This window comes from Alicyclobacillus fructus (genome assembly GCF_017329605.1).
GTDB lineage: Bacteria > Bacillota > Bacilli > Alicyclobacillales > Alicyclobacillaceae > Alicyclobacillus > Alicyclobacillus fructus.
The window spans coordinates 112,593-167,166 of sequence record NZ_JAFMTY010000003.1 but is presented as its reverse complement, the minus strand read 5'-3'; the positions used below and the strand labels follow the sequence as shown (position 1 = coordinate 167,166).

Below are 54,574 nucleotides of genomic sequence, written 5' to 3'. Positions count from 1 at the left end.
GTACCGCGAAGCGACGACGCACCACCACAAACGTGGATTAGTTCTTACGGCCCGGAAATTCGTGCGACTGGTCTATGCGCTGCTGAGCAAAGGCCAAATTTACGATGAAAGGCGGGCGACAGGCTAAGCGCTGACTCCTTAACCGACATCCTGGAACATTCGCTACCAAGAGGATGAAACTTCCAATCACCCTCCTTAGGGGGGGCTTGCTTTGTCTCAAGTTGAACTTACACGAATTTCATTCGTCACCCCCTTGACATTTCACCGCAGGTCTTTTCGCATCTTAATTTGTTCATCAAACAAATACACTATGCATTATAGACCTCCAAAATCGATTTTGCAATCGCTTTCTCTACGGTAGTCCCCTTCACGCAAAAACCGCATCTCCAAGCGAGACGTTGTCTGTAAAAAAGTCGTATTGTTGTACCCGGTAAGTTTAGCCTCCTCGCGTAGTTCTCTCACTTTCGTTGGTCTCTCTAGCAATTTGCTTGCAATTTGGTTGCCGCAATAGGATTTTTCGGTCGATCTCGCCCGCCCGTGAACTCTTTTCGACTCGCGCCAGTCCATGCCGACGGTGATGGAAAGGAGTGATCGCGTGATTCACGCGGCGCTGTTGAATCCGTTCGAAGTACACGTATACCACCTCATCAACGGCCTTGCCGGCAAGAGCAAGCTCCTCGACGACGTCATGATCTTTTTCGCGAAGGACGCGCTTGAGCTCTACGCGGCGCTGTTCATCGCCTACTGGTTCGCGCTCCCGAAGGAGGATCTGCGAAGCCGCAATCAACTGGCCGTGGCCGGTTTCTCGGGCATTCTCGCCCTGGTTCTGAACGTCGTCATCTCACACGTTCTCTGGTTCCGCCCGCGCCCGTTTGTCGTCCTCCCCAAGGGCACCTACACGCAGTTGATTCCACATCCGGCGGACGCCTCGTTTCCGAGCGATCACAGCGCGGGATCGTGGGGATTCGCAGGCGGATCGTGGGGGCGCACGCCGAAGTGGATCTCGGTACCCTTCACGGTCATTGCAGTGCTCGTGATGATCGCGCGGGTGTTCGTCGGCGTGCACTACCCGACGGACGTGATCGGCGGAATGGCCGTAGGCCTCTTGGCGAGCGCGGCGGTGCGGCCGCTCGCCTCGCGCATGATGCCGCTCACGCGGATGGTGGCGAAGCCGTTCGGATATGGAAAATCCCCCGAACCGGCTCGGCGCGCCGAGCGCACTTCGCGCGGCTGAGCAGCTTGCACAACGTCTTCGTCCGTTGAAAGAGCCCTTCCGCACACGCGGCGGAAGGGCTCTTTCAGTTCGTTTCAACTCAGGTCGGGGCGCGATCAGCTTTGCGGCGGTGACGCCAGCGCCACAGCCATTCGGCGGTCACGCCGACGCCGGCCAGCCAAAGCACCAGAAACAGAATCTGACCAATGATGGGGATGCTCGAGAACGCGACCATGAAGCTGACGCCGGCCAGTGCCGCCTTCCAGACCTCCTGCGCGCGATCTCGCCCGACGATCATCCTGCCGAGCCACACCGACACGACCGACAGGCCCACCGTCGCGCCAATCGCGTACAGCGCGAGGCAGGCCACCGCGACCGGGATGCCGACGAGGGTCGCGGCGAGAAGCCCCGAGAGCGCGAGGACGGCGAGCGTCACAAACACGCCGCTCAGCCCCGCCCGGCGCGCGGATTTTTCGAGCTCGGCGAGGGGCACCGCGATGCTTTCGCGCAGGGCCGCCGCGATGACCGTAAGAAGCGCGGTGAGGATGACGCCCGCGACGAGCAGGCCCATCCAGGCGACGAGCGCACCGAGGCTCGCCACAATGGCGCCACTCCAGAACGGGTTGCCGAGCGTGGCGTGAAGCAATTTGTGCACCGTCGCGCCGGGCAAGGTGCGCACCTCGCCGCCGAGATCGATCACGGTGTCGACGTGGGCGGTGGGCAGAAGGTCGACGTTGCCATTGACCACGAGGACGTGATCGGCCGCCCCCGCGATGGTGAGGTCGTGTCCGACGACGATGATGTCCCCCACGGACTGGCCGGGCAACACGTCGGTCGCGCTCGTGCGGATGAGTCCCTGATTGGCCACGACGGACGCCTGGGCGACGACGGGCGCCGCGGTCAAGAGCGAAAGGCCGCAGAGTGCCGCGGCCAAAAGCCAACGCTTCGCCCGCTTCATCGCCAAACGACCCCTCTTCGCGTCCAACGCAAGGCTCGCCGCAGGCCGGTGAGCGAGAGCACGAGCATCACCAGACTGAACCCGCCGAGGACGACCAGCCACTCGGCGTGCACGGCCCAGGGCAGCGCAAACAGCGCGCGGACCACGGCCAAAGCGAAGTGGAGCAGGATGGTGGCCGCAGAGGCGACCGGCAGGCTCACCGCGGCGAGGACGAGCGCCACACCCAGCGCCAGGCTCGCGAAGTACACGTACGCGAGCCGCCGCGACTGCACCTCTTGGCGCGACAGGCCCAGCGCTTTCAGCACGCGCAGCGGCATGTCGGCCGGAGCCGTGAGGGTTCGCGCCCACGAAACCAGGGCGCGCTCGTCGCTCCTCAGGGCGTCGGCAAGATTTCGGCAGCGCGCGCAGACCGCCAGGTGCGCTTCCACGCGAGCCTCGTCGTCCGTCCCGAGCTGGCCGTCCAGATAGTCCGACAGCATGGGCTCCACGAACTCGCACGATTGCATCAGCTATCACCCCTCTCGCCGCTCAGGTACATGCGCAACTGCATGCGCGCGTGGTGCAGTCGGGATCGCACCGTGCCGATGGGAATCTCGAGCACTTCGGCGATCTCGTCGTACTCCAGGCCGTGAAACGCCCTGAGCACGATGACGGTCCGATGCTCGGGACTGAGCTTGGCCAGCGCGCGCTCCAGATCGATCCGGAGAGAGGCGGCGTCTTCTCCTCCGGCAACGGACCCGTGGATTTCCTCGGTGGGATCCTGCGCGCGGCGCGCCTTCGCCTGGACCATGTCGAGCGAGATGCGAACCGCGATGCGCGCGAGCCACGTCGGAAACGTGCGGTCCTCGCGAAGCCGCCCGAGCGAGCGAAAGGCGCGAATGAACGCCTCCTGCGTCGCGTCCTCGGCGTCCGCGGCGTTCTGCAGAATGCCGTAGGCGGTTCGATATACAAAGGACTGATAATTGCGCACGATGGTTTCGATCGCCTGCGGATCGCCCTGCCGCGCTCGGCGTATCAGTTCGAGGTCCGCTTGTTCCAAACGGGCATCACCTCCGTCGGCGAGCGTCGGTCCGCCCTCTTCCAGGCGCGCCGTGGACTCGGCCGCAGCGATCCGCCCCATAGACGCTCCGCGCCGCGCGCCAGTTCATCGCAGGAAGGCGGATTCCTCGGAGGCGCGTCCCTCTCCCCATTGTAACCGGGACCGCAGCGTACAAGAAGTTGGAAAGCAAAAATCGGCCGCTCCGCTTGTGGCGGAACAGCCGATTCACTGAGCTTGCGCAAGGGCGTCGGCGTCACGAGTCGTCAGCAATTGCCCCCGGGGCAGCCGGGATCGACCGTCACGTTCTTCGTCTCGGGCTGCACGACGTAGCGCGGGACGTTCACGATGAACTGGCGATTCACCCGCACCACGGGCTGAATGACCGGCACCTCCCGGCAGATGTAGCAGTCGTGGTATTCGTAGATGGGCGGGCAAACAATCGGCGGGCATGGCTTCATCATGACCAACATCCTCCCTTTCGACCCAGAGTATTGGCGGGATACTACAGGATACTGGGCCGCCGACCTTCCCGGCGCGGCGCGTGTCCCGGATGGGGCCGCCGCGCGCGAAGTTTCGCATGGCGGGCGCCTAGGACACGCCCGGGACGTCGATGGCGTGATCGGCCGTGTCGCGCGGGTACCATCGGATGCCGATGGAAGGGTGCAGCCCGTCGGAAGGATTGTGCACCACGAGCGCGGGATCGACGGGGCGATCGCCAAGTTCCAGCACGGTTCGGCGCGGATTCTGGGTGTAGAAGGTGATTCCCCTCACCTCGTCGAGCGTGGGGACGTGAGGGCCGAAGACGGGATCGTCAATGGCGCGGATGTGGATGTACGTGCGGCCGAAGGCGTGCGTCACGTCGTAGCGCAGGTGATCCCGGGCGATGTTGTAATGGAGCAGGCGGCTGGTGCGCGCCACAAGCAGCCTGCCGCTTTGCGCATGGCGCGCGAGCCGCTGGAGCGCGGCCACCGCCTCCTTCGGCAGGACGCCTGGGTAAGGCGTGCCACACAGATGCTGCGCCACGACCGCAAATCCGCCGTCTGCCTCGAGCCGCGCGAGATGGGCCTCGGACAGTTGCTCGTTCAGCCCATACGGCGTCCAGTTCCAGACGACGGCGCCGTGGGGCGTGTAGCGCTCGTTCGTGTAGCGCCAAAAGCCCCACACCCTCCGCCCGTCCGCGAGGCGCAGCGGAAACACGACCGACGGCCGCGAGAACACATTGCTCGAGATGTCCGGCCACACGAAGCGGATGCCGTATGGGATGGTCAGATCCGTGTGGTAATAGGGCGATCCCGGCAGATCCCCTTGCTGGTACGCGTAGAGCCTCCTGCGTCCGCGTGCGCCGAAGTTGTCGACATTCGACCGATTGCCGTGATCCGTCCACACGTCGACCGAGTCGCCGTTCGCTTTGAGCGCTGCGACGGCCTGTGCGGCGAGCTGGCGGCGAAAACGCGTCTTCCGCTGATCCACTTGGCTGAAGTCGCCATACGTGTGGAGGGTATCGATCCACCCGACGCGTACGTAGACGTGGATGGCCTTGGCGCCATAGGGGGCTTGGCTCGTGCCCTCGAAGTACGAGAGCTCGCGCTGAAGAGGGACGCGCCCGATCTCGTCCACGACATGGCGCTCATCGTTCGCCGTGTACACAAAAAAGGAATCCGCGTAGTCGAGCCCGAGCCCCTGGCCGAGCGGTGTGCGTTCAGTGGTATTGATGAACCGGTGCACGAGGTTGAATTTGCGGAGCGTCTGGCTGTCCGCATCCGACGAAAGGGCCAGCATGGCCCGATAGGGGTACGGAAAGCGTCGCAACCCGTACACCGTCGGAGCGCGAGACGCGGCTTGCCATTCCAGAGCGGCCGGCTGCAGAACGGAGGGTTGATGGGCGCGCGCGGGCTGTGCGCCGTCCCCTGCGCGAACTGCCGTGGGCCCCGTCGTCGCGGCCGCACCAATGCCGATGGCGATTCCTGCGTACATCAGCAGGCGAGCCAACCTGGTGGACATGCGACCACCTCCTCCCCTCGTGTTCCCGGAGGAAGAGGCGGTTATGTGGAAAGCCACCCGAAGACTTCAGGAGGAAATGTAAGTTATATCCACACGACATCTTCTCATTCGCATCAGGTCATCTCCGCATCTTCCGTTTCGCCGTAGGCGCGATCCGCCTCGTCCACCTCCACCGCAAACAGCCCCATACCGAAGTGGCAATTGGCGCCAAGCGCGATCGGTCCGTACACCGGCTCGGCAAATTCGAGCCGCCAAAATGAGCCCCACCGTCCGGGGATATTCTGGCGCTTGCCGTATCGCAGCCTGCGGAATTTGTGCGCGGGCACCAACTGACCCGCGACGTGGGCCGCCGCGAGCGGCGTGATGGACACGGGTTCCGGCAATCCGCGCAGCCTCAATTCCTTTCGAATCTGCTCGATGGGCCCGAACTTGGCGCCGCCGTGCTTGGCGTGCCACGGATGAAGATAGGGCGTGATGGAAAGGAAGATGCGCCCGGGGCCAATGAGGAGGTCTTCCGGCATCGGCGCCGAGCCGTCCGCCGCCTCCGGCACGCGCCACAGATCCTCCAGCGAGACGCGCCACCGGCGCTTGGGGCCCGGCCACCAATCGGGCGTCACCAGCGTGCGGATGCGTTCCAGCGCAGCGATGACGCCTTCCGGAAACGGATCCTGAGCGTAGATGAGCACGTGATCCAGCAGGCCGTCGAGATCCAAATCCTCGGGCAGAACGAACACGTGCTGATGCCCTCGCCGGCTGACGGCGCCCGGCTCGTTCGGCTCATGTCCCGTGATGATGAGCGGAGCGGGTTGGGCGCGATCGTCATACCGGCTGAGAATGGACTGGTGGAAGACCTCCGCGATGTCGAGGGCCTCGGTCACGCGCGGGCGGCACGAGGCCGCGATGGCATACCGGGCGGCATTCACCTGTTCGCGGGCCGCCAGCTGCCGATAGGTGCGCTTCGACCGGCGAGGCTTGCGCAGCGCGGGATCTGCAAAGACGTAGCGCACGCGGCGGGCGGCAGCAGGCGCACCCCCGCTCACGGGCCGAACGTCGGCGGCCAGAGCCTCGAGGAGCCCCGCGCCTGCCCCCGCCGTGGGCGAGTGGACCTGCGATTCAGGCCACACGTGGGGAGGCAAAGGGCAGAGCCACATCACGACTTGCCCGCGGCCCTCCGCGCCCTCCGCGCCCTCCGCCGGGCGCAACGGGCGCGCGTCGACGCGCGCAGGCGGCTCGTGGGATACGTCGCACGTGAGCCATTCCTCCGCGGAGCACGCGGCCGGCACTTGGGCGAGGATCTGTTCCAAGAGTTCCAATTCGTCCGGACGAAGGGAGAGATGAGGCCAGTGAATGTGCAGGACCGACGGGCGAGATACCCGCAGGACAGCGCTCTCGGCGCCTAGGCCCGAGCCTCTCCGGCCGATCTCGGCGCACGAAGGCAGCGTGTAGCGCGGCGGTTCGAGCGACAGCGCTTCCACAAGCGATTCAAGTGTGCGCTCCGCCTCCGCGGAATGGATATGAACGCGCGCGGCTGCTGCCGCGATGACGCACATCAGCCGCCACGGCGAAGGGGGCCATTCGATCTCCGTCGCGAGCGAATCCTGAAAAGGCACAGGATGCTCGCCTGCGGCAAAACGGAAAGCGATGCCGATCACGGTGCCACTTCCCTCTCTGGATGAATTCGCGCACGAAGGCGCGACGACGCAGTCCAACGGGCAGGACTTTCATCCCTATCCCAATTCTCAGAAACCTCAAGAGACGCCGCAAATGGGGCACCATCCACGCGGTGCAAAACGGAAGCCTTGGTTCCATGCAGCCATGAGGACAGTCTGACGCACCCATCGTAATCTTCCTAGGATTGGTCGTCAAGGTCCTCAGCGGATCTTGATGGTCCAATTCGGTTTCCCGCTCTCCGATCGCACCACGGCTGCGCTTTCCCGCTCGTTTTTCATTTGATATTCTATTTCACATACGAACCAAAGATGATGGACGTCAATTGGTTTTCGAGGAGGACCCCATGGCTCAATCCGCGACGCACCCATTCGATCAAGCGACGGCGCTCTTCTTCGACGGCGAACGGTTTCACGGAGAGACGAGGCCCGAATACTACAACATGGTGGGGCCGTTTGGCGGGATCACCGCCGCGACGATGCTCAACGCGGCCATGTTGCACCCGGCACGCCTCGGCCAGCCGCTGGCCCTCACGGTGAACTTCGCGGCTCCCGCCAAAGTGGGGCCGTTTGTGGTGGACGTGATCGTCGCGCGCACCAATCGCTCGACGCAGCACTTCTCCATGTCCATGATCCAAGACGCGGAGGTGGTCACCACCGCCACCGCCGTCTTCGGCCTCAGGCGCGACTCCTGGTCGCATGTGGAAGCTGTGATGCCTGACGTGCCCACGCCAGGCGACGTGCCCCGCTTCGAAGCTCCCGCGCCGCTGCCGTGGATGCAGTGGTATCACGTCCGCCTCATCCGCGGCTCGGCGCTGGACGACGTCGAGGATGCCGTGACGTACCAGTGGATGCGGGACGATCCGCCTCGGCCGCTCGATCACGCCGCGCTGGCGGCGCTCTGCGACACGTTCGTCCCGCGCGTGTACGTGAAGTTGAAGCGACCCGTGCCGATTGGCACCGTGACGTTCACCGTCTACTTCCTGGCCGATCCGGACACCATCTTCCGCCAAGGCACAAACGAGCTGCTGGGCGTCGCGCGCGCCACCCGCTTTCACCAGGGCTACTTCGACCAAATCGGCGAAGTGTGGTCGCAGGACGGCGAGCTGTTGGCGACGACCACGCAGCTCGTCTACATGAAAACGTGACCGGGGCCATGTCCGCACCGGTCAGCGGCTCTTCATGAGCAGTTCGATGGCCTCCTGGATGACGTGCTCCGCGGAGCCCTTGCCCGCCAGCTCCTCGCGGATGCACTGCTCCATGTTTTCGCCGACGACGTACATGATGACGCGATCGACCGCAGTGCGAATGGCGGTGAGCTGGTTGACGACCTCCTTACAGCTCTTGCCCTGTTCCATCATGCCGATCACGCCGCGCACCTGCCCCTCGATGCGCTTCAGGCGGTTCTTCATTTGATCGTTGTATTGCATAGGAATCCCACCCTATCGCCGCAGTATGGGAGGGGCGGCTTCTCCAAGCCGCCCTCAGTGAATCAAGATACTGATGTTATCGTACAACATGTAGAGTGCAACAAGCACGAGGATCGAGCCGAAGATGGTCTGCAGAAGCGATTTCCGGTTGCCCAGTTTCGTCGAAACCCACGTGCCCACGACGCCGCCGGCAATGCCGCCGAGCACGTACAGCAGGAACACGTTCCACGCAACAAGCCCCGATGCCGCGTAGGACACCGCCGTCGTCACGCCGAACAGGCCCACCGACACGAGCGAGCTCCCGATGGCGTCGATCATCTCCATTCCGGTCGCGAACATGAGCCCAGGCACAATCAAAAATCCGCCGCCAATGCCAAAGAATCCGGACAAGAGTCCCGTGCCGCCGCCCGTGGCCAGCACGCGCCCCCAGCGGAACGATGCCGTCGATCCCGCCACGGTCGCGCTTTCGCCCCCGCGCCTCGCCTGAATCAGCGTGCGGACGGCAATGACGAGGATCAACAGGGCGAACAGGAACAAGAGCGCCTTGCCGTCGAGCATCTTGCCGAAGATCGAACCGACGACCGCCCCGATGGCGCCTGGGATGGCGAAGAGGATGGCGGGCTTCCATCGCACGTGGCCGTGCCGCCAATGCGGGATCAAGTTGATCCACGCATTCACTGCCACCGCGAGTGCGGTCGTTCCGATGACGATGTGGGCGTTGTGGATCCCCACGACGTACAGGAGCAGCGGCACGGCCAGGATGGATCCGCCGCCGCCGATGAGCCCCAGCGTGAACCCGACGACCCCGCCACATGCGATGGCAAGCGCGATTTGTAAGCCACTCAGCGCGACCATCGAGCTTCCCCCTCAAAACCGAGTTTGCCGCCCGGATCCATACCTATACCTGCACGGGTATGGATCCGGGCAAAAAAAGTTCCCGACAAGCCCGCTCCACTCAACCGTGCACGGCGCAGCGGTTCGGGCCGATCTCCATCTCGCTGGCCTCGTCCGGATTGGGCGCCAGCTTGCCCATGTTCGTCATTCGGATCTGCTGATACGCGTTTGGCTGCGGCGGCAAATTCTCGGTCACCGTCTTGAAGAACTCGCCCTCGTCCTGAATTTGAAGGCCCGGGTTCTTGTCGTAGAGCTCCGACAAGCGGGCGCACACCAAACCTTGCTCGTTCACTTCGGACGCCCACGCGTAGTGTGCGGGGAGCACAAGCAAATCGCCAGGCAGCTTGCGGTACGTCTCATACAGCGTCCTGCGAAGATCCGGCGCGAATTCCTTCGCACGCCCCGCCAAATCCGGCCGCCCAATGGAACCCACGAACAGGATGTCCCCGCTCAACAGGTAGCGTCCGTCGACCACGAGCGACGTGCTGCCCGGCGTGTGCCCCGGCGAGTGTACGGCGCGAATGGCGATGCGACTGTCGCCAATGCGGATCTCCTCGCCTTCGTTCAGCGGCTGATACGAGTACGTCACGTCCGAAGCGTCGGCCGGCGGCAGATAATACGCGGCCCCGGACGCCTCGGCCAACGCGCGCCCGCCCGAGATGTGATCCGCGTGCAGATGCGTGTCGATGACCGCGCGCAACTTCGCCCCTTGTTCCTTCGCGAATTGCAGATACACGTCCACGAAGCGCGCCGGATCGATCACGGCCATCTCGCCATTCGAGACGACGGCGTACGAAAGACACCCCTTGCCGACGCGCAAGAACTGGTACAACGCGCCGCCTTCGACGTCCCCGGCCTTGACGGGATGCAGGTATTCGCTCCAGGCGCGCATGCCGCCCTGCAGATACGCGACGCGATGGAGTCCCGCTTTCACGAGCTCTTCCGCCACGAACTTGGAGGAACCCTCCTTCGCGCACACGACGAGGATGTCCTTATCCTTGGGCAACTTCGGAACGAGCGCGTCGACGCCATCCAGCAGGTCGAAGTACGGCACGTTCAAAGCCTCGATGGCGTCCCCCTCGATGCGCCAATCCGCGTAGGCGTCCTCGTTGCGCACGTCGAGCAGGAAGAACGGCTCGCGCCGAAGAATGCGTTGATACACCTCCGCGGGCGTCCAAGCCGTCAGTGTCAGTTCCATCATTCCCCCACCTCCGACTGTTCCACAGGTCCTTGCCACTCCGACATGCCAGGCACGACGTTTTTCACGCGCGTGAAGCCGTGATCGGCGAGAATCTGGCAGGCCATGTCGCTCCGATTGCCCGTGCGGCACACGACGTAGATGTCCTTGTCCGCGTAGGCCTTCAGCTCTTCCACGCGGGATTCCAACGATCCGAGCGGAACCAGTACGGCCCCCGGAATGTGGCCGAACGCGTATTCCATCGGCTCTCGCACGTCGATCACGACCGCATCGCCCTTCGACACCCGTTCCGCCAGCTCGTCATTCGACGCCACATGCGGATACTTTTTCTCCGGCTTCGCCTCATCCGGCGCGGCCTTGCGGATGTAATGGCGGAACACCCCGTCCTTCTCGACCGTGCCGAGGTACTGATGGCCCGTTCGCGTCGCCCAACTGCGAATATCGGCCACCGATCCCGGATCGGTCGCGATCACTTCGAGCACCTGGCCGGCCTCCATCTCGTCGATGGCCTTCTTCGTGCGCACCATCGGCATGGGGCACGAGAGCCCTTTGCAGTCGATCAGCTTGTCGACGGTGAACGTCGGCGTTTGTCCTGTCGCGCTCATCAGCGGATCAGCCTCCTAGCAGGGTGATGTAGATTCTCTATGCCATCGCCGCCCACAAAGGCCACGGCGTAGTGTTCGAACCTTGATTCAATGGCTTCGAATTGGACCGCGCGATCCGCCCGCGCATTCGGCGCGGGCAGCGGCGGTGCACACGGGACAACACCTCAGAAGGTCACGGTGACGTCAGCGTCGTACGCGAAGTCGAGGAAGTTCACGGCTCCCGCAAACTCGACGCCGTCGATGAAATCCTCAGGTTTGAGCTCCATGACATCGACGGTCATTTGGCAAGCGATGAGGCGGACGCCGCTCTCCTTGGCCATTTGCAGCATTTCCTGAATGGAAGGCACGTTGTGCTTCTTGAAGTTCTCCGCAAACGGCTCGTTCTCAGGCTTGAACTTGAGCAGTTGCGCCGAGTTCTTGTGGATGATGTTCAGACCTTCGAAGGTGAAGAAGATGGAGACCTCGGCGTCGGTGGCGACACCCGCCATGGCGATGTTGAGCACCTTGTAGGCGGTCTCGAGCCCGCCGTTCGAAGCAATGATCGCGACTTTCTTCGCCATGATGTTCCTCCCCGTTTGAACTGCGATCCTCTCGATAGCTGGACGGGTTCATTGCACCGGCCCGCGCCAGCCGAGCATGCCGCCCATCAGATTCCACACATTGGAGTATCCCTGAGAGAGCAGGAACTGGCACGCGCGCTCACTGCGGTTTCCGCTGCGGCAGACCATGACGGTCTCCTGATGCGGATCAATCTCCCGAAACCGCTCCGGCAACTGGCCGAGCGGAATGTTTTTCGCGCCCGGAATCATGCCGGAAGCGACTTCCTCGGGTTCGCGCACGTCGATAATCTGCAGCTTCTCGCCTCGCTTCAGTCGTTCCTCCAGATCCTGCGCAAGCATTCCTCGAACTTGACTCATGCTCGTCACCTCCTCGTCCTATCGTACGCCTCCCTTGTCGTCACATCCAGCGGCGCCCTCATTTGTACGGTACGGGGTATAGTATATACGCGCCTCCAGAGCGTTGTCAATATACCCCCTAAGGTATAATTCCGCGATCGCGCGCATAGCTTGTATCATCCACAGGACAAGAGGGTGACGCGCGTGAGCTGGGAGATGTTCGCTGCACTGCTTGCCATCGGCTTTGCGGGGTCGGTGTTGGCCGGTATGGTCGGCGTGGGCGGTGCCATTGTCAAGTATCCGTTGCTCTTGTATCTGCCGCCTCTGCTTGGCATCGGGGCATTCACGGCGCATCAGGTGGCCGGCATCAGTTCGGTGCAGGTGCTCTGCGCTTCGTTCGCGGCCGTGTGGGCGTATCGCAAATCGGGGTACCTTCATCCGCGCCTCATCGCCGACATGGGACTCGCCATGCTCGCAGGCAGCTTCGTGGGGGCCTACGCGGCTCATTTTTTCGCGGAAAACGTCGTGAACCTCGTGTATGCCCTGCTGGCCACGGCCGCGACCCTGCTCATGTTGCGCCCGGCTGGAACGGACGAGCTGCGCGGCGAGGTGGACGAGATCGCCTACGCGCGCCCGCTCGCCGCGGGCCTCGGAGCACTCGTCGGCTTGTTCTCAGGCGTTGTGGGCTCCGCGGGCGCGTTTCTGCTGATGCCCATTCTGCTTGGCATCCTGCGGATCCCGACGCGCGTGGCCATCGCGTCGTCCATCGCCATCACGTTCGTGGCCTCGCTGGGCGGTTTTGTGGGGAAATGGGCGGCCCACGAAGTGATGTGGGGCCCCGCGTTGGTGCTGGCATGGGCCAGCGCCGTCGGCGCACCGCTCGGTGCCCGGCTGGGGCGGCGAATGGACGCGAAATGGCTGCGATTCATCTTGGCGGGACTTATCGCAGCGACCTGCGTGCGGATCTGGTGGACGGTGCTGGGGCGGTGAAAGGGCCGGCATCGCGGGGCCAGAGAGGCGAAGGGCGCCGCCTCCGCAGGAGAGCGACCCCGCGGCCGCGCGTTCGAGTCCTGTGTAGCGAGCGTCGTTGATCTTTGTTGTGACAAAGCCTTCCCGACGTTGGTAAGGTTCACTTTTCCAAATGATCGGCCATCACCTTCTACAAACCGATGTAAGGATCAACCGGACACGCCCGTTGTGTCGCCTCCCCATCCCTCGTTGCGCTCCCTATACCGTCCAGGGCTCGTCGAACTGCAGCCCAAGGTTTCGTCCCAACACGACCAAGTGGTTCTTGCTGAAGTCGTGCGTTCGATAAATGCGAACGCTGTCCTCATCGCGGCGAATCACATCCCCCAACCGGTGCACGAGCTCCACGTATCTCACCTCGTCCAACATGCATTCGAACACGGATTTTTGGACGCGCTGCCCATACCCCTCACATGCCTGTGCCACGCGGCGCAGCCGCTTTTGCCCTTCGCGGGTGTCGGTCGCGATATCGTAGGTGACCACGTAGTACATCCTCCAACCTCCTATCCCCGGTAGAGAAACGGCGTGTAGCCAGGCCCCTGCGAGCGGATGGCGCGAGCCAACAGCCTCGCTTGCACGTCCAGCAACCGACCGTACTGCACAGGCTGCTTCAAAAATGGGTGCTCGATTTCGACCTGTTTTCGCCTGTCCCATTCCGAAAACAGGACCTTGCGGCCCGTCTCCCCAAGCTCAATGCCGCCGCCCGGCAACCGTTCAAAGTCGTCGGGTTGGAGCTGCCGGCGATTCAGCAGAGACAACATCACGCGATCCGCCAAGATCGGCCGCATTTCTTCCACGAGGTCAAGGGCGAGCGACGGGCGGCCCGGGCGCAAAGTGTGCAGAAATCCAATCTGCGGATCCAGCCCGACGCCCAGCAGCGAGCTTTCCGCGTCTCGCGTGAGCAAAGCGTAGAGAAACGACAGGACAGCGTTCACCGGATCGCGCGGCGGACGGCGAGATCGCCCGTCAAACGTGAAGTTCTCCCGCACGCTTGGGGAGAGCAGATGGCGTAGAGCCGCAAAGTAGCCGCGCGCACACACGCCTTCGATCCCGCGCACCTCATCAGGGTGCGAAGCATTTGGAAGTTTACGGAGTTGAACGGCGAGATCGTCAGCGACATCGCGGCAGAGGGCGCGATCGGCGGGATCTGCGACGTCGCGAGAAGCCTTGAGGATCAGCTGTCGCTGATTGTGGATCTTCCCAGCGACGATCGCGCGCATGATGGCAAGCGATTTTTCCGGCGATCGGCTCGCCTCGTGCTGGGAGGCGCGCAGGAGGACGTTGCCAGACATGCGGCCTTCAATTCGATACAGGAATCGCCCGCCGCGCGTCATGCGCACGACGGCCCGGCCATCAGCGGCGCACCGCTCCAACAGCGGCCCGGTGAAGGATACCCGGCCGATCCCGACGATGGACTCGATCATGTGCACAGGTACGCGCGCGAGCGTCTCACCTTCCAGCGTGACCAGGACGGTGTCCTGATGAATGCGCACCACGGCGCCATCGCGCTGCACGAAGAGCGTCTTCAGCATCACGGGCGGCATGGAACTTCACCTCCGAGGTCTTGCTCGATGATTTTCCACACAATGGCATCCGAACGCAACTTGCTCCATTTCGGCAAGCATGCAGGCTGCAGTGAGCAGTGCACGCAACGCCGATCCGCCACCGGCGGTGGCACCTCATTCTGTTGGAGCATCTCCCGAACCCTCGCGATGACCTCGAGCGTCTCCGCACGGAGTGCATCGTCGATGAGAAGACGCGATCGGCGATGGCTATGAATGTGAAAGATGGCTCCTTCACGCACGGGTATGTTGAACATTTCCTCAAGGCAAAGAGCCTGGGCACAGAGCTGAATCTGCTGGGCACGACTCCGTCGCGCTTTGCCGCGCTTGAATTCGATGGGATAGGGGACGTCGCCATGCCATTCCACTGCATCGCAGCGGCCGATGAGCCCGAGTTTCTCTGACCAAACGCGCAACCCAGTGACGACCTTGTGTCCCCTGGAGGAGAAGACGTGATCCTCATCGACGCGCCGGTGCAAGAGATGTCCGTTTGTGGTAAGTTCGTTTGTCAGAAACGTTTGTTCGACATGAATCAGCGCGCATTGTCGCGGACAGTAGGCGTAGTGCTCCAGTGCAGAAATGGGAATGAGCCAATCGTCCTCCACGCCCGATTCCTCCCTTTGGCATTCCATTCCTTCTGCGTCGAGGTGCGCGGGCGACCCGCGCAGGACGCCGTAATTTTAGAGCGGAAGCGAGCCCGCTCAACCCTCGCGACGCTTGCAAGAATGGTGATAGAATCAGCATGGCCCATCGCGCAGGGCTCTATACGGCTTTCTGAGAAGCTTCGTGAGCGACGGAGAATGGGGCAAGACATCGAGCAGAAGCTAATGGTTGCTCGGCGATGAAGCGCCGAATTGACGTGCCTGCGACTTTCATGCCGAGATGGGTATGCGTTGCGCGAACCTCAATCGATGGCGAAAGTGCGGGGGGTTCGCGAAAACCGAAAATTGCGCGCCAGGACTGGATTTTTGCGCTCGCGGAGGTTATGATGAGAGCAGTTGCGAGGGGTTCAGAGCGCGGGTCAGGGATAGGTTCGCGTTTTTCGCCCGGAAAGCCGCGTCTGGCGCGGCCTCAGGAAAGAAGCCTTGTTCCGCCGAGATCGTCGGCGGCCCCATTGAAGCATCGCGTCACTGCCCCGTCCGCTGGTCGTCTTTACCTTGTTCCGCCGAGATCGTCGGCGGCCCCATTGAAGCTTCGACAGAGGTTTCCCTCTGAAGGACCAGTGTTTCTTGTTCCGCCGAGATCGTCGGCGGCCCCATTGAAGCCGGGTGACGTAGCCACCCATAGATCGTAGTTCGGCTGGAGGGCTTGTTCCGCCGAGATCGTCGGCGGCCCCATTGAAGCCGGTCCCGAACGTTGATGAGCCATTGGAGTGCGACACCTTGTTCCGCCGAGATCGTCGGCGGCCCCATTGAAGCTACGTTGACCACATGCCAATGTATTCCTATCTAAACTTGTTCCGCCGAGATCGTCGGCGGCCCCATTGAAGCCGGCGGCGGTAGTTCTTCCACGATTTGGACGCGTGGACTTGTTCCGCCGAGATCGTCGGCGGCCCCATTGAAGCGCTGAACGGGATGTGATGCAAAGTCGGCGCGATAGCCTTGTTCCGCCGAGATCGTCGGCGGCCCCATTGAAGCTGGCTATCGCTCAACGCCATCCGTCGTTCAAAGGCCCTTGTTCCGCCGAGATCGTCGGCGGCCCCATTGAAGCACGAGACGCGGGAGAAAGCGCTGAACATCGCGCTGAACTTGTTCCGCCGAGATCGTCGGCGGCCCCATTGAAGCAGGAATTTCTTCGACGTCATAAACAAGCAGCCATCACCTTGTTCCGCCGAGATCGTCGGCGGCCCCATTGAAGCCCCAGAGTTCGATATACAGTCGCTCAATGTACCGACTTGTTCCGCCGAGATCGTCGGCGGCCCCATTGAAGCTGCCCATAATATCGAGCATTTTCAACGTCATCCGGATCTTGTTCCGCCGAGATCGTCGGCGGCCCCATTGAAGCGTCCGAGAGTCGAGGGCCTGCAGTGGACGCGCGCTGATGCTTGTTCCGCCGAGATCGTCGGCGGCCCCATTGAAGCCGTTCGCATTTTTCCGACAAAGGGCGACAAATATGACAAACTTGTTCCGCCGAGATCGTCGGCGGCCCCATTGAAGCCACCCGCTTCAGAAATCTGGTGTAAGTCCGAGGAAAACTTGTTCCGCCGAGATCGTCGGCGGCCCCATTGAAGCTAGTAGCCTTGGTAGAAATAGGATTGTCCATTCACGGCTTGTTCCGCCGAGATCGTCGGCGGCCCCATTGAAGCCGCTGCCCCTGCTTGAGCAACAAGGGTGGAAACGACTTGTTCCGCCGAGATCGTCGGCGGCCCCATTGAAGCCTCGCCTTCGAGGTAGGCCCGGAGCACGTTCAGCTTGTTCCGCCGAGATCGTCGGCGGCCCCATTGAAGCTCGCACGAGAGACTCCGGCAGGCTGGCATACCTGGGGAAACTTGTTCCGCCGAGATCGTCGGCGGCCCCATTGAAGCTCAACCGCCTCGCGGATGTCGACTATCCGACCTCCCTTGTTCCGCCGAGATCGTCGGCGGCCCCATTGAAGCTTGATCGCTTCGTGCAGGTCCCCGCCGTGCGCCACGTCTTGTTCCGCCGAGATCGTCGGCGGCCCCATTGAAGCAATGGAATATACATGGAAAAGGCCGCCCGAGGGCGCTTGTTCCGCCGAGATCGTCGGCGGCCCCATTGAAGCTGTTTCTCAGCAGGGCAAGGCTGTTGCCTTCGTCCGCTTGTTCCGCCGAGATCGTCGGCGGCCCCATTGAAGCCGCGACGGCCATGGGTTATTTGACGCCCATCCTACCTTGTTCCGCCGAGATCGTCGGCGGCCCCATTGAAGCTCAACCGCCTCGCGGATGTCGACTATCCGACCTCCCTTGTTCCGCCGAGATCGTCGGCGGCCCCATTGAAGCTAGAGGCCGGGGAGTTGCAAGTTGGTAGCAATCCTGCCTTGTTCCGCCGAGATCGTCGGCGGCCCCATTGAAGCCCAAGGCCGCAATGGACGCCCGCAATCCATGCACCCTTGTTCCGCCGAGATCGTCGGCGGCCCCATTGAAGCTACCAACATACTATCATCCTCCCATTGAATTGAACTTGTTCCGCCGAGATCGTCGGCGGCCCCATTGAAGCATGTAAAGCTCCAATTGTGCGATTGTCCACGTTGCACGCCTTGTTCCGCCGAGATCGTCGGCGGCCCCATTGAAGCAAGCGGTGGGTCACGCATGAGGTTTTGCCCTCCATTCGCTTGTTCCGCCGAGACCGTCGGCGGCCCCACTGAAGCGATGGCCAACAATACCATCCGTACCCCATAGGACGGGAGTTGATCCACCGAGACGTTGGCGCATTGAAGTGTCCGCTGGCATCCTTGGCAATCTCACGAAGTCCACCGCCCGGCGCCCCAGCCCCATCTAAAAAGGCCGCTCCGCATCGGAACGGCCTTTCTATGCAAACCCATCTCACCGATAGACGTCTCCCCCGCCGGCCCGAAACGCCTCCGCCTTCTCGCGCATGCCTTCGGCAATCACCTCCTCAAGCGCCAGCCCGTGCTCTTGTGCGTACGCGCGTATGTCCTGCGTGATCCGCATGCTGCAGAACTTCGGCCCGCACATGGAGCAGAAGTGCGCGGTCTTCGCAGGCTCCGCCGGCAGCGTTTCGTCGTGAAAGCTTTCGGCCCTGACGGGATCGAGCGCCAGGTGGAATTGGTCGCGCCAGCGGAATTCAAAGCGCGCCTTCGACAGCGCATCGTCCCACTGCTGCGCTCGCGGGTGGCCCTTGGCCACATCGGCGGCGTGCGCGGCGATTTTATACGCGATCACGCCCTCCTTCACATCGTCCCGGTTTGGCAGCCCAAGGTGTTCCTTGGGTGTGACATAGCACAGCATCGCCGTGCCGTGCCACGCGATCATCGCCGCACCGATGGCCGATGTGATGTGATCGTAGCCCGGCGCGATGTCTGTCACGATGGGCCCGAGGGTGTAAAACGGTGCGTCGTGACAGAGTTCACGCTCGCGCACGACGTTCTCCTCAATCAAATGCATCGGAATGTGCCCGGGGCCCTCAATCATCACCTGAACGTCGTGCGCCCACGCGCGCTTCGTCAACTCCCCGAGCGTCTCGAGCTCCGCGAACTGGGCTTCGTCGTTCGCATCGGCAATCGATCCCGGCCTCAGGCCATCGCCTAGCGAAATGGAAACGTCGTACGCGGCCAGAATCTCGCAGATCTCGTCGAAGTGCGTGTAGAGAAAGTTTTCTTCGTGGTGAGCCAGACACCATGCGGCCATGATCGATCCGCCGCGCGACACGATGCCTGTGACGCGATTGACCGTGAGCGGGATGTACCGCAGCAATACGCCCGCATGGATGGTAAAATAATCGACGCCTTGCTCCGCCTGCTCGATGAGCGTGTCTCGATACACTTCCCACGACAGATCCGGAATGCTCCCGCCCACCTTCTCCAGCGCCTGATAGATGGGCACCGTTCCGATGGGCACGGGTGAGTTGCGCAGGACCCACTCGCGCGTCTCGTGGATGTGCCTGCCCGTCGACAGGTCCATCACCGTGTCGGCGCCCCACAGGATGGCCCAGCGCATCTTCTCAACTTCTTCCTCAAGCGAGGACGACACAATGGAGTTCCCGATATTGGCATTCACCTTCACGTGAAACTTTCGCCCGATGATCATGGGCTCCAATTCCGGGTGGTTGATGTTGGCCGGAATGATGGCCCGTCCGCTCGCCACCTCCTGGCGAACAAACTCTGGGTCCATCCCTTCGCGTATGGCCACGAACTCCATTTCGGGCGTGACAATACCTCGCTTCGCGTAGTGCATCTGCGTGACGATCCGGCCGGGTTTCGCGCGCCGGGCTTTACGGCGGAAAGGGAGGAGCGTCGGATCCACGTCGGCCGGCCGAGTCGGTTCTTTCCACTCGGTGTCTCCGCGCTCGTCGATCCACGTCGCGCGAAGTGCCGGAAGTCCTCTGCGCGGATCCACTTCGACATCCGGATCCGTATACGGACCGCTGGTGTCATACACGCGAAGTGGAGCGTTTTCTCGAAACCCGGAAGACGTGCGCGTGGGCTCCAATTCGACTTCTCGCATGGGGACGCGTAAATCCGGCCGCGAACCGAAGACGTACACCTTTCGGCTCGAGGGAAAATACGGGGCATAACCTGTGCTCATCACGATTTACCCTCCTCGTACGGGAGGGGCGGATGGGGCGCCCAATTGCCCTGACCTTTGGGGATGATTCGCAGGGGGTTCCCGGCCTTCGCACGACAGGACAAGCGTCGGCGCGACGCTGAACGCCCGCATACTGGACCTGTCGCACAAGCATCCTGTTGTCGGCGTCTGCACGGAATAAGGGTCCCTACGCTGGCATTACCCAGATCAGGTTCAACGGTCGGCAGCTCCATAGCCGCCCTCTCAGCCCGGTGACACCGAGCTCCCGTGTGTGCAGATTTCATGTTCATCATAGGACTTGTATGCAGCAGGAGCAAGTCACATTCTGAAAGCTTGGAGAATACAAAAAGGCCGCGCACGGAACTCGCGCGCGACCCAAGTGGATGCTACGCTTACGAAGCCTTGGCCTCTACCTTGCGCGCATTCGCGCGTTCACCTCGAGGAGAGATGAGGAGATAGACAATGCCCGTCACAATGGGCGCGGCATATGCAGAGACATCCGCACCGCCGAACCAAGCGTTGGTCAAAGGGCTCTGCCAAAGGGCGCTGTTGACCGAGAGGAAGGTAGCCGCTGCGCCGATGACAAACGCCACGAGCGCGCGCCAGTTGAATCCGCCCTGATACCAGTACACGGACGTCGGAGAGGTATCGACGAGATCGTCCGCCGCGTAACGACCGCGCACGACAAAGTGATGCACGATATAAATGGCCGCCCAAGGACCCATCACCGTGATCATGAGGTCCAAAAAGTTCTCAAAGAAGTCCACGAAGTTATTGGAGAAGAACAACGCGTAGATGCCGATGGCCGTGCAGATGGCGCCGTCCAGCGCGACGGCGAAGTGGCGCTTGAGCCGGATGCCCATCGACAAGAAGCTCATGCCAGAGCTGTAGGCATTCAGATAGTTGGCGCAGACGTCGCCGAGCACCACCACGATGAGAAACGGAATGGCCGCCCACTCGGGGATGGCCTTCGCGATGGCCATGACGGGGTTTTCCGAGAAGGCCTTGGCGTTGATCATGGTCCCGAGCACGACGCCGAGACCCATCATGATGAAGTTGGCAAGGCCACCTCCCAGGAAAGTTGCCCAAACCATGCGGCTCGTCTTCGTGTCCTTCGGCAAATAGCGAGAATAATCGGCTGCGAAGTTGGCCCAACCGTAGAACGTGCTGGCGAGTCCCACGGAGAGCGCGAGCAGGAAGGTCGGAAACACCCCGTGCGCGGCCAGCGCGCTCGCGGGCGGATTGAAGTTCCACTTCACGTCGGGCAGGACCGCAAAGAGCACGAGGACCGTGCAGGCGGCCAGCACGATGGCCAACACCCTCTGCATCACGACCAGGGTCGCGTGGCCGAGGATGGGCACCAAATAGGTCAGGAACAAGGTGAGGACGAGCGCCACGAGCGTGGGACCGACACCTGTCGACGGCAAACCGATGTACTGGGCCAGGCTCAGCATCGCCCAAACGGTGAGGACCATCGTGACGCTCTCCCACCCGACGGCTGTGAACCAGCTGAAGAAGGCCGGAATCTTGCCGCCGTGCACGCCGAACGCTGCGCGAGAGATGGTAAGCGTCACCGTGCCGGCGCGCGGGCCGGTGGCGACGTAGAGCCCCAGCGCGGCGAAGGAGATGGAGCACAGGAGAACGACGATGAGGCTCTCCCACACGTTCAGGCCAAACACGCCCGTGAACAGCTGTCCCGTCACGACGCCGGTAAACGTGAGCACCGCCGCAAACCACACGTAGAACAATTCGCGCGGCATACCGTGCCGATGATGTTCCGCAATGATGCCGTTTCCCTCGGTTTCGAGCCGAAACGCCTCGTCGACCTGCGCCGTTTGACGAAGCTCGTTTGCGGTGGCCATGAGCCGAACTCCCCCTTTTTGGTGATGAAAAACAGAAAAGACCTCGGGCGACCGAACCGACCGGTTCGTTTCGCCATGAGGCCGTTGGCGGAGAGATCGGGCACGCGCCGCCCGCGGACGAGCCCTGCTCGACGGCTCACCCTGGGACAGCTGGTGGCTCCGCTCTATCACAACGGCCTCGTAGCGCAAGCGATTCTCGGTCGCTTGGTAGAGACTGCCGAGCCATATTCCCGGCATTATACGAGGCCTTTTAGATTCCATGCCTAGTGTATCGAGCGATGAGGCGCGAATCAATGGAAGTTATCTTACGCAAGCGGTCAAACGGACACGTTTGTGCAATTGTTACAAATTCGACACGAGCGGTTGGTTGGGCTGATCTTTGGACGTGATCGTCAAATAGGCCACAAGCGCGACGATGCATGCGGTGGTGGCAAGCGCCACAAGGCCGCGCCCGAGGCCGAGTCCGCCATACGCCTTCTCGACGCCAAGCCAATCCGCGAACGATGCGCCAAGCGGCCTCGTCATGACATAGGAGAACCAAAAGGCGAAGATTTCATTCATCCCGCCCCAACGCTTGAGGAGAAAGGGCGCGCCGAACAGCGCGATGAAGAGAATCCCGGACGCCAAATAGCCGAGGTGGAGCGTGGTGGCGGTCATGTCGCCGCAGGCCGTGCCCATGGCGAACGTGGCGAGAACCGCCGCCCAGTAAAACAGCTCGCGCCGCCTGGTCACGATGCTGTGGATGTCGAGTGTGCGCTCTGTGCGGTACCAGGTGATGAACACGGCCGCGAGAAGGAGAGCGAACGCCGTGGTCGAAGCCCAGTACGGAACGCCGAGCACGATGTGAATGGCATCCGCGACCATGGTGCCAAACACGGCTACCATGGTGACGAACGTCCAATAAATGTACGGAACATACCGCTTGGCCCGGAATTGAAGCCAAAACGAAACGGCGAACGCGGCCGCGCCGAGGAAGACCGCCGCAAACTTGTTCATGTGAAGGACCAGGAAATCCGACGTCGCCTCGCCCATCGCGGTCGTGAACAGCTTCACGACCCAAAACCACACGGTGATCTCCGGCACCTTGCTGACCAAAGGCCGGACGCGCCGCGTACTTACGCGCGCAGTGGACATGCCCATCCCTCCTGAGTGCGCACCGAAATGGGGCCACTTCGACGCCCAAGCAGATGGACGTCGCCACGGCGAAACAGGTTCAACGCGCTCGCGGCGCAAACAGCGCGAGGACCTCGGGCGCATATCCGCGCCGGGCGCCTTGGCAGCTGATGGCTCGCCGGACCTGAAGCTGTCGACATTCGGCGCGGCGGTACGCCCGCTCCGTAAACGGCGTCAGGTGGTTGGAGACGAGCACGGGGATCCCTCGCTCCGCGAGTTCTTCCGCGATTCGGGCGAGATCGCGCTGTTCCGCTTCTCCGAACCCCTGGGCCGCGTACTGGCGAAAGTTGGCCGTCTTCGACAGCGGCACATAGGGCGGATCGCAGTACACCACGTCGCCCGGCTCGGCCATGCGCATCACTTCACGAAAATCGACGCACAGGAACTGGGCGCGCTTGGCCTTCTCGCAAAAATGTCGCATCTCGCGCTCGGGAAAGTAGGGCCGCTTGTACCGGCCAAAGGGCACGTTGAAGCGGCCTTCCGCGTTGTACCGGCAGAGCCCGTTGTATCCATGGCGGTTCAGATAGACGAAGAGGGCGGCGCGCCGCACCGGATCGCGCGAAGCGTTGAACTCGTCCCGCAGGGCATAGTATGCCTCCGGGCTGTTGTTTTCGGGCACGAAGAGCGTTCGGCACGCCTCGATAAACGCCTCTCCAAGCTGACTCAGCACGCGATACAGGGCGATCACGTCCGCATTGATGTCCGACAGCACGTACGCGTCGTAGGACGTGTTCAGAAACACCGCCCCCGAGCCCACGAACGGCTCGATGAGCCGTCTGCCGGGCGGCAGCGCGCGTTGAATGTGGGGAAGGAGGCGATACTTGCCCCCCGCCCACTTCAAAAAGGGCTTCATGCACGCCGCCTCCCCTCACGGCCGCGCGCGGCGGCTCGTCTTCACTGCTATTCTAAACGGAGCCGGATCCGCCGTCTACCGCAAGAGGAAATGGAGATCGATCTCGGCCAAGGAGTGGATCGCAGCCGGTCGAGCGGCTCATTCCACGTCGTACCCCGCCTCTTCGACAGCCTCGCGAAGGGCGGATGCCGGCGTGGCATCGGCGTGCGTGACGACAGCCTCCCCCTTCTCGAGGCTCACGTCCACCTGGGACACGCCTTCCACCGCACTCAAGGCGCGCGTCACCGAGCGAACACAGCCCTCGCAGGTCATGCGTTTGACGCGCAAGGTCGTGATGGCCATTCAGGTCACCTCCTCTCGATCGCGCCCTTTGGAATTTCCGCTCATAGCTTGGTGAACTGGCGCAAGACCTGAATGAGTTCGTCCACCTTTTCTTCCTCGCGATCTCGCTCGCGCAGCGCGTCCGCCACGCAACCCCGCGTGTGCGATTCGAGGATGGACAAACCCACCTGATGCAGCGCGCTCTTGACGGCCGCAATCTGCACCAGGATGTCGACGCAGTAGCGCCCGTCCTCCACCATCTTCTGCAGTCCCCGCACCTGACCCTCAATCCGGCGCAGGCGGCGGAGCAGGTCAGCCTTCATGGGTTCGTAACTGTGCGCGTGTGTGCGTGACTCCTCCACGTCTCACCCTCCGTCAACCACAGGCTCTTTTCCACCCGCACGGCTTTCAGGTGGCGACTCCCCTGTGTATTTTACCAAACCCCTGTATGGTATACCCGCCGCTTCGGGCGTCACCCGCCGTCATCCATCACCCGCCGTCATCCATCACCCGCCGTCATCCATCATCCGCCGTCATCCATCATCCGCCGTCATCCATCATCCGCCGTCATCCATCATCCGCCGTCATCCATCATCCGCCGTCATCCATCATCCGCTTTCATTGGCCGCTTCGCGACGCCCGTCGCTTTCGCCGCCCTCTGCGACTTTGCCGCCCTCTGCGACGTCGCGGCGCCCTCCGATTTCGCTACCCTCATCGACCGCATTCGCGAGATGTCGACAGCCACGGCTTGTCCTTGCCCGCGGGATGGGTTATGCTGGTGTCAGAATTCCACCATCGTTAAGTCATCCGCACAAACCGTGAGACGGTCCTCGCCGTCGGCGTCTCAGCGCACCTATCGAATCGAATCCCCTCCATCACGCGACATCCAGAACCATCCCAGGAACCTTGTCAGCGCGATCAGCCGCTCGGCCCTTGCCTAAGCGCGGAAGCGCCAAAAGCGAAGCCAGAAAAGATGCATTTACACAACATGTATATCTATACAAATTGAATAGATTTGATTCGATTATTTCCTTTTTATCAATCATTTGATACAATCGCACACAAACGAAATTCCTCCGAAAGGGCGGTGGATGACTTTCCCCGGTCAACGGTCGCAGATCGAATCTTCTGCATCGAGCGACGGACGAGATCGACCCGTATGAAGGAGGATGAGGCGAATGGCGAACTTGGAGTACACGCTCGCCGAAAGCGGCACGATTCACATCGCGGAGGAGGTCATCCAGACCATTGCAGGCGTCGCCCTGTCGGAGATCGACGGCGCGGCCAAGGTGGCGGGTTCGACCGTGAGCGGATTGGCGGAACAGATCACCGGCCGGCGGAACCTGACGCGCGGCGTGAAGGTGGAGTTTTCCAACGAGTCGCAGGCGTGCACCCTGACGGCGCAGGTGGTCCTGCGGTATGGCGTGCGCATCCCCGAGGTGGCCGCCCGCATTCAGGAGCACATCCAGTCATCGGTGCAACAGTACACGGGACTTCGGGTAGACGCGGTTCACGTGCACGTCGTGGGGCTGTCGCTTCGGGACGACGACGATGAAAGCGAGGGATTCGGTTTGCCGGGCAAAGTATCCAACCTCATTCAGCAAAGCACGGAGTTTGTGAAGCAAGGTTACGACGCCGCGAGGACGAAAGTGCAGTCCGCGGCACAGGCCGCGAAGGAGACCACATCCGAGGCCGTCGTCACGGTGAAGGAAAAAACGCAACAGGTGTTGGAAGGCGCGGCGGATAAGGCGCAGCAGGGCGTGGAGGCCGTGAAACAGACGGCGCAATCCGCGTATGAGACGTCCAAAGGCGCTGCTTTGCAAGGCGCGGAAGCCGTGAAGGACGCCGCCTCGCGCACAGCGGAAGCTGCAAAGGAAGCAGCTCAGAAGGCTGCCGATGCGGCGAAGAGCGCGGTCGAGACCGCGAAAGACAAGGCCGGACTGAGCTCGGAGCCTTCTGCGGACGAGCGCGTGCGTGAGGCCAACGAGACGGTCAAGGAAGGCGTGGACTCCGCCAAGGAAGCCGTTCAGCGCGGATTGGAGCAAGCCAAACAGGCCGTTGAACGCGGCGCGGACGCGGCCAAGGAGGCGGCGGATAAGGCGGCCGATAAGGCACAGGACCAATTGCACGAGTGAACCGCCAAAGGGGGGAATGAAGGTGAATTGGTTTGATCGCGTGCTCCTTTTCATCCTGTCCGTCGTGGCCCTCGTGCTGGGCGTCGCTGTGGTGCTTGTCGGCGCGGCGGTTCCGATGGGCTGGGCCCAAATGGAGCTGACGCGGCAGCCCTACAACGTCGTCACGATGGTGGTGGGCGGGGTCACCGCCCTCATCGCCATCCGCTTTCTGTTCTTCCGGCGCCGCCGTCGCGACCCGAAGGTCGATTCCGTCATGGTCTCGGGCGATCACGGCCCCATCCGCATTGCCTACGACACGCTCATCCAGCTGGCGAATCGCCGGGGATCCCAACTTCGCGGCGTGTCCTCCTTTGAGACCGCCGTCCGCGAAGGACAGGGCGGCCTGATCCTGACCTTGCGCATGCGCGTCCTACCGGACATTGACATCGCCGCGCTCGCCAAGGAAGCGCAAAACGCGGTGAAAGCGTATCTGGAAGAGACGACGCGCGTGCCCGTGGAACGGGTTCTCGTGCAGATCACAGAACTCGGCGACGGCAACCGATCCATGAATCGCGTTTGGAGTGGTAGTGGTGCGTGAGACGCTGCGGGACGCCTGGGACTGGTTCGCATCTCTGCCTCATCGATATCATGGCCTGATCATCGGAATCGCGGTATGGATTGTCTGGATGATTGTGGGATTCTGGCGCATGGTGCTGCTCGCCGTGCTGATGGCGCTCTTCTACGGGCTTGGACGCCTGTGGGAACAAGAGGGTTCGTTTGCGGGCATTGCGGAGCGCCTGCTCACCCTGCTGGCCAACCGCAGGCGGCCTCGCGACGGCATGTGACCCAGACAGACAAACGCCGCCTGGCATCGCCCGGCGGCGTTTGTCCGTCCCATCGCAGCGCGGTCAGCGAGCCGCGTCCCCGAACTCCACGCCTTGGACGTACACGTGAATCTGGGCATTATCCATGCCAATGTAGCGATTCAAAGCATCCGCCACGCGTTCCTGGACGTTCACAGCCGTGTCATAGATGTTCACGCCATACTGTACGATGATGTACAGACCGACCTTGACGTCGTCGCCATTCGGCCCAATCTGCACGTCCACGCCCCGCTCGAGGTTCTCGCGCCGAAGCACCTCGTTCAGGCGGTCCATCACCTGGCGGCGAGGGGCCATGCCGGCCAACCCCGGGCACTCCAACGCAGCCATACCCGCAATCTTCGCGACGACTTCTTCCGCTATCTGCACCTTACCGAGGCTCGTCTCGACCGTCTTCGGCATCCTATCACTCCTACAGGATTCATACCTTTCCTCCAATGTACCATGTATTTCGACTTGTCGCAAAGGATTTTTCACCGATTTCAACCCAGCGCGCGTTCATCGAAATCTTCCGGCACATGCGGCAAAACTGTGCTACAATGAGAGGCACACGCAAATGCTGGCCATCCATGGGCCACAGAGGGGAATCTCATGAACGACGCGCTTCGCCTGAAGATCTGCGATCTCCTTCACGAAAACGCCAAGCTGAGTCCCGAAACCATCGCCCGCATGCTCGGCGAGACACCGGACGTGATCGAAGCGACCATCCGACAGCTCGAAGAGGAAAAGGTCATCCTGCGCTACTCGGCCGTGGTGAATTGGGAGAAGCTCCCCGTCAATCAGGTGACGGCCGTGATCGACGTCAAGGTGCTTCCGCAGCGCGAGGTGGGCTTCGACGCCATTGCGCGAAAGATTTATCGATTTGACGAAGTGAAATCCGTCGCGCTCATGTCCGGCGGGTACGATCTCCAGGTGACCGTCGTCGGGCGGGACATCCGCGAGGTATCGCGCTTTGTCTCCGAAAAGCTCGCGACCCTCGAAAACGTGACGTCCACCGCGACGCACTTCCTCCTCAAGACCTACAAGTCGGATGGCGTCATCTACGACGACACAGATGGAGAAAGGCGACTGATGATCACGCCATGAACACGCTGTATGACCGATTGTCGCCCGTCGTTCGCAACCTTCCCCCTTCCGGCATCCGCCGCTTTTTCGATCTCGCCAGTCAGATGCAGGATGTCATCTCGCTCGGGGTGGGCGAGCCCGACTTTGTGACGCCGTGGCACGTGCGCGAGGCCTGCATGTACTCGCTGGAACAGGGTTACACCACCTACACGCCCAATCGCGGGCTGCCGGAGTTGTGCGTCGAGATCGCCAAATATCTCACCAAGTTCGGACTGGCGTACGATCCGGCCGGCGAAATCCTCGTGACCGTCGGGGGCAGCGAAGCCATCGATCTGGCGCTTCGGGCGCTCGTCTGTCCGGGCGACGAGGTGATCATCCCTGTCCCCACCTACGTCAGCTACAAGCCGTGCGCGCTGCTCGCTGGCGCGGAGGTCGTCGAAGTGCCGACCTACGCCGAACACGGATTCCGGCTCACGGCCGAGGCGCTTGAACGGGCCATCTCGCCGCGGAGCAAGGTGCTCGTGCTCTGTTTCCCGAACAATCCGACCGGCGCAGTGATGGAGCGGGCGGATCTCGAGGCCATCGCGGACGTCGCCCTTCGCCACGACCTGTTTGTGGTGTCGGACGAAATTTACGCGGAACTCACCTACGGTGGCCACCACGTGAGCATCGCGGCGCTCCCGGGCATGCGCGACAGAACCGTGGTGGTCAGCGGCATGTCGAAGGCGTACGCCATGACGGGCTGGCGCATCGGCTACGCCGCCGGACCGGAGTACGTCATCTCGGCGATGCTCAAAATCCATCAATACACCATCATGTGCGCGCCGCACATGGCGCAGCGAGCCGCGCTCGAGGCGCTGCGGAACGGAGACAGCGAGCGGGATCGCATGGTGGAAAGCTACGACAGGCGGCGGAAGCTCATTGTGGCGGGCCTGAACGAAATCGGCTTGCCCTGCCATGAACCGCGCGGCGCGTTCTACGCGTTCCCCGACATCCGCCCGACCGGCCTCACCTCGGAGCAGTTCGCCGAGCGGCTCCTGCTCGAACAAGGGGTGGCCGTCGTGCCGGGCAACGTGTTTGGCGATCCCGGCGAGGGATTCGTGCGCTGTTCCTATGCCACGTCGGTGGAATTGATCGAAGAGGCGCTGCGAAGAATGCGGGCGTTTGTGCAGAACCTGTCGTATCACCCGGTCCGATAGCCGGGCCGCGTTACCGCCTGGAGTCGAGGGGCGCGCCAGCCCAAGCGGCGCGCTTCCCTCAGCTTCCCTCAGACCGTCTCCTGCGCGGGCACGGGCGCGGAGCGCTTCACGTCCCGGGCGAGGAGCACACCCGCCACGCCGACTGCGGTGAACAACGCCGGGAGACACAGGCCGACGTGAAAACCGAGGGCGCGATCGCCCGGAAACCGGTCGAGAACCGCGCCGAAGAGCGACGGCAGGAGCACGGCGCTCACAAACCCGCCCATGTTGGCGAAGCCCGACACCACGCCAACGCGCTCCACGGGAAACGTCTGGCGGACGATGGCAAACGTCAGCGAGCTGCCGCCGTTGCCAAAGCCGATGAGGACGAGCAGCGCGGACACGATGCCCAGCCAAGGGCGCATGCCGCTCGCAAACCAGACGAGCCAACTCAAAAAGGTGACGGCGTGGACCAGGGTATAGAGCCGCTTCACGTGGCCAAATCGGCTGGCGAGCCAGCTCGTCAGCGGCCCGCCCGCCATCGCGCCGAACAGCCCCAGCATCACCATGGCGCTCGCGGCCGATCTCGCCATGTGAAACACCTGCATGAAGTACGCCACAGCCCACGATCCCATGAAGCCGACATACGTGCCGACCAGGCCGAAATGGCACATCGCGAGCGCGTACGCCTGCCGAGACGTGAAGGTCTGCCGCAGGGCTTCGCGTACGCTGGTCGGGCGTACCGGCTCCCCGGCCCGCTGGATCTCGCCCTCAAACATGCGCTTCGGCCGCCGCACCAGCACCTCGTACAGCCCTCCGCTCAAGCACAGCAGGATGAGGCTCACCGCGACAAACAGGCTGCGCCATCCCCAGGCGTGGATCCAGAGCGCGTAAGGAACCGTCGCCGTGAGCGATCCGAGCCCCGCCGCGACGCCGATGATGCCGAGCAGCGCGACGAATTCCTGCGCACGAAACCACAGGTTGATGACGGCGACCAGATTGACGAAGATGGTCGCGTCCCCCACCCCGACGAGAAATCTGGCCACAAACAGCACCCAGGCGTGCGTCGCCACGCCCGTGAGCAACGTGCCCAGTGCATTCGTCAGCGTTCCGAAGATCAAGAATCGGTTCGGCCCAAACCGATCCGCCAAGAGGCCAACCGGCACCTGTAAGAGCGCGTAGGCCAAGAACTGCACGCTATCCATCAGGCCCAGCGCGCCCGCCGAAATGTGAAATTCGCTCATCCACGAATTGGTCACCAGGCCCGGCGCCGTCCGCTGGCTGACGATGAGGTAGTACGCCGCGAGCGCCGTGAAGAACACCACCCACCGATACGGGCTTTCCTGACGGGTCAATGTCGTCACTCCCCCGATAAACGAGAGAAAACGGAGGCAGATGAGGTTGCCTCCGTTCTCCGATCTTCCGAGGTCCATTGTATCGCGCAACAGGCCGGATCGGCCAGCCGCCGGCGACATCAATTGCGCATCGTGCTGATGTCAATCACGAATCGATACCGCACGTCCGACTTCAGCACCCGCTCCCATGCCGCGTCGATCTCGTCCGCCGAGATGACCTCGATCTCAGGCGTCACGCCGTGCTCGGCGCAGAAATCGAGCATCTCCTGCGTCTCGCGGATGCCGCCGATGCAGGAGCCCGCAAACGTGCGGCGCTGTGCGATGAGCGCAAACGCGTTCACCTCGAGCGGCTCCGGCGGCGCGCCGACGTTGACCAGGGCACCATCCGTCTTCAGAAGGCCCAGATACGCGGTGATAGGGATCTTGGCCGAGACCGTGTTGATGATGAGATCGAAGCGTCCGGCGAGCTGGCGGAACGTCTCAGGATCGCTCGTCGCATAGTAGGCTTTCGCGCCGAGGCGCAGGCCGTCCTCCTTTTTCCGCAGGGACTGGGAGAGCACGGTGACTTCGGCTCCCATGGCCTTCGCGAGCTTTACAGCCATGTGACCGAGCCCGCCCAGGCCGATCACGGCGACTTCCTTGCCAGGTCCCGCCTGCCAGTGGCGCAGTGGCGAGTACGTCGTGATGCCCGCGCACAGAAGCGGCGCCGCCTTGTCCAGAGGCAGCGCATCCGGGATGCGGAGGACGAAGTCCTCCTTCACCACGATGTGCGTGGAGTAGCCGCCCATGGTGTACTGCCCGTAGCGGTCGACACTGCCGTACGTCTGGATGTTGCCCTTCACGCAGTACTGCTCGTCGCCGCGCTTACAGTTCTCGCATTCGCCGCACGAGTCGACCATGCATCCCACGCCGACGCGATCGCCCGGCTTGAACTTGGTCACCTGGCTGCCGACCTTCGAGACGATGCCGGTGATCTCGTGCCCGGGCACGAATGGATACCGCACCTCGCCCCACTCGCCGCGGGCCGAGTGGATGTCGGAGTGGCAGATGCCGCAGTAGTGGATTTCAATCAGCACATCGTCGGGCTGAAGCTCCCGCCGCTCGATCTCGATGGCATGAAACGGGCTCTCCTTGCTCAACACGCCGCGAGCCTTGACCTGCATCCCTTCGACCTCCTCTGCCGATTCGAAACGGATGTGCAATAAGCTTCGTCCGTGTATGATTGTAGCGTAGACATCCTCCTTCGCCATGGACAGATGGAAGGCGAGTGCGCATTAGTACTCACGCTCACCGCGTTTGTTTCGTATCTCAACGGAGAGATGCACACCGAGGAGGGATTCGGTTGGACCGGCGCGTGCAGAAGTCGCGGCAGGCCATTCGGGATGCCTTTGTGGCTTTGATGAAGGAGAAGGATTTCGACCACATCACCGTGCAGGATATCACAGAGCGCGCAAACGTCAGTCGCAAGACCTTCTACCTGCACTTCCTCGGCAAATACGACCTGCTCGATCGCGTCATGGAAGACGCCATTCGCGACATGGACGAGTTCGGCCAATGCGTCTCCGAGCTCGATTGGGTCCCCGCCACGGAGCAGTGCTTTCAGTACCTGGCGGATCGATACGATTTCTTCGGCACCATGCTGACCCAGGCCGGCGCTCCCTACTTTCGCCGCCGCTACGTCGAGTCGTGCAAAGCCTCGTTTACGCGGGAGATCCGGCGCGTGGTGGGAAGGGATCCGCTGCCCGAGGAAGACGCCATTCTGCAGTTTGTCGTGAACGCCTACGTGGGCACGGTGGAATGGTGGCTGCAGGAGGGGATGCCGTATCCGCCTCGGGTGATGGCGGATCGGATTGGGCGAATGCTCGAATCGGTATACACCCAACTCCCATCCCTCGCCGAAAAGCCCGCGTCGCCGCGCGAAGCTTCTCACGTGCGTCCGGCCTAAACGCGCGGACACCCACGCCCGGGCGCGAGGCCAAGCGCGGGTGTCCAGATTGCGCAACGCCCTACGCGAGCGCCTGCAGCGCGTCGTGCAGGACGTCGACGATGTGCCGAATGTCCGCCTCCGACACGACAAACGGGGGGCAAAGCGTGATGACGTTGTTGCCGCCAGGCGTCGTGTCACCGGTCTTGCCGACGATCACGCCCCGCTTGCGGCATTCCGCGACGACTTGGGAGGCAAACGCGCCGGGCGCGGGCGCCTTCGTCTCGCGGTCCTCCACGAGCTCGATGCCCGCGAGAAGCCCGAAGGTCCGGATGTCGCCCACCGCCTGAATCCCGCGCAGGCGCTGGAGTTCCGCCGCGAGCACCTCCCCCAGGTGGCGGGCGCGATCCACGAAGCCTTCCGCTTCCATGATGTCGAGCGTCACAAGGGCCACCGCGCACGCGGCCGGATGGCCGCCGAACGTGTTCACGTGGCGAAGGTGCGCGTAGTCCTCGTCGCGGGCGAAGGCCTCGTCAAACAGGTCGGCCCGCACGGCTGTGGCCGCGAGCGGCAGGTAGCCGCTGGTGATGCCCTTGGCCATGGTCACGATGTCCGGCTGCACGCCGAACCGCTGGTGGCCAAACCGAGCCCCGGTGCGGCCAAAGCCGCAGATCACCTCGTCCACAATCATCAGCGCGCCATGCCGGTGGCATATCTCCTTCACTTTCTGCAGATATCCATCGGGCGGCACGAGCACGCCCCCGCCGGTGATGACGGGTTCCAAGATGACCGCCGCGATGGTATCGTCGAATTCCCAGCGCATGACGTCGTCGATGTGCGCCGCACACTCCAGCGCGCACGTCGACGGCGTGCGGCCAAACGGGCAGCGATAGCAGTCGGGCGGCGGCACGTGCACGAAGCCCGGCGCCAGCGGCTCATACCTGTATTTTCGCTCGAACTGCCCGGAAGCCGCGAGCGCGCCCATCGTGTTGCCGTGGTACGCGCGATAGCGCGAGAGGATCTTCCACCGATTCGGCTCGCCGCGCTGGGCGTGGTACTGCCGGGCGATCTTAAACGCGACCTCGTTCGCCTCCGAACCGCTGTTCGAGAAGAACACGCGGTACTCCGCGCCAAGCCAGTCGCTGAGCTTCTCGGCGAGTTGAATGGCCGGCAGATGCGTGTTCGTGAGAGGATAATACGGCATCGTGGTCAATTGCCGGTGCGCCGCCTCCGCCAGCCTCGGCTGGGAGTAACCAAGATTCACGCACCAGAGCCCGGACATCGCATCAAGGTAACGCCGCCCCTCTGCGTCCACGACCCAGGCGCCGTCCCCCTCCACGATGGCGAGCGGGTTCTGCGCCGCGGCGTACGTCACCATGCCGTGCCACACGAACCGCCTGTCCTTCTCCAGCCACGCCGGCGCGCCCGCGCCAAGCACCTCTTCTTCCACCGACATGGGCATCCCTCACTCGCAGAAATCCGCATCAGGTTGAGACCAGTGTACCATACGTCTCCGGCCTGCGATCTCGGTAGAATTGCCAGGTCTCTCGCACCTCACGTATCACCTCTCGATCCATATCCGCGATGACCACCTCGTCCTGATCCCGAGAAGCCATCCGCACGAAATTTCCCCGGGGGTCGACGAGGTACGACTGTCCATAAAACTCGCCCATGTTCCACGGCGCTTCCCAGCCCACCCGGTTGATGGCGCCCACATAGTACCCGTTTGCCACCGCGTGTGCAGGCTGTTCCAACTTCCACAGATACTCCGACAGCCCCGCGACCGTCGCGGATGGATTGAACACGATCTCGGCACCATGAAGGCCGAGAATGCGAGCTCCTTCCGGGAAGTGCCTGTCATAGCAGATGTACACGCCTACCTTCCCGTACCGCGTGTCGAAGACAGGGTAGCCTCCTGTGCCGGGCTTGAAGTAGTACTTTTCCCAAAATCCCGTCTCCGGCCTTTCCCCAGCCTGAACGTGCGGAATATGATGTTTCCTGTATTTACCTAAATAAGTCCCGTCCGCGTCGATCACGGCCGCTGTATTGTAGTAGACCCCGGGCATTGCTTCCTCATATAAGGGAACCACGAGGACCATCTCGTGCCGTTTGGCCACTTCCTGCATCCATTGAACCGTGGGCCCGCCTGGGACAGGTTCGGCCGCCCGATACCACTTCGACGACTGTTCAGCGCAGAAGTAGGGTGCAAAGAACAATTCCTGCAGGCATGCGATCTCGGCCCCTTCTGCCGCAGCCTCCTCGATCATCGCCACGTGCTTCTCCATGGCCGCCTTTTTGTGTTCCTCCACACTTCGAGCGCCAGGAAGCTCGTGTTTCGCTTGAATGAGCGCAATTCGGACGTACCTCGACACATGAGCCCCTCCTCGCTGTCATGGGTGTGCGGTGACGCTCGACACCTGACATTGCCCGACGAGTTCGGTCATTGGAATCATCTCAATGCACGCCACCGGACACACCGCTTCGCAGAGATTGCAGCCCACGCACCTATCCACCAACACGCTAGGCACGCGCGCCTCGGCATCTCCCGGTGCAATGGCTTGATGAGCCGAGTCCAGGCACGCGATGTAACACTTGTAGCAGCCGATGCATCGTTCAGCATCGATGGAAGCCACCACACGGTGGTCGAGATCGAGCGACCCAAACGGCACGTAGTTCGGCAGCGCCTTCCCCACGATATCGCGCACGCCGCCAACCCCACTCTCGTCCAGAAAGCGGTTCAGGCCGTCGACCAGATCTTCGATGATGCGAAAGCCGTGTTGCATCACCGCCGTGCACACCTGCACCGACGAGGCTCCCAGCAACAGGAACTCCACGGCGTCCTGCCAGGTGGCAATTCCGCCGATGCCCGAAATGGGCACGCAGACGGCGTCGTCCTTTGCGCACTCCGCCACCATGTACAACGCAATGGGCTTCACAGCGGGTCCGCAGTACCCACCGTGCGTTCCGAGACCTGCAACGGTAGGCCGGGGCACGTGCGCCTTCAGATCCACGCCAATGATGGAATTGATAGTGTTGATGAGGCTGATGGCGTCCGCTCCACCTGCCACTGCGGCCCTTGCAGATGCGCGAATGTCGGTCACATTCGGTGTCAGTTTGGCGATGACAGGCACCGTTGCAGCAGACTTGACCCACGCTGTCTGGCGTTGAATGAGGTCCGGGTGTTGCCCGACAGCTGCCCCCATCCCGCGCTCCACCATGCCGTGCGGACAGCCGAAGTTCAGCTCGATCCCGTCGACGCCCGCGTCCTCCACCTTGCGCACCGCTTCTTGCCACTGCTTCTTGTCCGGTTCAATCATCAGGGACGCCACGACAGCTCTATCGGGGAATCGGCGCTTGACTTGCCGAATTTCAGCCAGATTGTCTTCGAAGGGCCGATCCGAGATGAGCTCGATATTGTTGAAACCCACCATCCGCTTATCTGCAATGTGAAGCGCGCCGAATCGCGAAGACACATTGCGCACCGGCCGATCCGTGAGCGTCTTCCATACGGCCCCTCCCCATCCTGCTTCAAACGCGCGCTCCACCTGAAAGCCCGTATTGGTCGGAGGAGCGGACGCGAGCCAAAAAGGATTCGGGGAGCGGATGCCTGCTATCTCCACCGTCAAGTCGGCCATGCGGATCCCTCCGCCGCAACTCCATTTTCAACACGCCGCGACAGGGCGTCGTTCAGCATCGCGCGCGCAGCCCGTTTCCCTTGTTCAACGGCAACAACCACCGTCGCTTCTGCACCTTTCCCGCTCCACACGCAATCCCCAGCGGCATACACTTTGGGGCGACCCGTGCGCCCTTGTTCATCCACCGTGACGGCGCCGTCGCGGTGCGGGACTTGGAAGGCGTCGAGCAGATCCCATCGACGCGCTTGCCCAATGGCCACAATGACCTGATCGGCCGGCAATCGCTCCTCACGTTCCGCAAGTCGCCATGCACCGGACGGATCCGCCTCGGTCTGTCGACATCTGACTACCTGGACCGCGCCGTCGCCCACGAATCCTACGGGCATTAGCCGCCAGCGAAATTGCACACCTTCCGATTTCGCAAACGCATATTCGAAGCGATAGGCCATCATGTCTTGCTCCGAGCGCCGGTACACGATCGTCACGCGTTCCGCACCCAGCCGGCGCGCCGTGGTCGCAGCATCCATCGCGGTGTTTCCCGCTCCAATCACCACCACCTCGCGCCCCGCACGCGCGCGCCCCTCCTTGGCCATCCGCAGAAAGGTGAGGGCGTCCATCACGCCCTCAAGGTCCTCGCCCTCGATGCCCAAGCGCCTACCTGCGTCAAGCCCGCACGCGAGCAAAACACCGTCATACGAATCCAAAAGCTCTTCGGGCCGCACATGCGTCCCCACTTCTACCCCTCTTTCGAAGTGAACACCCAGCGAGAGAATCATCTCCGCTTCGGCAACCGCCACGTCCGCCGACAGCCGGAACGGCGGGATGCCGTACGTGTTGAGACCTCCCGGGGAGTGTTCACGCTCGTAGATGGTGATCTGTGCACCTGCGAGGGCGAGCTCCCTCGCGGCGGCCAATCCCGCCGGCCCCGCGCCAATAATGGCAAAGCGATGTGGAATGGGTTGAGACGGCGGATCATACAGCGCCACATCACGTTCGAGTACCGCATCCGTCGCGTACTGCTGCAGACGGCCGATTTCCACAGGTCGCGAGGATTTTCCCCAAACACAAGCGCCTTCGCACAGTTCGTCCGTTGGACACACCCGCGCGCAACTTGCACCGAGCGGATTCGCGTCGAAAATGGTCTTCGCCGCGCCCACCCGGTTGCCCGAAACAATCTTGCGAATGAACAATGGAATGTCGATCCCGGTCGGACAGGCCCGCACACAAGGCGGATCCTCGCAAAACAGGCACCGCGCGGCCTCCGCCATCGCTTCCACGTCGCTCATCGTCGGAGACAAGGGTACTTGAACGGTCTCTGCACCCGTCATCCGCGCCACCTCCATTCGCCCGTTCATGCGTCGACGAGTTCCGCCTGAAGAGTGCGCGACTCGAAAGGCGCTTTCTCCCCATACGCGGCGGAATACGGGCGACAGGGTACAAATTCCCCGTCGCGCAAGGAACCCACGTACGCCCCTTCTTGGACGATCACGTTTCCGCGGAGCAGGACCCATTGCGGCTTTCCCTGCACCACAAAGCCTTCATACGCGTTGTAATCGCTGTTTTGATGCTGCGTTTGCGCCGTGATCGTCGCGCTCCCGGACGGATCGTAGACGAGAAGGTCCGCGTCTGCGCCCACGGCGAGCGTCCCTTTCCGCGGGTACAAGCCCATCAACTTTGCGGGTTGAGTCGAGATGAGATCCACCATGCGAGACAAGGAGATCCGCCCTTGGCACACGCCGTAGGTGTAGATGAGCTGCACCCAGTTTTCAATTCCATTCAGTCCGTTTGGGATCTTGCGGAAGTCGTCTCTGCCCATGTGCTTCTGCTCGCGGAAATTGAACGAGCAGTGGTCCGTCCCGATGGTCTGCAGAACGCCTTCGGCCAAGGCCGTCCAGAGCGCCTCCTGGTGCGATGCATGGCGGAGAGGAGGCGAACACACGTACTTGGCACCCTCAAATCCAGGCAGCGCCAGATAGGATTCGTCGAGCAGCAGATACTGTGGGCAGGTCTCCCCATACACGCGCTGTCCACGGTGACGCGCCCGCCGAATCTCCTCCATGGGCTCACGCCCAGTCACGTGCACGATGAAGAGCGGTGCGTCGGCGAGTTTCGCGAGCGCAATGGCTCGCCGCGTCGCCTCGGCCTCCACTTCCAGCGGGCGACTTTCTGCGTGATATCGAGGCGCTCGCTTGTTGGCTTCATACAGAAGATCTTGCAGCAGCACGACCGCATCTCCGTTTTCTGCGTGCACCATGACGAGCGCACCGGCCTCGCGCGCGGCCAAGAGCGTCTGGAATAACGCCGTATCGTCCACCATCATCTCGCCCTTGTACGCCATGAACACCTTGACGGTTGTGACGCCGCGTTTCACTGCCTCGGGGATTTCGGCAATCACCTCCGGCCGAGGGTCCGTGATGGCAACGTGAAGGCCATAGTCAATGGCGGTGCGGCCATCGGCCTTGTTTCGCCATGTTTCAATGGCCTCCACTAGCGTGCCCCCACGCCGCTGAATGGCGAAGTCCACAATCGTTGTAGTGCCTCCGATAGCAGCCGCAATCGTTTCCGTGTCCCAATCCGCGCTCACCGTGCCGTTGAACGGCATCCCCATATGGGTGTGCTCGTCGATGGCGCCGGGCATGACGTACATGCCCGTCGCATCGATGACATGAGCTTCGCCCGAAGGCCTTACAACCCCCACCTGGCGAATGACTCCGTCCTCAATCCACACATCTCCTGCAAACACGTCCGACGCCGTCACAATCATCCCGCCGCGAACCCAAACTGCCGTCACGTCGCTCGCCTCCTGCCTACTCGATGTCCCCGACGAGCCAGTCGTCCTCGTGGCGCACCGGATCTTCACCCAATGTCATGAGCATCGCGTAACAGAGCCCTCCCACGAACAGCCCCAAGAACCAAGAGTAGTTGTACAATTCCGACAGCGAAGGCACCAGCAGCCCGATGAACGATGCCAAGAGCCCTGCCCCCAACGAAACCAAGGCCTTTGGGTTCCATCCAGCGCGGTAGCGAAAGCCGCCGTCAGCCGTGTAAAAAGCGTCGACTTCGTACCGCCGCTTTCGCACTAAGTAGAAGTCCGCCATCATGATGCCTGCAACGGGTCCCAGCCCTCCTCCTATCGCATTCAGCACGCTGAAAATGACACCGGCGTTGTCGTACCACGCCCAAGGCGCAAACAGAAATCCCACGACAATCGCAATGAGCCCTGCTCGCACGAAGTTGAGCCGCTTGGGGAACATGTTGACGAGATCGTAGGCAGGTGACACGAGATTGGCAGCGACATTGACCGACAACGTGGCGACAACCAGTGCGAGACAACCGAGCACCTGCACCACTGGACTGTGAAAATGGCCGATGAGTTGAACTGGGTCAATCACGGCCTTGCCGAACGCGATCAAGGTACCCGAGGTGATGACGATGCTCATGAACGAGAACAGGATGGCCGTGCCTGGAAGACCCACGGCTTGCCCGACCACCTGGTCTTTTTGAGAACGTGCAAAGCGCGTGAAATCCGGGATATTCAGCACGAGCGTGCTCCACGAGCCGATGAGCCCCGTCACGGTGAGCCCGAATACACTCCAAAACTTCGCGCCGTGCAGTCGAGACGGCTCCGAGAACGCCGGTCCGAACCCGTGGGCGACGGACAACGCCCAGCCGACGAGTCCGAGCCCCAGGACAATGACGAGTGGCCCAGCCCAGAGTTCGAAGTGGCGAACCCGTTCAATGCCATGCGACACAATCCAGGCGTGTAACAGCCAAAATGCGAGCACCGCAATCAGCATGTTCAAGCCCATGCCGATGACGTGATGGGCGCCGAGGCGATTCCAACCGGGGATGAGCGCGCCGAGAACGGTGGACAGAGCCTCGCTGCCGGCGTACGCCTGAATCGAAAACCAGAAGATGGCCACGAACGCCCGGAAAAACACTGGGATTTGGGCACCTCGATGCCCGAACGCGGCCCGAGCGAGCACAGGAAAAGGCAGCCCATATTTGGTTCCCGCAACGCTGTTCAGGCACATCGCGAGGATGAGGATAGCGTTGGCCACCACCACAGTGAAGATGGCTTGCGAAACGCTCATGCCAAGCCCCAAGAGGCTCGCGGCCGTTTCGTACGAGACGATGTTGTGCACCATGCCCATCCACACGGTGGTGAAGTTGACCCAACTCCATGTCTTTTTCTCGGGGGAAACGGGGGCCAAGTCCTCGTTGTATAGCGACGGATCATACGGCTGTGTGAACGACGTCACGCTTTCGACCGGTTGCGCCACGGATTCTCTCCCCTTTCGAAATCGAGAATGTGATCTTGCTTCGAATCTTAGTGAGAGAACCGAACATGAGCAACCAGATATGTAATGTTATCTTACTTAAACCGCGTTTTCGTGCGATGTTTCCGAAGCGATTCATCGACCTTTGTGCGCCATTCACAAGCAAAATGTCATTATATCTATCATTCCCATGCAACACCCAGAAGATCTGCCAGCGTTCCTGCCACAACACGCGTGGCGATGGCGAGATCGCGCAGGCTTACGCGCTCGTCCGCACGATGTCCGCGCGCATCCGCGAGGTGGCGCGGCCCCGCGCCGTACATGATGACCGGAACGCCGAAGGATGCGAAATGCCGCGCGTCCGTGTACAGCGGCACCGCCTCTGCCGGAAGATATTCGCCGACGACAGCGAGGGCATTTCGTTCAAGCGCTTCGTGAAGTGGAGTGCCAAGGGCAAGGGGGCGCAAGCTTTCGGCGCGCAACAGCTGCGTCACCTCACAGCGGACCTCCGGGAACGGACGAACGCTCTCCGCGATGACAGCTCGCAGCTCTGCCTCGACGAGATCCAGATCCTCTTCGGGAATGACACGGCGATCCAGCCGGATCACGCACACGTCTGGCACGACGTTGGTGTGGATGCCGGCGTGGCAGGTGCCCACCACCAGCGTGGGCCGTTCAATGCCCGGCACGCGCGAACGAAGGGTGCCGATCTCGTCCCGATACCGATACAGACGGGTCAACAAGGCGTTCCCCGCCTCCAGCGCATCCGCGCCGAGATGGGGCATGGCCGCATGGGCGGATCGCCCCGTGAGCCGGACTTCCATGTGCAAACAGCCGTTGTGCGCCACGCCCAGGGTGTACGTGGAACCCGCGCACAGGGCGTAATCGGGCGCAATCGCGCCCCGCTCCAACAGCCGGCGAGGGCCGAGGTGACCACCAGTCTCCTCGTCCATGTTGAAGACCAGCGCGACTCGCCCGCGTCCCGCCGCGCCTAGGCGTTTCACCGCGAGCGCCGCAAACGTGTAGACGGCGATGTCGGATTTGGATACGGCCGCCCCGCGCCCGTAGAGATAGCCGCTGTCGATCACGCCGCCATAGGGCGGGTACGTCCAGCCGAGGCCCGGAGGCACCACGTCGCCATGCGCGTTCAGGACCACATCAGGCCCTCCGTCCCCGAACGACAGCCTGGCGATGACACTGCCGGCGGCCACCTGCCCATAACGAGCAGCCTCTTCTCCTTCGACGAGATCGACCTCTACGGATTCGATGCCGAGCCGCTCCAAGGACACCTTCAACATCTCCAGCATGGATCGTGCGTCGCCAGGCGGATTGTCCGTCGGCGTTTGCACCAGGGACTGAAGAAACGCCACCTCCTCGCTCATCGCGTCGTCGACCAGCCGCCACAGATCAGGCTTGCACGGCATGGCTCGGCACCCCCGTTTCGCCAAAGGCCCGCCGCATCACCCGCTTGGCGGATCGGTCGGCTCGCTTCAGAACGTCGCCGTGATCGAGCGTCAGAACCACTCCGCCCTCCATCACGATCCGCCCGTGAATGATGCTCATGACCACGTTGTCGCGCGTCGCCGAGTAGACCACGCGACTCACGGGATCCACACCGACGGAGGGATAGGTGTGAAAGTCGCGGAGATCCAACAGAATGATGTCCGCAAGCTTGCCGGGCTCGAGGCTTCCAATCTCATTCTCAAGCCCCGCCACGTGCGCACCCCCCACGGTTGCCATGCGCAGAACGTCGCGCGCCGACAGCGCCAGTGCTCCGCGCGTCACCTTCTGCAACATGGCGGCATACCGCATCTCGTGGAACATGTCCAGGTTGTTATTGCAGGGCGCTCCATCGGCACCCAGGCCCGTTTTGCAGCCCATCGACAAGAGGGCGGGAACATCGGCGATTCCAGAAGCCAGTTTGCAATTGGACCCGGGACAATGGGCGACGCGCACGCCGCGGCGCGCCAAGATTTGGCGCTCACGCTCATCCAGCCAGATGCAGTGAGCCAGGATGAGCCGTTCGTTCGCCAGACCCAAGTGGTCCAGATAGGCCACGTTGCGCATGCCTCGGCTGGCCTCGACGAGCGCGATCTCGTCCCGATTTTCGGCCGCGTGCGTGTGGACGTCGACCTGGTACTTGAGGGACAAATCGCGGACCGCCGTGAGCAATGGCTCTGAGCACGACAACACGAAACGCGGGCAGAACGCGTACCGAATGCGCGACTCGTCTCGGCCGTGCCACGCCTCAAGCAGGCGCACACTCTCCTCCAGCGAAGCCTCCGTCGTCTCCTGCAGCCCGGGTGGCACGCCTTCTCCGTCATCCATCATGACCTTGCCAGAGACGGCACGGATGCCCGTCTCTCGAATGGCGTGAAAAGCAGCCTCCGTGTGGTGCACCGTCTCCATGTCCACGATGGTCGTGGTCCCGCTCCGAATCAATTCGCCGATTCCGAGCATGGCGGAGTCATAGACCGACTCCTCGTCGTGCGCCGCTTCGAGCGGCCAAATTCTCGTTCTGAGCCAATCCAAGAGTTCCAGGTCATCCGCCATGCCGCGGAACAAGGTCTGACAAAGGTGAACGTGCGTCTGGACAAATCCCGGCATGGCGACGAGCCCCTTGGCCGAGATGACGCGATCGACATCGCCCGGGTGTCCCACATCGCCCACAGCAGCGATCCGCGAGCCATCGATGAGCAAGTCTCCGTGGACGATCTCGTCGCGTGCATTCATCGTGATGATCTGCGCGTCGTGAATCAAAATCCGCATGGCCGACCTCCTGCGCGCCGATGGCGCAAACCGATTTCCATCGAGGATAGCAGATGGTCAGCATCATGCGTGAGATATATTGACCAAAATGAAGATTGACGTTTTTGGAAGCTCCATTGTGTGAGATGTATTGACGCAAGCGACAGGCGCTCTGTACAATCTCAGCAAGTTGCCTGGCGAGGTGAGGACAACGAGTATGACACCGGGTGCGTGGCAAGAACTGACGAGAGCCGCCTTCTCGGAGATCTACGGAGACTGCTTCGAACACTCTCCGCACTTCGCCGCCCGCCTGTATGACCTCGGTCCATTCTCCGATTGGGCGGAGGTCGAGCGCGCCGTTCGCTGCGTTGTGTTCCAAGCCCCGCAGCGCGAGCAGGAGGCGCTCATTCAGGCGCATCCTCGCCTCGGCCAACAAAGCCCCATGAGCGCGTTGTCCTCACAAGAGCAGCGGCAATCGGGACTCGCGAACCTTGACCCCGAGCGAGCAGCCGAACTTCAACAGCTGACGCGAGCGTACGAGGAAAAGCACGGATTCCCATTCATCCTCTGCGTACATGGAAAGCGCCCCGAGGACATCCTCGCGTCCGTGCGCGAGCGCTTGAACCAGACACAGGAAACCGAATTTCAGCGCGCCCTCGAAGAAATTTGTTGTATCGCGCTTCAGCGCCTGAAGGCGCGGAGCGCCGCGACGAGATCGTGAAGGAGGTCACGACGATGGAGAGCCGCTCCCCGCTCGGCATCTACTACGGAAAAGACGATGTGTACGTGTATCGCACGTGCCACGCACCCCTTCGCGCGTGGACGCGGATTCACGAGTCGCCTGTCAAATTCCGCGATCAGACAGTATTTGGCGCTCGCGTCCGAATCGCCGTCGAAGGAGATGCGTTCTTGCCATCATTTCGCGACGGAGACAATTCAGACGTAATCGCCACGGACTCCATGAAAAATTTTCTGCTTAAGCACGCAGCGCTGTACGAGGGCCCTTCGCTGGATGGCTTTCTCGCTTTTGCAGGGCGCCGCTTTCTCGAAACGTACCCCCACGTGCGCGCCGTGGAACTCTACGCGGACGAACAAGTGTTTCGCCCGGTCCCCGTGCCTAGCGCAGAAGGATTCCAAGACAGCCATCTCGTCTTTCTCCACAGCCGCAACGAATCGTCGAGCGCAGAACTCCGCATAGAACGACATCCGGACGGGACCCCTTTCGTGGTGTGGCACCGCTCCGGCCTGGACGGCCTGCACCTGATCAAGATCCGCGGCAACTCGTTCGTCGGCTATATCCGCGACGAATACACCACCCTCCCCGAGGACTCCAACCGACCGCTGTACGTGTTTCTCAGCGCTCGATGGACATACGTCGACTCGCAGAGCGCGCTTTCGGATCAAGCAACAGGGTATGTCCTCGCAGAGCAAATCCGCGATCTCGCAGGAGCCGTCTTCCATGCCCTGGACACCCGGTCCATTCAACACCTGATTCACCGGATCTGCGCGCTGGCGCTGGCCCGATTCCCACAGCTCGAGTCCATCACGTTCCAATCGCAGAACCGGACGTGGGAACGCATTGCCGAGACACCCGACGGCCGCGGACAGGTCTACACCGAGCCTCGACCGCCTTTCGGCTTCCAGGGGATCACCATGACGCGAGCCGACCTAGCGGAACAATGGCCCTACTTCGAGACAGAATGGGAGACCGCGACATGACACAGGGATGCATCACGACGCACATTCTCGATCTCGCCCGGGGAGTCCCCGCCGGCGGGATCGAGGTGGAACTCTGGCGTCTTGTGCCGGAACCTTATCGCGTGAGCAAGTGCAGGACCGGACCCGATGGCCGTCCGCCCCAGCCCTTGTCAGAAGGGCACGCTATCGAAACAGGCGAGTACGAAATCGTTCTTCACACGAAGGCGTACTACGAAGCAACAGGCGGGTTGCTCAGCGCAGAAACCGTATTTCCCGTCGTGCGCGTTCGATTCCACATCAGCGTTCCCTCACAGCACTATCACATCCCTGTCCTCATCACCCCATCCAGCTTCACGGCGTATCGGGGCAGTTAGCCCCATACGCCGGACACTCGTTGGGCCTGCGGATCAACGCGAGTCATCAGCCGATGAATGTGAAGCGCCAGCCGAATTTGCAGCGTCGCATCAGGGTCTTTCAGCGACAGCTTGCACAACTGCTCGCATTTGCTGAGGCGGTATAAAACTGTATTTCGATGCAAGTACAGTTGCTTTCCTGTTTCCGCCACGTTTCCGTGCAAATCCAGAAACGTTGCCAACGTGTGAAGCAATACATCTCGCTCGTCCGCGGGTAGCGCAAGAATGGGCCCCAGGACAGCCTCGCGGAATTCGCACAACTTTTCGTGTGGAAGAAGATGTACGAGATCCGAGAGGTTTCGCACGCCGGCCCTCGCAATGACTGGGCGATCTCCCTCTCGGCGCTGTTCTTCTTCCAAGGCGCTCCATGCTTCTTTCAGCGAGCGCGCCAAGCCTTCCACACTGCCCACTGGGTTGCCAATCCCAATCGACACGGGGTATCCCATGGCCATCCAGGCCTGCGCCTGGAGGGCGCGAAACGTCTCCTCCGTTCCCACCTGGTCCTGACTGGGAAGATGGCGGACGATGACCACGTGTCGATTCCACAGGAAAACGGACACGTCTTCCCCCGCTTCCCGAAGCCACCGCCTGCTCCACTCCGCGAGCCGCTCCATTTCGCGCGACCGCGGGATGGCCGGCCGGATCTGCGTATCGCGAGACATCGCGAACGGTCTGAGAAGAACACATTGGTGTAGCGCGGCGCGGTGAATTCCGTATGGCTTGCCCGCCGTGACGATCTCGGCTTCGGTCGCGAGTTCAGCGGAAACCACCGCTTCGAAATACGATTCCGAGGCACGGCGCGCGCCGTCGCGAACCGCCTGGCGCTTCCCCATTTCCACAGAGAGGACGGGCATGACCTCAGCCATCATGCGCTGAAAGCCGGGCAGATGACTCACGCGTCCTCCGATAGCGACAAGATACGCACATGGGTGATCAATCCACACAGGAAAAGCCTCAATCTCGGTTCCTCGACTGCCAGCTCGCACGCACATCCAGATGCTCTTTCCGGGTTCGGCAGACACCGCCGCCCAACGAGCGGACAACACCTCCGTCTCTCCCACCCCGTCACTCGCCGCCAAACGTTCTCCCGTCCATTCCAACAAGGCGAACGGGCGACCGATAGCCCTTTCCAACGAGTTCAGGAGATCGTCCAAGCTCCTGCCCTCCATCATCCATCTGGCAAACTCCCTCTGCGCCCGCATGGATTCCAACCATTCAGCTGCCCTCCTATCCATCATATGGGCAATACAAGCCGACACAATCTCGCCCAAGGCGTATGTGTTCGGCAATTCGATCAGCGGAAACGCCGCGTCACGTGCTGCGGCCACAACTTCTTCAGGAATCGAGAACCAAAAGCGCTGGGTTTTCAACGCAAGTCCTGCGCACCCCTTCTTCGCCATCTCGCGGACGAGTTGGACCAACTTCTCAGTGTCTCCTTGGAGAGCGTAAGCCGTTGTAACGAGAAGTTCATGAGGCTTTAGGAAGTCGAGAATATCAGGCGCGTCCATCATGTTGACGGACTCGACCGTACGCCAACCTCCCTCTCTTCCAGCAAGCCAACGGGCGCCTTCAAAAACCGGAAGTGCGAACAAATCTGAGACACGCATTGCGCTTCCCCCTTGTGTTATAAAACATAACGCACAAATCAGGAACCCAACGGCTATATGCGAATTATACGATGATTTCCTCGCAATTTGAGTATGCGTTCTATCGATTTTCTCACATTCATCTGACTACAATGGGTTCAAATCCGCTATTTGTCATGATCATTTACATCTACATGAAAGGACGATGCCAGTGTACGACGTGATTCTGCGCAACGGGCTCGTCGTGACGGAATCCAGTGCGCTGATGATGGATTTAGCCATTACCAATGGGCGGATTGCGGCGATGGGCTCCATTGATGGCCGCGCGGAGGTGCAGGTGGACGTATCGGGACACTGGGTGATGCCCGGCGTCATCGACGCACACGTGCACCTCAACGAACCGGGCACCGACTGGGAGGGATTTGAGACAGGCTCCCGCGCGCTGGCCGCAGGAGGGTGCACACTGTTCGTGGATATGCCGTTGAATGGCGTCCCTCCGACGATCGACCCCTCGGCGCTCATGGAGAAGAAAGCGTGCGCAACGGGTAAGTCCGTCATAGACTTCGCGTTCTGGGGCGGGCTGGTGCCTCATCGCTTGGATCAGCTCGAGCCGCTCGCCGACGCAGGCGTTCTCGGATTCAAGGCGTTCCTATCCGCGCCAGGTGGTCCCAGCGCAGACCACGGCTATGTGCAAGTGGATGACGCAACGTTGTATGAAGGGATGCGCATTCTGGCCAGGGTGGGCCTTCCCTTGCTCTTGCACGCGGAGAACGGGGCCATTGCCGACGCAATCAGGAGTCAGTTGGAACGGGAGGGGCGCCTGACGGCCCGCGACTATGCAGCCTCGCGGCCCCCGGAGGTTGAGTTGGAGGCGGTGCAACGAGCTCTCACGCTTGCCGAGGCGACGGGCTGCCGACTGCATTTCGTACATATCAGCACCCCAGAGTCTGTGCATCGAGTTCAAGAGGCCAAGCGAAAGGGTTTGGACGTGACACTGGAAACATGCCCTCACTACCTTGCGCTGACCGTCGACGACTTTGAACGACTCGGACCCGTGGCCAAGTGCGCACCACCCCTCCGCGATGAACAGACGCGCCTCGCACTTTGGGATCTCCTGCGTCGCGGGCTCATTGACGACGTCGCTTCGGATCACTCGCCGTGTCCAATGGACATGAAACGGTCCGCATCCGGCAATTACTTCGACGTTTGGGGCGGAATCGCCGGAGGACAATCCACCCTTGAGGTCATGCTCGACGAAGGACTGCGCCAAGGACTGCGACTTGTGGACGTGGCCCGCCTCACCGCCACGCATCCCGCCAAGCGGCTGGGCGTATATCCCCGAAAAGGCGTGATTCAAATTGGATCCGACGCCGATCTCGCCATCATCAACCCGGCCGAGAGCTATACACTGAGGTCCGAACACCTGTTCCAACGCCACCCCCACAGCCCGTATATCGGCCGGACGTTCTCTTCGCGCGTGGTGCAAACGTGGTGCCGTGGCCATTTGGTGTATCAGGCACACGGAGATCCCACGTTTCCAACCGCAGGCATTGGCCAATGGATTCGGTCCGCACACTCATCTCATGCGGAAAGGGCGTGAAAGCATGTCCATTTCTCACAAACCGAACTTGCGGCCCAACGCGCAGTCCTTGGGCCACGAAGCGGTGCAACTGCTGCATTCGTTGGCCCAATTCGGCAGCGTGCCGGAGGGCGGTATCACGCGCCTCGTCTACACCCCCGCGTGGCGGGAGGCACAGGCGTGGTTGGAACGAGAGATGACGTCCAGAGGACTCCTGACGTTCTGGGACGACGTGGGCAACCTCTACGGCCGCTCCGAACCGGCCTCTCCCGGTGGACGCCGCATCCTCACAGGCTCTCACGTGGACACGGTCCGCCAAGGCGGATGCTTTGACGGCGCTGCCGGAATCGTGGCTAGTCTCATCGCAGTCAGTTGGCTGCGAGCCACTTACGGCCCGCCCCACTTGCCGTTGGATGTCGTGTCCTTTGCGGAAGAAGAGGGGGTGCGCTTCCCCGTCGCCTTTTGGGGATCGTCGAACGCCTTGGCGGCGGCAGAAGGCCGCGAACCAACTCCCCTGCCTCGCGTGCTCGATGAGGACGGGATCGACATCGAGCGCGCCATGCGGAACGCGAATCTACCTCCCGCATCCCGGCGATCCCGACAACCGGTCGGCGCCTATGTGGAACTTCACGTGGAGCAAGGCTCGAAGCTCGAAGAGGCCGGCGTGGATATTGGTGTCGTCACGGCGATCGTCGGCCAGCGGCGATATGGGATCGAAGTCGTGGGACGCGCGGGGCACGCGGGGACGGTGTCGATGCAAGCGAGAGTCGATGCGATGGCATGCGCTTGCAGTCTGCTGAACGAACTGCTCGAACGGGCCGCGGCCATTCCAGACCTTACGCTGACGGCGGGACAGTGGCATGTCGAACCTAACGCGGTCAACGTCATCCCTGGACGGGTGACATTTTCCTTAGATGTGCGCCATCCCTCCGAACGGCAGCTTGATCTGTTTGCCTGCGAAATCGAAAGCGTGTGCTCGAATATCGCCGCCGAGCGCCGAGCATCGGTGCGCTTGACCTCATGGATGAATCAGGCCCCCGTGCCGATGGATCCATCCATCATCGCATTGATCTCCAGCGCCGGCAACGACGCGGGATGGAGCTCCATGCCCGTTCTCAGTGGAGCGGGCCACGACGCGCAGACGTTTGCTGGCAGCGTGCCGTGCGGGATGATTTTTGTCCCGAGTCGAGGCGGCGTCAGCCATGCGCCGGATGAATTCACATCGAGCGACGCGCTCGGGCGCGGAATCGAGGTCCTCATCCGCGTGCTCTACGCGCTGGCGTACGAGTCGTATCTCCCTTAACCCAAGCGCCCTTGTCAGCGACGCGGGCCGCCTTCCAGCGGCCCACTGTCATGTTTCCGGCCGCTATCCTTTGTCCCTGTAGTCCGTTTCCTCAATCACACGTCGCACCGCGCGCAGAATCGGTAGATATCCGGTGCATCGGCACAGGTTTCCGGACAGCCAAGCGCGTATATCCTCTTCGCTTGGCGACGGCAAGGCGTGAAGCAGAGCCCGAACCGCCATTACCATTCCCGGCGTGCAGTAGCCACACTGAAGGGCCCCTTCCTCCACAAACGCATGCACAATGCGGTCAGTTTCGGGATCGCCCGCGCCTTCGATGGTGACCACAGACCGCCCCCGCAGCCGAAACACCGGCGTCATGCAGGCGAGTGCGGGGCGCCCATCCACCTCGACGGTGCAAGCTCCACATCTTCCGATCCCGCACGAAATCTTGGTGCCCATCATTCCAAGTTCGTCCCGCAACACGCGCACGAGCGGCGTACAGGGCGGCGCCTTCACCATCACCAGCTTTCCATTCAGGACGAACTCGACGCGATCCGCTCCCGGCCCCAGGACGTCCATTCCTTCGAGGCATCGCTTGGCATCCACCGCCACAAGGTCTCCCCCCTCTTCGCCATCTCGGCGAGCAGTACATCCTGACGAACCGGCAACGCCGTAATCCACACGCCTGTCGCGTCGTGAATGGCCGCCGCAATCGCCGGTGCAACGGCCACCGTGCCGATCTCCCCCACGCCACGCGGTCCGTGATCGTCCTCCATCTTTGGGATGATAGCGTCTAGTTCCATCTCCGGCACATCCAACGCCGTCGGAATCAGATACGTGTCCAGGTTGCGCGTGACGTAACGCCCCTCTTCCATCAGCGCATCTTCCATGAGCGCAAATCCCAGCCCCATAACGCCACCGCCTTCAATCTGCCCCACATACCCCATCGGGTTCACCACTCTGCCAGCCCACACCCCTTGGTGCAGGCCGGTCACGCGCACTTCTGCAGTCAGCAGATCCACGTCGACCTCGGCCACCACCCCGGCGAACGAATAGAGGTAGTGAGCGCCATCCTGAGCCCACGTATCCGGCGTCACGGGAAAATGGGATGCAATCTCGACCTCCGGCAAATCATCTCCTGCAGCGGCGGCGATATCGGAGTACGACGCGACGAGACGCCCGGCGTTGCGCTCGTGCACACCACCGGGTCCCAGGCGGAGGTCTGACTCGCGGCGCTCGGCAACACGAGCCGCGATGGACAACATCTTCGACTCCCAGTCGGGTCGAATACGCTTGAGCGTGTGCCACACCATGCCCGTCGCCCGAGAGGCCGTGGATGAACCTGATCGGGGCACCCGAGACGTATCGCCGAGCACCACCTCCACGTCTTCGACCGCACAATCGAGCACCTCCGCGGCCAGGAGCGGAATCGCGGCAATCACGCCTTGACCGCACTCCTCAAACCCAAACGCGAGTTCAATCTTCCCATGACGCGTCAAGCGCACCCGACCTCCTGTGTGATCCGGCCGCCGCAGCCCCAGGCCCCCGCCGTGCATCGTGACAGCGATGCCGACCCCTCGGCGATGATAGGCGGATGCGCTGGACGGGGCATGCCGCGACTGAACCTCCGCTCGCTTCCGCTCCACAAAGGCGAGGACTTCGTCCGCGCCTTCCGTCGGCGCAATGGTTTGGCCAAGTGGCCCGCGATCCGAAGTGGCGCGAAAGTTGCGCCTGCGCACCTCGAGCGGATCCATCCCCAATGCGTCCGCCAATCGGTCCATCTGTCCTTCAAGTGCAAACGTCACCTGGTTCCCGCCGAAGCCGCGAAACTCTCCGGCCACGCCGCAATTGGTATGCACCGAGTAACCGCGCACGCGGACGTGATCGATGACGTAAGGACCGGTGGCATGCTCCACCGCGAAATCAAGCACCGCCGGGCCCAGCGTCGCGTACGCGCCCGTGTCGGCCACGATGCGCACGTCGTGCGCGAGGATACGGCCGTCGCGAGAGGCTCCTGTGCGCATCCAAATTCGCATGGGATGGCGCTTCAGCCCCGAACGAACGGACTCCGCCCGGGATTGATGAATTTTCACGGGCATCCCGGTTGAAAGCGCGAGCAGCGCCAGATACGGTTGGACGTTCAGCTCATCTTTGCCCCCGAACGAACCACCGATGGGGCTCGACACGATGCGAATGCGTTCCTCAGGCCAGCCAAGGATGCGGGCCAACTGGGCGCGATCGCCATATCCGTGTTGCGTTGGAGCATACAACGTGAGTGATCCGTCCGGCTCGGGTATACACAGGCCGCCCTCAGTCTCCATGTAGGTATGCATTTGGCGGGGCGTCTCATACACCGCTTCGACCACCACGGCCGACGCGGCAAACCCTTGTTTCACGTCGCCGCGCGAAAATGTCCTGCGATGCAACAGATTGCCTGTCGGATGCAGTTTGACGGACGTTCTCCTGAGCGCTTCCTCTGGCTGGGAGACCACCGGAAGAGGCTCGTATACCACCTGGATGGCCGCGAGCGCTTGTTCGAGCGAGGAATGGGAATCCGCCGCGACCGCCGCGATCACGTCTCCCACGTATCGAACGCGGTCCTCACAGAAAACAGGTTGGTCCTGGATGACAATGCCATATCGATTCAGCCCCGGGACGTCGCGCCATGTGAGCACAGCGCGAACCCCTGGGATCTGCAGCGCACGAGACGTGTCGATATGTCGAATGCGCGCATGCGGGTAGTCGCTTCGGAGCACGCCGCCAATCAGCATGCCGGGATGATGCAGATCCGTGAGATACCTCATACGTCCGCGGGCCTTTTCCCAGCCATCCGGGCGCGGAATCCATGTCGGTAAGCTGCGAAGTTGGTCGCGATCCACCGCTCACCCCTCCAGCGCGCTTGCAACGAACGCGGTCACCAGATTCGCCACCACGACTCGCCGATATTCCGCAGTGGCAAACGCGTCGTCATAGGTCCGCATTTCCGACTGAATCATGCGGTGAAGCTCACGCAAGAGAGACGGGCGCAGTCGCTCTCCGCGAACCAGAGCTTCGACCTGCGGGAGCCTGTGCGGCCAGTGTACTCCCCCGCCGACGGCCACGCGCAGGTCGTCGATCACCCCGGAATCATCGTTCTCCAGCGAGGCGGCAATGGTCACGAGTGCTGGTTGGAAACCAGCCCGGCGCCCGACTTTGCGCATGAAGAACCGGACGTGTTCTAGTTCTTTCGGAATCTTCACTCTGCTTACCAACGCATCGGAGGTGGCGCCACGGAACGTCAACCATTCCGAAACCGACTTCTCTTCAATCGCGCCTTCATTCCAAGAGAGCAAACTTGCTCCGGAAACAAGGAGATACGGCACCAAGTCGCCCTGTGCCACGAGGTTCCCAACCACCGTGGCCTGCTCGCGCAACGCAGGTGCACCGACGAAGCGACACACCTGGTGCAGATGAGGCCAATGTCTGCGGACCGCCGAGCTTCGGATCACCTCTGCCAAGGTCACCCGCAGCCCCACGTGGAGAGTGGAGTCGACTTCAACAGGCACGTCGCGTTCGTCGGCGATCTCGTCGACGCAGATCCATTCGCTCGGCACGGTATCCCCCGACGCGGCGCGCAACTGCAGCCACGTCGAGCCAGCCACGTAGCAGGCGCTGTCTCCCAATGTCCGCTTACACGCCCACGCCTCGGCGAGAGACGTCGGCAGCCAGACGCGCGGCTCCATCACGTCCATCTCCCCCCTACCGCCATGCAGAGCGACTTTGCGCGCTCGTAATCCTCCGGCGTGTCCACGTCCAAGAGCAAAGTCGTGTCGTACAGAGCCCTGCGCACGCTTAGCGCTCGCCGACCGGCGAGCAGGGGACCTAAACCGCGATCGCCCGCGAGTTCGGCGCGAAGCTTCCAAACAAACTCAGTTCGCACGATGAGGGGCGGCGTTGGCGGGCCGTGGCCAAACGAGACATACACCGCTTCGGCATGTCGCGAGAGCGCGTGGACGAGATCGTCCAACAGGGCGGACGTCACGAAGGGCTGATCGGCAAGGGCGAAGAGGAGCGCATCTGCGCCTAAATCGTGTGCAGCTTCGACCCCACAGCGCACGGATGCCGACAACGGCAGACCGACGGGCATGGCGCGAACGTGTATCGGCTTGACACGGAGTGGTGCGGTCAATGGAGAGCGCTGGGTTTGAACCCAGACCACCTCGTTGACCGCGCTCTGCAGGAGCGACCGCAGCCCCCACTCGCCGAGTGCGGCATCCCCGAGCGGCAACGACAGCTTGTCACAGCCCATTCGTGTGCTGCGACCGGCTGCGAGATACACGCCGACGACTTTCATTTCCATCCCGCCTCCGCCGTATCCATCGGAACGCCGCGGGCGTGAGCATGCCTACGCCCACTTTGGGTGTCAATGAGTTCTGCGACGATACTGACGGCGATCTCGTCGGGCCCTTCTGCACCGATGGGCACTCCCACCGGCGCGTGAACGCGGTACCCAGCCGGAAGATCAGAGAGCATTCGCGCTGCGCGCTTGCGCGATGCGAGGAGCCCCGTGTAGAACGGTGAAACGCGAGCAAGGTGGCGCAAAATCGTGAGATCGCGCTCATACTGATGCGTGATCACGAGGACGTGATCGTAGGGAGATACTTCGGCTGCCGCGACAGCTTCGTCGGTGCTTGTCAGAAGGAGCTTTGCATGCGGAAAGCGCGCCCGGCGAAGGAGCTCGTCCCGCCAATCCCACACGACAACGTCGAACCCCGCGCGGTGGGCGAGAGACACAATCGGCGGCACATCCGGCCCAGCTCCAAAGATCACCAGACGCGGACGAGGCTCATAGTACACATCCCATTCGGTTTCGGCAGGCACGCCTATCACAGGTTTAACGGGAACGCTGTAGCGAGCCACGAGATGACCGCC

At 62.1% G+C, this 54,574-nt stretch carries 52 protein-coding genes, 1 CRISPR repeat array and 2 riboswitches (1 of these 55 running past the window's edge); of the genes, 14 read left to right on the top strand and 38 right to left on the bottom strand.

Translation table 11 applies throughout. The features are described 5' to 3' along the window. Positions 1 to 595 precede the first annotated feature (595 nt). Positions 596 to 1,234, top strand: a complete 639-nt coding sequence (locus J3481_RS02600; RefSeq protein ID WP_206832529.1) for an undecaprenyl-diphosphatase — start codon at positions 596 to 598, stop codon at positions 1,232 to 1,234. 79 nt (positions 1,235 to 1,313) lie between these two features. Here the strand turns inward: J3481_RS02600 and J3481_RS02595 are convergent, their stop codons facing one another. From J3481_RS02595 to csb2, 6 genes are all read right to left on the bottom strand, one after another. Then, on the bottom strand, positions 1,314 to 2,171 hold the full coding sequence (locus tag J3481_RS02595) for a hypothetical protein (protein ID WP_206832530.1): 858 nt from the start codon (positions 2,169 to 2,171) through the stop codon (positions 1,314 to 1,316). Then, the gene (locus J3481_RS02590; protein ID WP_206832531.1) at positions 2,168 to 2,677 is read right to left on the bottom strand and encodes a zf-HC2 domain-containing protein; all 510 of its coding nucleotides are present in this window, start codon (positions 2,675 to 2,677) and stop codon (positions 2,168 to 2,170) included. Before J3481_RS02590 ends, J3481_RS02595 begins: the two co-directional genes overlap by 4 nt. Continuing rightward, a complete protein-coding gene (locus tag J3481_RS02585; RefSeq protein ID WP_236011015.1) occupies positions 2,677 to 3,291 on the bottom strand; it encodes an RNA polymerase sigma factor in 615 nt (204 codons plus the stop codon). The genes J3481_RS02590 and J3481_RS02585 overlap by 1 nt, the downstream gene beginning before the upstream one ends. A 182-nt stretch (positions 3,292 to 3,473) precedes the next feature. Further along, positions 3,474 to 3,671: a hypothetical protein gene (locus tag J3481_RS02580; RefSeq protein ID WP_206832532.1), complete on the bottom strand. Its 198-nt coding sequence runs from the start codon at positions 3,669 to 3,671 to the stop codon at positions 3,474 to 3,476. A 127-nt stretch (positions 3,672 to 3,798) separates the two neighbouring features. Beyond that, positions 3,799 to 5,211, bottom strand: coding sequence for a hypothetical protein (locus J3481_RS02575; RefSeq protein WP_206832533.1), 1,413 nt, complete (start codon positions 5,209 to 5,211; stop codon positions 3,799 to 3,801). A 113-nt stretch (positions 5,212 to 5,324) separates the two neighbouring features. After that, the gene (gene csb2, locus J3481_RS02570; protein ID WP_206832534.1) at positions 5,325 to 6,863 is read right to left on the bottom strand and encodes a type I-G CRISPR-associated protein Csb2; all 1,539 of its coding nucleotides are present in this window, start codon (positions 6,861 to 6,863) and stop codon (positions 5,325 to 5,327) included. A gap of 362 nt (positions 6,864 to 7,225) precedes the next feature. On the opposite strand from csb2, the gene J3481_RS02565 reads away from it, so the two are divergent. Then, positions 7,226 to 8,026 carry an acyl-CoA thioesterase gene (locus J3481_RS02565; RefSeq protein ID WP_206832535.1) on the top strand — a complete coding sequence of 267 codons (801 nt, stop codon included), beginning with the start codon at positions 7,226 to 7,228 and terminating at the stop codon, positions 8,024 to 8,026. Positions 8,027 to 8,047: 21 nt separating this feature from the next. On the opposite strand, the gene J3481_RS02560 is transcribed toward J3481_RS02565, so the two are convergent. The 6 genes from J3481_RS02560 to J3481_RS02535 all read right to left on the bottom strand — a co-directional run bounded on the left by J3481_RS02560 (position 8,048) and on the right by J3481_RS02535 (position 11,922). After that, complete coding sequence (locus J3481_RS02560; RefSeq protein ID WP_206832536.1) at positions 8,048 to 8,308, bottom strand: metal-sensitive transcriptional regulator; 261 nt, start codon at positions 8,306 to 8,308, stop codon at positions 8,048 to 8,050. Between the two features lie 54 nt (positions 8,309 to 8,362). After that, entirely contained in the window at positions 8,363 to 9,163 is an 801-nt protein-coding gene (locus tag J3481_RS02555) for a sulfite exporter TauE/SafE family protein (RefSeq protein ID WP_206832537.1), read from the bottom strand. A 100-nt stretch (positions 9,164 to 9,263) separates the two neighbouring features. Further along, entirely contained in the window at positions 9,264 to 10,403 is a 1,140-nt protein-coding gene (locus J3481_RS02550; RefSeq protein WP_206832538.1) for an MBL fold metallo-hydrolase, read from the bottom strand. Further along, a complete protein-coding gene (locus tag J3481_RS02545) occupies positions 10,400 to 11,005 on the bottom strand; it encodes a sulfurtransferase TusA family protein (RefSeq protein WP_206832539.1) in 606 nt (201 codons plus the stop codon). Before J3481_RS02545 ends, J3481_RS02550 begins: the two co-directional genes overlap by 4 nt. 164 nt (positions 11,006 to 11,169) lie before the next feature. Next, positions 11,170 to 11,565, bottom strand: a complete 396-nt coding sequence (locus tag J3481_RS02540; protein ID WP_206832540.1) for a DsrE/DsrF/DrsH-like family protein — start codon at positions 11,563 to 11,565, stop codon at positions 11,170 to 11,172. A gap of 48 nt (positions 11,566 to 11,613) precedes the next feature. Continuing rightward, positions 11,614 to 11,922: a rhodanese-like domain-containing protein gene (locus J3481_RS02535; RefSeq protein ID WP_206832541.1), complete on the bottom strand. Its 309-nt coding sequence runs from the start codon at positions 11,920 to 11,922 to the stop codon at positions 11,614 to 11,616. A 183-nt stretch (positions 11,923 to 12,105) separates the two neighbouring features. Between J3481_RS02535 and J3481_RS02530 the strand changes: the two genes are divergently transcribed. Beyond that, the gene (locus J3481_RS02530) at positions 12,106 to 12,891 is read left to right on the top strand and encodes a sulfite exporter TauE/SafE family protein (protein ID WP_206832542.1); all 786 of its coding nucleotides are present in this window, start codon (positions 12,106 to 12,108) and stop codon (positions 12,889 to 12,891) included. 237 nt (positions 12,892 to 13,128) lie between these two features. Here the strand turns inward: J3481_RS02530 and cas2 are convergent, their stop codons facing one another. The 9 genes from cas2 to J3481_RS02485 all read right to left on the bottom strand — a co-directional run bounded on the left by cas2 (position 13,129) and on the right by J3481_RS02485 (position 24,284). Beyond that, positions 13,129 to 13,419, bottom strand: coding sequence for a CRISPR-associated endonuclease Cas2 (gene cas2 / locus J3481_RS02525; protein ID WP_206832543.1), 291 nt, complete (start codon positions 13,417 to 13,419; stop codon positions 13,129 to 13,131). Between the two features lie 11 nt (positions 13,420 to 13,430). After that, positions 13,431 to 14,471 (bottom strand): type I-C CRISPR-associated endonuclease Cas1c, encoded by a 1,041-nt coding sequence (cas1c, locus tag J3481_RS02520; RefSeq protein ID WP_206832544.1) that lies wholly within the window; start codon positions 14,469 to 14,471, stop codon positions 13,431 to 13,433. Beyond that, positions 14,459 to 15,094, bottom strand: coding sequence for a CRISPR-associated protein Cas4 (cas4, locus tag J3481_RS02515; protein WP_206832545.1), 636 nt, complete (start codon positions 15,092 to 15,094; stop codon positions 14,459 to 14,461). Before cas4 ends, cas1c begins: the two co-directional genes overlap by 13 nt. A gap of 479 nt (positions 15,095 to 15,573) precedes the next feature. After that, positions 15,574 to 17,816: direct repeats of the CRISPR family, unit length 37 nt; unit sequence CTTGTTCCGCCGAGATCGTCGGCGGCCCCATTGAAGC. 175 nt (positions 17,817 to 17,991) lie between these two features. After that, entirely contained in the window at positions 17,992 to 19,713 is a 1,722-nt protein-coding gene (gene thiC, locus J3481_RS02510; RefSeq protein ID WP_206832551.1) for a phosphomethylpyrimidine synthase ThiC, read from the bottom strand. Positions 19,714 to 19,880: 167 nt separating this feature from the next. Further along, positions 19,881 to 19,992: riboswitch (TPP riboswitch) on the bottom strand. 113 nt (positions 19,993 to 20,105) lie between these two features. Next, positions 20,106 to 21,575 carry a purine-cytosine permease family protein gene (locus tag J3481_RS02505; protein WP_206832546.1) on the bottom strand — a complete coding sequence of 490 codons (1,470 nt, stop codon included), beginning with the start codon at positions 21,573 to 21,575 and terminating at the stop codon, positions 20,106 to 20,108. A 161-nt stretch (positions 21,576 to 21,736) separates the two neighbouring features. Further along, positions 21,737 to 21,839, bottom strand: a riboswitch (purine riboswitch). A gap of 78 nt (positions 21,840 to 21,917) precedes the next feature. After that, positions 21,918 to 22,709, bottom strand: coding sequence for a COG4705 family protein (locus tag J3481_RS02500; RefSeq protein WP_206832547.1), 792 nt, complete (start codon positions 22,707 to 22,709; stop codon positions 21,918 to 21,920). Between the two features lie 79 nt (positions 22,710 to 22,788). Then, on the bottom strand, positions 22,789 to 23,601 hold the full coding sequence (locus tag J3481_RS02495) for a Dam family site-specific DNA-(adenine-N6)-methyltransferase (protein ID WP_206832548.1): 813 nt from the start codon (positions 23,599 to 23,601) through the stop codon (positions 22,789 to 22,791). Between the two features lie 138 nt (positions 23,602 to 23,739). Beyond that, on the bottom strand, positions 23,740 to 23,943 hold the full coding sequence (locus J3481_RS02490) for a heavy-metal-associated domain-containing protein (RefSeq protein ID WP_206832549.1): 204 nt from the start codon (positions 23,941 to 23,943) through the stop codon (positions 23,740 to 23,742). A gap of 41 nt (positions 23,944 to 23,984) precedes the next feature. Next, complete coding sequence (locus J3481_RS02485; RefSeq protein WP_328702140.1) at positions 23,985 to 24,284, bottom strand: metal-sensitive transcriptional regulator; 300 nt, start codon at positions 24,282 to 24,284, stop codon at positions 23,985 to 23,987. Positions 24,285 to 25,100: 816 nt separating this feature from the next. Here J3481_RS02485 and J3481_RS02480 point away from each other — a divergent pair. The 3 genes from J3481_RS02480 to J3481_RS02470 are packed head-to-tail and all read left to right on the top strand — an operon-like array spanning position 25,101 to position 26,881. Next, on the top strand, positions 25,101 to 26,057 hold the full coding sequence (locus J3481_RS02480) for an Asp23/Gls24 family envelope stress response protein (protein ID WP_206830548.1): 957 nt from the start codon (positions 25,101 to 25,103) through the stop codon (positions 26,055 to 26,057). A gap of 16 nt (positions 26,058 to 26,073) precedes the next feature. Next, positions 26,074 to 26,634: an alkaline shock response membrane anchor protein AmaP gene (gene amaP, locus J3481_RS02475; RefSeq protein ID WP_236011012.1), complete on the top strand. Its 561-nt coding sequence runs from the start codon at positions 26,074 to 26,076 to the stop codon at positions 26,632 to 26,634. Then, a complete protein-coding gene (locus tag J3481_RS02470; protein WP_206830550.1) occupies positions 26,627 to 26,881 on the top strand; it encodes a DUF2273 domain-containing protein in 255 nt (84 codons plus the stop codon). The genes amaP and J3481_RS02470 overlap by 8 nt, the downstream gene beginning before the upstream one ends. Before the next feature lie 63 nt (positions 26,882 to 26,944). On the opposite strand, the gene J3481_RS02465 is transcribed toward J3481_RS02470, so the two are convergent. Next, positions 26,945 to 27,319 (bottom strand): Asp23/Gls24 family envelope stress response protein, encoded by a 375-nt coding sequence (locus J3481_RS02465; protein WP_206830551.1) that lies wholly within the window; start codon positions 27,317 to 27,319, stop codon positions 26,945 to 26,947. 189 nt (positions 27,320 to 27,508) lie between these two features. Here J3481_RS02465 and J3481_RS02460 point away from each other — a divergent pair, with 189 nt between their 5' ends. Together J3481_RS02460 and J3481_RS02455 are read left to right on the top strand one after the other, a co-directional pair. After that, entirely contained in the window at positions 27,509 to 28,003 is a 495-nt protein-coding gene (locus J3481_RS02460; protein ID WP_206830552.1) for an Lrp/AsnC family transcriptional regulator, read from the top strand. Continuing rightward, the gene (locus tag J3481_RS02455; RefSeq protein ID WP_206830553.1) at positions 28,000 to 29,181 is read left to right on the top strand and encodes an aminotransferase class I/II-fold pyridoxal phosphate-dependent enzyme; all 1,182 of its coding nucleotides are present in this window, start codon (positions 28,000 to 28,002) and stop codon (positions 29,179 to 29,181) included. The genes J3481_RS02460 and J3481_RS02455 overlap by 4 nt, the downstream gene beginning before the upstream one ends. A gap of 68 nt (positions 29,182 to 29,249) precedes the next feature. Here the strand turns inward: J3481_RS02455 and J3481_RS02450 are convergent, their stop codons facing one another. After that, positions 29,250 to 30,515, bottom strand: a complete 1,266-nt coding sequence (locus J3481_RS02450; protein ID WP_206830554.1) for an MFS transporter — start codon at positions 30,513 to 30,515, stop codon at positions 29,250 to 29,252. Positions 30,516 to 30,634: 119 nt separating this feature from the next. Further along, entirely contained in the window at positions 30,635 to 31,678 is a 1,044-nt protein-coding gene (locus J3481_RS02445) for an NAD(P)-dependent alcohol dehydrogenase (protein ID WP_206830555.1), read from the bottom strand. Positions 31,679 to 31,857: 179 nt separating this feature from the next. Here J3481_RS02445 and J3481_RS02440 point away from each other — a divergent pair, with 179 nt between their 5' ends. Further along, entirely contained in the window at positions 31,858 to 32,460 is a 603-nt protein-coding gene (locus J3481_RS02440; RefSeq protein ID WP_206830556.1) for a TetR/AcrR family transcriptional regulator, read from the top strand. A 61-nt stretch (positions 32,461 to 32,521) separates the two neighbouring features. On the opposite strand, the gene J3481_RS02435 is transcribed toward J3481_RS02440, so the two are convergent. The 8 genes from J3481_RS02435 to J3481_RS02400 form a co-directional block, all read right to left on the bottom strand. Continuing rightward, positions 32,522 to 33,895, bottom strand: coding sequence for an aspartate aminotransferase family protein (locus J3481_RS02435; RefSeq protein ID WP_206830557.1), 1,374 nt, complete (start codon positions 33,893 to 33,895; stop codon positions 32,522 to 32,524). A 28-nt stretch (positions 33,896 to 33,923) separates the two neighbouring features. After that, positions 33,924 to 34,811 (bottom strand): nitrilase-related carbon-nitrogen hydrolase, encoded by an 888-nt coding sequence (locus J3481_RS02430; RefSeq protein ID WP_206830558.1) that lies wholly within the window; start codon positions 34,809 to 34,811, stop codon positions 33,924 to 33,926. An 18-nt stretch (positions 34,812 to 34,829) separates the two neighbouring features. After that, positions 34,830 to 36,074, bottom strand: a complete 1,245-nt coding sequence (preA, locus tag J3481_RS02425) for an NAD-dependent dihydropyrimidine dehydrogenase subunit PreA (RefSeq protein ID WP_206830559.1) — start codon at positions 36,072 to 36,074, stop codon at positions 34,830 to 34,832. Further along, the gene (locus tag J3481_RS02420; RefSeq protein WP_236011011.1) at positions 36,062 to 37,402 is read right to left on the bottom strand and encodes an FAD-dependent oxidoreductase; all 1,341 of its coding nucleotides are present in this window, start codon (positions 37,400 to 37,402) and stop codon (positions 36,062 to 36,064) included. Before J3481_RS02420 ends, preA begins: the two co-directional genes overlap by 13 nt. A gap of 23 nt (positions 37,403 to 37,425) precedes the next feature. Beyond that, positions 37,426 to 38,865 carry a dihydropyrimidinase gene (gene hydA / locus J3481_RS02415; RefSeq protein ID WP_206830560.1) on the bottom strand — a complete coding sequence of 480 codons (1,440 nt, stop codon included), beginning with the start codon at positions 38,863 to 38,865 and terminating at the stop codon, positions 37,426 to 37,428. Between the two features lie 16 nt (positions 38,866 to 38,881). Beyond that, entirely contained in the window at positions 38,882 to 40,357 is a 1,476-nt protein-coding gene (locus tag J3481_RS02410) for an NCS1 family nucleobase:cation symporter-1 (protein WP_328702026.1), read from the bottom strand. A 179-nt stretch (positions 40,358 to 40,536) separates the two neighbouring features. Continuing rightward, entirely contained in the window at positions 40,537 to 41,778 is a 1,242-nt protein-coding gene (locus tag J3481_RS02405; protein WP_206830561.1) for a M20/M25/M40 family metallo-hydrolase, read from the bottom strand. Continuing rightward, positions 41,762 to 43,123, bottom strand: coding sequence for a 5'-deoxyadenosine deaminase (locus J3481_RS02400; protein ID WP_206830562.1), 1,362 nt, complete (start codon positions 43,121 to 43,123; stop codon positions 41,762 to 41,764). Before J3481_RS02400 ends, J3481_RS02405 begins: the two co-directional genes overlap by 17 nt. A 196-nt stretch (positions 43,124 to 43,319) precedes the next feature. Between J3481_RS02400 and uraD the strand changes: the two genes are divergently transcribed. The 3 genes from uraD to uraH are packed head-to-tail and all read left to right on the top strand — an operon-like array spanning position 43,320 to position 45,174. Further along, positions 43,320 to 43,823 (top strand): 2-oxo-4-hydroxy-4-carboxy-5-ureidoimidazoline decarboxylase, encoded by a 504-nt coding sequence (gene uraD, locus J3481_RS02395; RefSeq protein WP_206830563.1) that lies wholly within the window; start codon positions 43,320 to 43,322, stop codon positions 43,821 to 43,823. Positions 43,824 to 43,837: 14 nt separating this feature from the next. Then, positions 43,838 to 44,821, top strand: coding sequence for a factor-independent urate hydroxylase (pucL, locus tag J3481_RS02390; protein ID WP_206830564.1), 984 nt, complete (start codon positions 43,838 to 43,840; stop codon positions 44,819 to 44,821). After that, entirely contained in the window at positions 44,818 to 45,174 is a 357-nt protein-coding gene (gene uraH, locus J3481_RS02385; protein WP_206830565.1) for a hydroxyisourate hydrolase, read from the top strand. Before pucL ends, uraH begins: the two co-directional genes overlap by 4 nt. On the opposite strand, the gene J3481_RS02380 is transcribed toward uraH, so the two are convergent. Next, entirely contained in the window at positions 45,171 to 46,820 is a 1,650-nt protein-coding gene (locus J3481_RS02380) for a PucR family transcriptional regulator (protein ID WP_206830566.1), read from the bottom strand. The two genes, uraH and J3481_RS02380, sit on opposite strands and share 4 nt — an antisense overlap. Before the next feature lie 184 nt (positions 46,821 to 47,004). On the opposite strand from J3481_RS02380, the gene allB reads away from it, so the two are divergent. Both allB and J3481_RS02370 read left to right on the top strand, forming a co-directional pair. Continuing rightward, positions 47,005 to 48,399: an allantoinase AllB gene (gene allB / locus J3481_RS02375; RefSeq protein ID WP_206830567.1), complete on the top strand. Its 1,395-nt coding sequence runs from the start codon at positions 47,005 to 47,007 to the stop codon at positions 48,397 to 48,399. Positions 48,400 to 48,403: 4 nt separating this feature from the next. Then, positions 48,404 to 49,681: a Zn-dependent hydrolase gene (locus J3481_RS02370; protein ID WP_206830568.1), complete on the top strand. Its 1,278-nt coding sequence runs from the start codon at positions 48,404 to 48,406 to the stop codon at positions 49,679 to 49,681. A 63-nt stretch (positions 49,682 to 49,744) separates the two neighbouring features. On the opposite strand, the gene J3481_RS02365 is transcribed toward J3481_RS02370, so the two are convergent. The 5 genes in view from J3481_RS02365 to J3481_RS02345 are tightly spaced (at most 3 nt apart) and all read right to left on the bottom strand, a layout consistent with a single transcriptional unit that may run on beyond the window. After that, a complete protein-coding gene (locus J3481_RS02365) occupies positions 49,745 to 50,242 on the bottom strand; it encodes a (2Fe-2S)-binding protein (RefSeq protein WP_206830710.1) in 498 nt (165 codons plus the stop codon). Then, positions 50,197 to 52,542 carry a xanthine dehydrogenase subunit D gene (gene pucD, locus J3481_RS02360; protein WP_328702028.1) on the bottom strand — a complete coding sequence of 782 codons (2,346 nt, stop codon included), beginning with the start codon at positions 52,540 to 52,542 and terminating at the stop codon, positions 50,197 to 50,199. The genes J3481_RS02365 and pucD overlap by 46 nt, the downstream gene beginning before the upstream one ends. A 3-nt stretch (positions 52,543 to 52,545) precedes the next feature. After that, positions 52,546 to 53,385 carry an FAD binding domain-containing protein gene (locus tag J3481_RS02355; RefSeq protein ID WP_236011042.1) on the bottom strand — a complete coding sequence of 280 codons (840 nt, stop codon included), beginning with the start codon at positions 53,383 to 53,385 and terminating at the stop codon, positions 52,546 to 52,548. Next, the gene (locus J3481_RS02350; protein WP_206830570.1) at positions 53,385 to 53,996 is read right to left on the bottom strand and encodes a nucleotidyltransferase family protein; all 612 of its coding nucleotides are present in this window, start codon (positions 53,994 to 53,996) and stop codon (positions 53,385 to 53,387) included. Before J3481_RS02350 ends, J3481_RS02355 begins: the two co-directional genes overlap by 1 nt. Further along, positions 53,993 to 54,574, bottom strand: the 3' portion of a protein-coding gene (locus J3481_RS02345) for an XdhC family protein (protein ID WP_206830571.1). The gene runs 465 nt beyond the window's last position; only the last 582 of its 1,047 coding nucleotides appear in the window; its start codon lies beyond the right edge, outside the window; its stop codon occupies positions 53,993 to 53,995. The genes J3481_RS02350 and J3481_RS02345 overlap by 4 nt, the downstream gene beginning before the upstream one ends.

Excerpts from the sequence above, each read along its gene's own strand:
- J3481_RS02595 (WP_206832530.1), bottom strand. The coding sequence starts at position 2,171 with ATGAAGCGGGCGAAGCGTTGGCTTTTGGCCGCGGCACTCTGCGGCCTT.
- J3481_RS02590 (WP_206832531.1), bottom strand. The coding sequence starts at position 2,677 with ATGCAATCGTGCGAGTTCGTGGAGCCCATGCTGTCGGACTATCTGGAC.
- J3481_RS02585 (WP_236011015.1), bottom strand. The coding sequence starts at position 3,291 with ATGGGGCGGATCGCTGCGGCCGAGTCCACGGCGCGCCTGGAAGAGGGC.
- J3481_RS02580 (WP_206832532.1), bottom strand. The coding sequence starts at position 3,671 with ATGATGAAGCCATGCCCGCCGATTGTTTGCCCGCCCATCTACGAATAC.
- J3481_RS02575 (WP_206832533.1), bottom strand. The coding sequence starts at position 5,211 with ATGTCCACCAGGTTGGCTCGCCTGCTGATGTACGCAGGAATCGCCATC.
- J3481_RS02565 (WP_206832535.1), top strand. The coding sequence starts at position 7,226 with ATGGCTCAATCCGCGACGCACCCATTCGATCAAGCGACGGCGCTCTTC.
- J3481_RS02560 (WP_206832536.1), bottom strand. The coding sequence starts at position 8,308 with ATGCAATACAACGATCAAATGAAGAACCGCCTGAAGCGCATCGAGGGG.
- J3481_RS02555 (WP_206832537.1), bottom strand. The coding sequence starts at position 9,163 with ATGGTCGCGCTGAGTGGCTTACAAATCGCGCTTGCCATCGCATGTGGC.
- J3481_RS02550 (WP_206832538.1), bottom strand. The coding sequence starts at position 10,403 with ATGATGGAACTGACACTGACGGCTTGGACGCCCGCGGAGGTGTATCAA.
- J3481_RS02545 (WP_206832539.1), bottom strand. The coding sequence starts at position 11,005 with ATGAGCGCGACAGGACAAACGCCGACGTTCACCGTCGACAAGCTGATC.
- J3481_RS02540 (WP_206832540.1), bottom strand. The coding sequence starts at position 11,565 with ATGGCGAAGAAAGTCGCGATCATTGCTTCGAACGGCGGGCTCGAGACC.
- J3481_RS02535 (WP_206832541.1), bottom strand. The coding sequence starts at position 11,922 with ATGAGTCAAGTTCGAGGAATGCTTGCGCAGGATCTGGAGGAACGACTG.
- cas2 (WP_206832543.1), bottom strand. The coding sequence starts at position 13,419 with ATGTACTACGTGGTCACCTACGATATCGCGACCGACACCCGCGAAGGG.
- cas1c (WP_206832544.1), bottom strand. The coding sequence starts at position 14,471 with ATGCCGCCCGTGATGCTGAAGACGCTCTTCGTGCAGCGCGATGGCGCC.
- thiC (WP_206832551.1), bottom strand. The coding sequence starts at position 19,713 with ATGAGCACAGGTTATGCCCCGTATTTTCCCTCGAGCCGAAAGGTGTAC.
- J3481_RS02505 (WP_206832546.1), bottom strand. The coding sequence starts at position 21,575 with ATGGCCACCGCAAACGAGCTTCGTCAAACGGCGCAGGTCGACGAGGCG.
- J3481_RS02500 (WP_206832547.1), bottom strand. The coding sequence starts at position 22,709 with ATGTCCACTGCGCGCGTAAGTACGCGGCGCGTCCGGCCTTTGGTCAGC.
- J3481_RS02495 (WP_206832548.1), bottom strand. The coding sequence starts at position 23,601 with ATGAAGCCCTTTTTGAAGTGGGCGGGGGGCAAGTATCGCCTCCTTCCC.
- J3481_RS02490 (WP_206832549.1), bottom strand. The coding sequence starts at position 23,943 with ATGGCCATCACGACCTTGCGCGTCAAACGCATGACCTGCGAGGGCTGT.
- J3481_RS02480 (WP_206830548.1), top strand. The coding sequence starts at position 25,101 with ATGGCGAACTTGGAGTACACGCTCGCCGAAAGCGGCACGATTCACATC.
- amaP (WP_236011012.1), top strand. The coding sequence starts at position 26,074 with ATGAAGGTGAATTGGTTTGATCGCGTGCTCCTTTTCATCCTGTCCGTC.
- J3481_RS02465 (WP_206830551.1), bottom strand. The coding sequence starts at position 27,319 with ATGCCGAAGACGGTCGAGACGAGCCTCGGTAAGGTGCAGATAGCGGAA.
- J3481_RS02460 (WP_206830552.1), top strand. The coding sequence starts at position 27,509 with ATGAACGACGCGCTTCGCCTGAAGATCTGCGATCTCCTTCACGAAAAC.
- J3481_RS02455 (WP_206830553.1), top strand. The coding sequence starts at position 28,000 with ATGAACACGCTGTATGACCGATTGTCGCCCGTCGTTCGCAACCTTCCC.
- J3481_RS02445 (WP_206830555.1), bottom strand. The coding sequence starts at position 31,678 with ATGCAGGTCAAGGCTCGCGGCGTGTTGAGCAAGGAGAGCCCGTTTCAT.
- J3481_RS02435 (WP_206830557.1), bottom strand. The coding sequence starts at position 33,895 with ATGTCGGTGGAAGAAGAGGTGCTTGGCGCGGGCGCGCCGGCGTGGCTG.
- preA (WP_206830559.1), bottom strand. The coding sequence starts at position 36,074 with ATGGCCGACTTGACGGTGGAGATAGCAGGCATCCGCTCCCCGAATCCT.
- J3481_RS02420 (WP_236011011.1), bottom strand. The coding sequence starts at position 37,402 with ATGACGGGTGCAGAGACCGTTCAAGTACCCTTGTCTCCGACGATGAGC.
- J3481_RS02405 (WP_206830561.1), bottom strand. The coding sequence starts at position 41,778 with ATGCCGTGCAAGCCTGATCTGTGGCGGCTGGTCGACGACGCGATGAGC.
- J3481_RS02400 (WP_206830562.1), bottom strand. The coding sequence starts at position 43,123 with ATGCGGATTTTGATTCACGACGCGCAGATCATCACGATGAATGCACGC.
- uraD (WP_206830563.1), top strand. The coding sequence starts at position 43,320 with ATGACACCGGGTGCGTGGCAAGAACTGACGAGAGCCGCCTTCTCGGAG.
- pucL (WP_206830564.1), top strand. The coding sequence starts at position 43,838 with ATGGAGAGCCGCTCCCCGCTCGGCATCTACTACGGAAAAGACGATGTG.
- uraH (WP_206830565.1), top strand. The coding sequence starts at position 44,818 with ATGACACAGGGATGCATCACGACGCACATTCTCGATCTCGCCCGGGGA.
- J3481_RS02380 (WP_206830566.1), bottom strand. The coding sequence starts at position 46,820 with ATGCGTGTCTCAGATTTGTTCGCACTTCCGGTTTTTGAAGGCGCCCGT.
- allB (WP_206830567.1), top strand. The coding sequence starts at position 47,005 with ATGCCAGTGTACGACGTGATTCTGCGCAACGGGCTCGTCGTGACGGAA.
- J3481_RS02370 (WP_206830568.1), top strand. The coding sequence starts at position 48,404 with ATGTCCATTTCTCACAAACCGAACTTGCGGCCCAACGCGCAGTCCTTG.
- J3481_RS02365 (WP_206830710.1), bottom strand. The coding sequence starts at position 50,242 with ATGGACGTCCTGGGGCCGGGAGCGGATCGCGTCGAGTTCGTCCTGAAT.
- J3481_RS02355 (WP_236011042.1), bottom strand. The coding sequence starts at position 53,385 with ATGGAGCCGCGCGTCTGGCTGCCGACGTCTCTCGCCGAGGCGTGGGCG.
- J3481_RS02350 (WP_206830570.1), bottom strand. The coding sequence starts at position 53,996 with ATGAAAGTCGTCGGCGTGTATCTCGCAGCCGGTCGCAGCACACGAATG.